Here is a 56,610-nt window from a genome sequence, read left to right as displayed (position 1 = left end):
CGAGATGGCTGAACAGCGTCCCGTGGGCGGGCCACGCGGGCGGGTCGATGAGAACGGTCACCACCCGAGCATGCCACCGGCCGGCGAGCCGACGCGCGGGCGTCGGCTCACCGGCCGGGGAGCGGCCTGAGCCGCCTGGGTGTCACCCGGAGGAGCCCGGGCGTGCGGGGATCAGCCGGCGCGCGAGGCCGCCTCGACGACCTCGACCGACTGGCGCGCGATGGCGAGCTCCTCCATCGTCGGGACCACCATGACGAGCGTGCTCGTCCAGTCCGGCGAGATGACGCGCGGCTCGCCGGAGTCGACGGCGTTGCGGTCCGGGTCGACGGCGAGGCCGAGCGGCTCGAGCCCCTCGACGACGGCGGCGCGCACCTCGGCGTCGTGCTCGCCGACGCCCGCGGTGAAGGCGACGACGTCCACGCGGCCCAGCACGGCGGCGTACGCGCCGACGTACTTGCGCAGCCGGTGGATGTACACGTCGAACGCGAGGCGGGCACCCTCGTGGCCGGCCTCCATGAGCCGGTGCAGCTCGCGGAAGTCGTTCACGCCGGACAGGCCCTTGACGCCCGAGCGCTTGTTGAACAGGTCGTCGATCTCGTCGATGCTCATGCCCGCGTTGCGCGCGAGGTGGAACACGACCGCGGGGTCGATGTCGCCCGTGCGCGTGCCCATGACGAGGCCCTCGAGCGGGGTCAGGCCCATCGACGTCTCGACCGGCACGCCGCCCTTGACGGCCGACGCGGAGGCGCCGTTGCCGAGGTGCAGGACGATCGTGTTGAGCCCCTCGATCCGGCGCCCGAGGACGCGCGCGACCTTCCCCGAGACGTACTGGTGGCTCGTGCCGTGGGCGCCGTAGCGGCGGATCGCGTACTTCTCGGCGACCTCGGCGTCCAGGGCGTACGTCGCGACGTGCTGCGGCAGCCGCTGGAAGAACGCGGTGTCGAACACCGCGACGTGCGGCACGTCGCCGAGCAGCGACCGCGCGACCTCGATGCCCTTGACGTTCGCCGGGTTGTGCAGCGGCGCGAGCGGGGACAGCGAGCGGATCCGCTCGAGCACGCCGTCGTCGACGAGGACCGGGTCGGCGAACAGCGAGCCGCCCTGCACGACGCGGTGCCCTACCGCGTACACGTCGGCGTCCGAGAGCGTCGGGCCGACCTCGTCGAACATGCTCAGCGCGATGCGCAGCGCGTGCCCGTGGTCCGCGACGGGCTCCTCGCGCGTCGTCGTGTTCCCGGCGAACCGGTGCTTGATGATCCCGGACTCCTCGCCGATGCGCTCGATCGTGCCCGCGGCGATCGCCTCGCCGCCGACGGGGTTGACGAGCTGGTACTTGAGCGAGGACGACCCCGAGTTCATGACGAGCACGGACCCGTGCGCGCCGTACGCGCTGTAGGGGTTGGGGCGCTCGCCCTCGGGCAGGATCGTCATGACGTGGCTCCCTGGGAGTCAGAGGTGGGGTCGGCGGCGTCGGCCGGGGCCTGCGCCTGGATCGCGGTGATCGCGACGGTGTTGACGATGTCCTGCACGAGCGCGCCGCGCGAGAGGTCGTTCACCGGCTTGTTGAGGCCCTGGAGGACCGGGCCCACCGCGACGGCGCCCGCCGAGCGCTGGACCGCCTTGTAGGTGTTGTTGCCCGTGTTGAGGTCCGGGAAGATGAACACGGTCGCGCGCCCCGCGACGTCCGAGCCCGGCATCTTCGACGCCGCGACGGACGCGTCGACGGCCGCGTCGTACTGGATCGGGCCCTCGACGAACAGGTCGGGGCGGCGCTCGCGCACGAGCGCCGTGCCCCGGCGCACCTTGTCGACGTCGGCCCCCGAGCCGGACTCGCCGGTCGAGTACGACAGCATCGCGACCCGCTGGTCGACGCCGAACTGCTGCGCCGTCGCCGCCGAGGAGATCGCGATGTCCGCGAGCTGCTCGGCCGTCGGGTCGGGGATGACCGCGCAGTCGCCGTAGACGAGCACGCGGTCCTGCAGGCACATGAGGAACACGGACGAGACGACGGAGACGCCCGGCTGGGTCTTGATGATCTCGAACGACGGCTTGATGGTGTGCGCCGTCGTGTGCTTCGCGCCCGACACCATGCCGTCCGCGAGCCCGAGGTGGACCATCATCGTGCCGAAGTAGGAGACGTCCTGGACGCGCTCGCGCGCCTCCTCGAGCGTCATGCCCTTGTGCGCGCGCAGCCGCTGGTACTCCGCGGCGAACCGCTCCACGAGCTCGGGGTCGTGCGGGCTGACGACGTGCGCGGCGTCGATGTCGAGGCCGAGCTCCGCCGCGCGGGCGCGGACCTTCTGCTCCTCGCCGAGGATCGTCAGCTCCGCGACCTGGCGGCCGAGCAGCGTGGACGCGGCGCGCAGGATGCGGTCGTCGTCGCCCTCGGGCAGCACGACGTGCTTGCGGTCCGCGCGGGCGCGCGACAGCAGCTCGTACTCGAACATCAGCGGCGTGACGACCTCGGGCCGGGGCACGTCGAGCCCCGCGAGGAGCGCCGCGCCGTCGACGCTCTGCTCGAACAGCGCGAGCGCGGTGTCGACCTTGCGCTGCGACTCCTTGGTCACGCGGCCCCGGGCGCTCGCGGCGGCGCTCGCCGAGCGGAACGTCCCGAGGTCGGTGCGGATGATCGGCAGGCTCGGGTCGAGGTCCGCGACGAGGCGCGCCGTCGACTCGGGCGGGAAGAACCCGCCGTTGAGGATGACGCCCGCGAGCGACGGGAAGCCCGACGCCGAGTGGGCGGCGAGCAGCCCGATGAGGATGTCCACCCGGTCGCCGGGCGTGATGACGACGGCGCCGTCGGTGAGCCGGTCGAGCAGGTGCTCGAACGACATCGCACCGACGAGCAGGTCGGTCGCCTCGCGCGCGAGGAGCTCCTCCTCGCCGAACGCGAGCGTCCCGCCCACGGCCTCCATGAGGATCCGCACGGTCGGCGCGTCGAGGAACGGGTCCTCGGGCACCGCCCAGCCCGGCAGCCGCGTGCCCGGGGCGGGCTGCGCCGTCGGGCCCGACGACGTGCCGCCCGCGAGCGGCTCGCCGTCCGGTCCCAGCGACCCGAGCAGCGCGCGCACCGCGTCGAGGTCGTCCGGCTGCACGCGGTTCGCGACGACGCCGATGGGCTGCGCGTGCTGCGAGCGCAGCTCGGCGACGCTCACCTCGATGAGGTTGCCCACGGCGTCGGGCGTGCGGCCCTTGCCGGAGACGACGAGGAGGACCGGTGCGCCGAGGTTCGCCGCGACGCGCGCGTTGAACGACAGCTCGGTCGGCCCGGCGACGTCGGTGTAGTCCGTGCCCACGACGACCACGAAGTCGCACTGGCTCGCGACCTCGTGGTACCGGGCCACGATCCGCGAGAGCGCGGCCTCCTGGTCGGCGTGGACGTCCTCGTACGTGACGCCGATCGCCTGCTCGGCGGTGACGTCCACGCCGTCGTGCGCGAGCAGGAGCTCGAGCACGTAGTCCTGCACGTCCGGGCCGGCGGCCCGGGTGACCGGCCGGAAGACCCCGACCCGCTGGACCTTGCGGACCAGCAGGTCGAGGACCCCCAGCGCGATCGTGGACTTGCCCGTCTCGCCCTCGGGCGAGGTGATGTAGATGCTGCGAGCGGTGTCGCTCACTCGTTGTCTCCTCCGGTGTCCTGCACGGCGGCGCTCGCGCCGTTGTACTGCGGGCCACCCTCCTCGGTCGCCGTCTCGCCGACGTCCGGCCACACCCAGTCGCGCACCTCGGGGATGTCCTCCCCGTGCTCGCGGGTGTACTGGCGGGCCGCCAGCCGCGCGTCGACCATCTCCTGGCGCAGGCCCGCGTAGGTCGAGCGCAGGGACGGCACACGGTCGATGACGTCGATCACCAGGTGGTAGCGGTCGATGTCGTTGAGCATGGCCATGTCGAACGGGGTGGTGGTGGTGCCCTCCTCCTTGTAGCCGCGCACGTGGATGTTCGCGTGGTTCGTGCGGCGGTACGTGAGGCGGTGGATGAGCCACGGGTAGCCGTGGTAGTTGAAGATGACCGGCCGGTCCGTCGTGAAGAGCGTGTCGAAGTCCTTGTCCGACAGGCCGTGCGGGTGCTCCTTCTCGTCCTGGAGCCGCATGAGGTCCACGACGTTGACGACCCGGACCTTGAGGTCGGGGATGCGCCGGCGCAGGATGTCCGCCGCGGCGAGCACCTCGAGCGTGGGCACGTCGCCCGCGGCGCCGAGCACGACGTCCGGGTCCTCGCCCTCGACCTCGGTGCCGGCCCAGTCCCAGATGCCGAGGCCGCGCGAGCAGTGCGCGATCGCCTGGTCCATCGACAGGAACTGCGGCGCCGGCTGCTTGCCCGCCACGACGACGTTCACGTACTGGCGCGAGCGCAGGCAGTGGTCGTACGTCGAGAGCAGCGTGTTCGCGTCCGGCGGCAGGTAGACGCGGACGATCTCGGCCTTCTTGTTCACGACGTGGTCGATGAAGCCCGGGTCCTGGTGGCTGAAGCCGTTGTGGTCCTGGCGCCACACGTGGCTCGACAGCAGGTAGTTGAGGCTCGCGACCGGGCGCCGCCACGGGATGTGGTTCGTGACCTTGAGCCACTTCGCGTGCTGGTTGAACATCGAGTCGACGATGTGGATGAAGGCCTCGTAGCTCGTGAACAGGCCGTGCCGCCCGGTGAGCAGGTAGCCCTCGAGCCAGCCCTGGCACTGGTGCTCCGACAGCATCTCCATGACGCGCCCGGCGCGCGCGAGGTGCTCGTCGACGTCGGGCCCGAAGAAGTCGGCGTTCCACTGCTTGTCCGTGACCTCGTACACGGCCTGGAGGCGGTTCGACGCCGTCTCGTCGGGGCCGAAGATCCGGAAGTTGTCCGGGTTCTTCCGCACGACGTCGGTGAGCCACTGCCCGAGGACGCGCGTCGACTCGGCGATGCTGCTGCCCGGCCCCGTGACGTCCACAGCGTAGTCGCGGAAGTCCGGCAGGCGGAGGTCCTTGAGCAGGAGGCCGCCGTTCGCGTGCGGGTTGTCGCTCATGCGGAGCGTGCCCTCGGGGGCGAGCGCGGCGACGTCGTCGACCAGGCGGCCGTCCTCGTCGAACAGCTCGTCGGCCCGGTAGGACTCGAGCCAGCCGCGCAGCACCTCGAGGTGCTCCGGGGTGTCCCGGGCGCTCGCGAGCGGCACCTGGTGCGCGCGCCACGAGTCCTCGGTCTTCTTGCCGTCGATGACCGGCGGGCACGTCCAGCCCTTCGGCGTGCGGAACACGATCATCGGCCACGCGGGACGCTCGTCGTTCCCCGCCGCGGCGTCGGCCTTGATCTGCGCGATGTGGTTGAGCACCTCGTCGAGGAGCTGCGCGAAGCGGCGGTGCACCTCGAAGTGGTCCTCGCCGTCGAAGCCGCCCGTGAAGAAGTACGGCGTGTGGCCGTACCCGATCATGAGGTCGCGCAGCTCGTCGTCGCTGATGCGCGCGAGCACCGTCGGGTTGGCGATCTTGTAGCCGTTGAGGTGCAGGATCGGCAGGACGACGCCGTCGTTGCGCGCGTTGACGAACTTGTTCGAGTGCCAGCTCGTCGCGAGCGGGCCCGTCTCCGCCTCGCCGTCGCCGACGACCGCGGCGACGAGCAGGTCGGGGTTGTCGAACGCGGCGCCGTACGCGTGGGAGAGCGCGTAGCCCAGCTCACCGCCCTCGTGGATCGACCCGGGCGTCTCCGGCGCGACGTGGCTCGGGATGCCGCCCGGGAAGGAGAACTGGCGGAACAGCCGGCGCAGGCCCTCGGTGTCCTGGGTGACGTCCGAGTAGGTCTCGGAGTACGTCCCCTCGAGGTACGCGTTCGCGACGAGGCCGGGGCCGCCGTGGCCGGGGCCGGCGACGTAGATCGTCGACTGGCGGCGCTGCGCGATCGCGCGGTTGAGGTGCGCGTAGAGGAAGTTGAGGCCCGGCGTGGTGCCCCAGTGGCCCAGGAGGCGCGGCTTGACGTCCTCGCGGTCCAGCGGCGTCCGCAGCAGCGGGTTGTCGAGGAGGTAGATCTGGCCGACCGAGAGGTAGTTCGCCGCGCGCCACCAGGCGTCGACCCGACGCAGGGTGTCGTCGTCGAGCGGTGCGATCTCGGTGGGCTGCCAGGCGGTGGACTCGGTGACGGTGGTCGTGCTCATCTCACGCTCCTGCGGGGGAAGGGTCCGTGAACGACTACGGCTTCATACAACCCCATCGACCGGGGGCCTGCACTATTCCTCCTGGCGCCGGGCGGTGTGACCTGCGCCCACGACGGCACAAAAGGTCCAAGGTCCCGCGCCCGGGAACCACGGCCGAGGACGTTGTCCCCGACGCCGGGGGCCGCTGGGCGGCGTGTGACGTTCGCCCGGGAGTCGGTCCGGATGCGGGGACCCGCCCGCGCCCCGGATACCGTGGGGTCGTGCCCGAGCCCACCGCGCCCCGCTCGTTCTGGGCGGTCGCCCGCCAGCCCCGGGTCGTCGGGCTGCTCGTGCTCCTCCTCGTCGCCGCGGCGGTGTGCGCGCGGCTCGGCGTCTGGCAGCTCGACCGCGCCCAGCAGCGCGCCGAGCTCGCGGCGCAGCACGAGGCCGCCGAGCTCGAGGCCGCCGGACCCGAGGGCGTCGGCGTGCTGCTCCCGCCGCAGTCCACGTTCCCCGGCGAGCTCGTCGGGCGGCAGGCCTGGGTCGAGGGCGAGTACGACGCGGAGGGGCAGCTCCTCGTCGAGGGTCGCGCGCTCGACGGCCGCGCCGGCTACCTCGTGCTCACCCCGCTCCACGTGACCGACGACGGCACCCAGGGGGCGTCGTGGGCCGACCTCTCGGGCGCCCCGGTCCTGCCTGTCGTGCGGGGCTGGGTCGAGTCGCCCGAGGAGAGCGCCGCGCTCGACCCGCCGGACGACGTCGTGCGCCTCACCGGCTACCTCCAGGCGTCCGAGGCCGCCGGGCAGGGCGGCTCCGCCCCCGGCCGCACCGACGCGATCTCCACGGGCGAGCTGGTCAACGCGTGGGGCGGTCCCATGTACTCGGGCTACCTCGTGCTGCTGTCCTCGGACCCGGCGCAGCCGTCCGCGGCCGACGGCGGCCCGGCCCAGCTCCCGCGCCCGACGATCGAGGGCGGCACGGGGCTCAACCTCCAGAACCTGTTCTACGCGCTCCAGTGGTGGGTGTTCGGCGGGTTCGCCGTGCTGCTGTGGGTCCGGCTCGTGCGTGACGAGGCGGCGGGCGGCAAGCGCCGCGCGCGCGGGGAGGACGCCGGGATCGCCGGCCTCCCCGGGCCGGCCGACGCCGACGCGACGGGCCCGCGAACGACCCCCTGAGAGCGGGCCGGGGGCGCACACACCGCGTCCCGGGCCGGGAGCGATCGGACCGCCGTCTCACCACGTGACACAGCGCTTGCCGGACATATGTACGGACCTCAGTCTTATCCCGCCCGGACAGAGCGTCCGGGCGGTCCGCCGGTCGACGTCGCCCGGCGGTCGGAGAGACACGGGGGTACTCCATGAAGAAGCGTCTTGCACCGTTCGCGGTGGCAGCGGTCACGATCGGTCTGGTCCTCGCCCCGGCGGCGAGCGCGAGCGCGGCGAGCAGGACCACGCCGTACAACTGCGGCACCCGCGACGCGAAGATCACGGCGAGCGCGCCGACGAACGTGTCGCTCCGGGTCAACGGGACGACCAACAGCGCGCGCAACAGCGCGGGCGCGGCGGTGACGATGTACGACTACGACGGCCAGGGCACCGCCTACGCGACGTCGACCGACGCGTCGGTGGCGATCCACGTCTCGTGCTTCTGACGCGCTCGTCCCGTCGGGTCGGCTGACTCCGTCAGGTCGCCCTTCGCTGCGTCACCCGGTGCCCGGTCGTCGTCCGCGACGGCCGGGCACCGGCGCGTCCGGCCCCGGCCCCGCGACCGGGCCCGGCCCCGAGTCCGGGCCCCCGACCCGGCTGCGCGTCCCGGCCGCCCGCGGTCAGCCGTCGAGGTCGAGGTCCTTGAACCACGACTCGGTGACGTAGTCCGTCTCCCAGCCGAGCGAGCGGTAGAGCTGGTCGGCCTTGGTGGGGGAGTCGGCGTCGACCTCGAGCGCGACGCGGTCGCGACCGTCCCGGGCGGCGTCCGCGATCACCGTCGCGAGCAGCGACTTCGCCACGCCGCGGCCGCGGGCGGCGCGCGTCACCCCGATGTACTCGACGTAGGTGCCCGGCGCGCCGCTCTCGCCCGCGGCGATCGACGAGCACACGACCGTGCCCGCGGGGACGCGGTGGCCGTCGTCGGTGTCCACGTACGCGAGCCACCAGTGGTCCCAGCTGTGGCCCGGGTCCTCGCGGAGCCGCTGCACGAACTCCGAGAAGCTCTCCCGGTAGGAGTTGAAGTGGTCCTGGAAGGACGTCTCCAGCATCTGGTGCACGACCTGGAGGTCGGCCGCGACGGGCATCCCGTTCTCGTGCCGCTCGACCGGGCGGACCGTGACCCCGGCGCGCGGGGCGAGCGCGGCCTGGTCCGGGACGACGGGGCGCGTCATGTGCAGCCAGCTCCGCCGCCGCGCGTACCCGGCCCGGGTCAGCCACTGCGCCTGGCGCGCGTCGTCGGCGAACGGGCTCTCGTCGAGGCGCGTCGCCGTCACGCCGCGCAGGCGCGCCATCGCGACCGCGGTGCGCTCCGCCCAGCGGTAGAACGCGTCCGCGATCGCGTCGACCTCGGCCACGTCGCGGTCGAAGTAGCCCCAGACGGTGGCCCGCCCGGCGGCGCGGTCGTGCACGGTCACCCAGGCGCGGGGGACGTCGTCGGGCCCGACGGCGACCAGCTGGCGCCGCGTCCAGGAGGCCAGCCCCGCGACCTCGGACTCGATCCCGGCGGGGTCGACGTGCGTCGAGCCCGTGCCCTGGAGCTCGTCCAGGCGTCGCAGCCGGACGAGCGCGTCGATGTCGGCGTAGCCGGGGACCCGGGCCCGCCAGGGGCTCGGGAGGGTCGGGAGGTCGTGCGGGGTGGCGCTCGTGGTTCCAGGCATCGGCACCATCTTGGCACCGACCGGTGCTACTCCTGCTGCCAGGAGTGCCACAGCCGCGCGTAGTCGCCGCCTGCGGCGACGAGCTCGTCGTGCGGGCCGATCTCGCTGATGCGGCCGCCGTCGACCACGGCGACGCGGTCGGCGTCGTGCGCGGTGTGCAGGCGGTGCGCGATCGCGACGACCGTCCGGCCGGCCAGCACGGCGTCGAGCGAGCGCTCGAGGTGGCGAGCCGCCCGGGGGTCGAGGAGCGACGTCGCCTCGTCGAGCACGAGCGTGTGCGGGTCGAGCAGCACGAGGCGCGCGAGCGCGAGCTGCTGCGCCTGCGCCGGGGTGAGCACGTGCCCGCCCGACCCCACGGTCGTCGCGAGGCCCTCGGGCAGCGACTCGGCCCACCCACGCGCGTCGACGGCGTCGAGCGCGTCGAGCAGCTCGGCCTCCTCCGCGTCGACCTTCGCGAGGCGCAGGTTGTCCGCGAGCGTGCCGACGAACACGTGGTGCTCCTGCGTGACGAGCGCGACCTCGCGCCGCAGGTCCTCGAGCGGCAGGTCGACGAGCCGCACGCCGCCGGAGCGGACGGAGCCCGCCGTCGGGGGGTGGATGCCCGCGAGCATGCGTCCGAGGGTCGACTTGCCCGCGCCCGACGGCCCGACGACGGCGAGCCGCTCGCCCGGCTCGAGGTCGAGCGAGACGCCGTGCAGCACGGGGTGGCCCTCGCGGTAGGCGTACTCGACGTCGCGTGCGACGAGGCGGTCGCCGTCGGGCACGTCGCCCGTCGGGGTGCGGTCGCCGGGCACCTGCGCGACGCCGACGATGCGCGCGTACGACGCCGCGGCCACCTGGATCTCGTCGAGCCAGAAGATGAGGTTCCACACCGGCCCGGCGAGCTGGAACGCGTAGGTCGTCACCGTGGCCACGGCGCCGAGCGTCGTCTGGCCCTGCGAGAGCAGCCACGCGCCCCACACGAGCGCCGCGACGGGCGCGATCGCGATGGCCAGGTCGATGCCCGGGAACAGCACGGTGCGCAGCCCGAGGGTGTACCGCTCCGCCTCGAACGCCTCGGTGAGGTCGGCGCGCACGCGCGCCTGGCGGCGCTCGGTGAGCGAGAGCGCGTCGACCGTGCGCGCGCCCTCGACGCTCTCGGTGATGGTGCCGTTGAGCGTCGCGTAGGCGGCGGCCTCGCGCTGGTAGCCGGCCGACGCGCGCTGGAGGTACCAGCGCGACACGACGACGAGCAGCGGCACGCCCACGAACAGCGCGAGCGCGACGAGGGGTGCGACCACGACGGCTGCCACGGCCGTGAGCACGAGCGTGACGACCGCGACGAGGAGCTGCGGCACGCCGAACCGCACGGCGTGCTGGATGCGGTCGACGTCGTTCGTCGTGCGTGCCACGAGGTCGCCCGTGCCCGCGCGCTCGACCGTGGACAGCGGCAGCGACGTCACCGTTTCGACGAGGTCCTCGCGCAGCTCGGCGAACACCGTCTCGCCGAAGACCATGGACAGGCGCTGCGCGTACCGGCGCAGGACGGCCTGCGCGACGACCGCGCCCGCGCCCACGGCGACGACGGTCGTGACGTACGACGACGTGGTGCCCTCGGTGACGGCGTCGACGAGCCGGCCGAGGAGCCACGGCCCCACGAGGCCCGCGACCGCGGCCAGGGTGTGGAGCACGGCGATGAGCACGAACGTGCCGCGGTGCCGGGCGAACAGGCGCCCGGCGGCGGCGCGGACGGCGGGGCCGTCGGCGACGGGGAGCCTCATGCCTGGCCTCCTTCGGGTGCGGTGCGGGCGAGGGCGGGGGTGTCGTCGAGCGAGCGCCCGACGACGCGCAGGTACCGGGCCGCGTCGTCGTCCGGCACGGTCGCGGGGGAGTGGGCGCGGTCGACGAGGTCGCGGTGCGTGCCGCGCCCCGTGACCCGGCCGTCCTCGAGGAGCAGCACCTCGTCGACGTGCTCGAGCACGAGCGGCGACGCCGTGACGACGAGGGTCGTGCGCCCGCGGCGGGCGTGCGCGAGGCTCGCGGCGATCCGCGCCTCGGTGTGCGCGTCGACGGCGCTCGTCGGCTCGACGAGGACGAGGATCTCGGGGTCCGTGAGGAGCGCCCGGGCGAGCGCGACGCGCTGACGCTGGCCGCCCGAGAGCGACCGCCCCTTCTCGGGCAGCTCGCCCGCGAGGCCGTCGGGCACGGAGTCGAGCACGTCGTGCGCGTCGGCCGTGCTCACCGCGGCGAGCACCTCGGCCTCCGTCGCGGTGCCGCGCGCGTCGAGCTCGTCGCGCAGGGCGCCCGAGAAGAGCTGCGGCGTCGCCTCGGCGACGACGACGCGGCGCCGGAGCGCGTGCTTGTCGAGCGCGGCGAGCGGCGTCCCGCCGAGCCGCACGGGCGTGGCCGCCTCCGCGGCGTCGTCGAACCGGCCCAGCCGGGTCGCGACGGCCGCCGACGCGTCCGGGTCCGCCGAGACGAGCGCGACGACGCGTCCCGGCTCGAGCACCAGGCCGCTCGTCTCGTCGACCAGGGGGCTGCCCTCGGGCGGCATGGGCGCGGTGGCCGGGGTCGCGCCCGCGGCCGGCTCGACCGCGAGGACGCGCACGATCTTGCGCGCGGCGACATGGGCGCGCGTCGCGATGTTGAGCATCTGCGTCGCGACCTGCAGCGGCCAGCCGAGGAACGCCGCGTACCCGTAGAACGCGACGAGCTGCCCGGGCGTGATCTCGCCGCGCAGGGCCGCCGTCGCGCCGAGGTAGACGACGAGCACGACGAGCAGGCCGGGCAGGAGCACCTGGAGCGCGTCGAGCGTGGCCTGCGTGTGCGCGACCTTCACGCCGGCCTCGCGGACCCTCTGCGACTGCCGCGCGTAGCGGCCCACGAACACGCCCTCGCCGCCGATCCCGCGCAGGATGCGCAGGCCCGACACCGTGTCCGCGCCGAGCGTCGTCAGGCGGCCCTGCGCCTCGCGCTGCGCGGCCTGGCGCTGCTGGAGCGGCTTGACGAGCAGCGCGAGCACCGCCGCCACGACCGGCAGGCCCAGCACGACGACGAGACCGAGCTGCAGCGACGTCGAGAGCATGATGACCGCCACGACGACGTACGCGCCGAGCGCGCCGAGGAACTGGCCCATCATCGAGAAGAGCTGGCCGACGCGCATCGCGTCGCTCGCGACGGTGGACACGACCTCGCCCGTCGGGAGCTCCTCGGTGATCGCGTCGCCCGAGCGGGCCGTGACGTCGCCCACGAGCTGCGACGTCGTGAGCGCCGAGCGCAGCCAGTTCGCGATGTCGAACCGGTGCTGCGTCACGCCCGTGACGACGATGCCCAGGCCCAGCGCGAGCAGCAGGCCCGCCCAGCGCCACAGCTCGGCGCCGAACCCGGCGGTGAGCCCCTCGTCGAGCGCGCGGCCGAGCATGTACGGCTGGAACGCCTGGCACGCGAAGTTCCCGAGGCCGAGCAGCACGGACACCGTGAGCACCGTCCACTGGCGCCCGGCGATCCAGAGGAGGTAGCGGGACGGGCCGCGCAGGTCGGGGGTCCCCGGGTCGGGGAGAGGGAGGGGTCGCACGGTGTTCTACCCTAGGTTCGGCGTCCGACACGCGGCGACGGTTTAACGCGGCGACCGCGTCACGCCACCGCACGCGGCGGAGACCGCCGCGGCCGTCTCGCCCGGAACGAGGACCTCTCCCATGACCACGCAGGACCCGGCCACCCCCACCGACGCGCCCGTCGTCGCCCCCGCCGACGCGGCGGCCCCCAGCGCGCAGGCCGCGCGCACCGCGATCCGCAAGGCGCGCGGCGCGCTCGCGCGCTACCGGGTCCTCGCGATCATCACCGGCGTGATGCTGCTCATCCTGTGCGTCGAGATGCTCGTCAAGTACGGCGTGGGCCAGTTCGTCGACGTCGACGGGATCATGCGGTACGTGTCCTGGATCCCCTTCGCGCACGGCTGGATCTACGTCGTGTACCTCGTCACCGTGCTCGACCTGTGGACCAAGATGCGCTGGGGCTGGGGCCGCCTCGCGACGATGGTGTTCGCCGGCGTCGTCCCGGTCATGTCGTTCATCCTCGAGAAGAAGGTGCACGCCGAGGCCGACGCGAAGCTCGTCGCGCTGGAGGAGCAGTACGCGGCATGACGACGCCGCTCGCGCCCCTCGTCGCGCCCGGTCCCGAGCTCTCGACGCCGGAGCTCGAGCGCTACGCGCGCCACCTCGCGCTGCCGGGCGTCGGCACCGAGGGCCAGCGGCGGCTCGCGGCCGCGCGCGTGCTCGTCGTCGGCGCGGGCGGCCTCGGCAGCCCCGCGCTGCTCTACCTCGCCGCCGCGGGCGTCGGCACGATCGGCATCGTCGACGACGACGCCGTCGACACGTCCAACCTCCAGCGCCAGGTCATCCACGGCGGGTCGGACGTCGGGCGCCGCAAGGTCGACTCCGCGCGCGAGAGCATCGCGGACGTCAACCCGCACGTCCACGTCGTCGAGCACGCGCTGCGGCTCGACGCGGACAATGCGCTCGACGTGCTGCGCGGCTACGACGTCGTGCTCGACGGCGCCGACAACTTCCCGACCCGCTACCTCGTCTCCGACGCGGCCGAGGTCCTCGGCCTGCCCGTCGTCTGGGGCTCGATCTACCGCTTCCAGGGACAGGTCAGCGTCTTCTGGGCCGCGCCCCGGTTCGCCGTGCCCGACGACGCCCCGCACCCGGACGCCGCGGGTCCCGACCCTGCGGCGGGGTCGGGGGAGCAGGGCCCGCGCGGGGTCACCTACCGCGACGTGTTCCCCGTCCCGCCGCCCCCGGGCGCGGCACCCGACTGCGCGACCGGCGGCGTGTTCGGCGCGATGTGCGGCACCGTCGGCTCGGTCATGGCGACCGAGGCGATCAAGCTCGTCACCGGCGCCGGCACGACGCTGCTCGGCCGCCTCGCCGTCTACGACGCCCTCGACCTCTCGTGGCGCCAGCTCACCGTGCGCGCCGACCCGACGCGCGAGCCCGTCACTGCGCTCCTGCCGGGCGACGACGCCTACGCCGCGTTCTGCGGGCTCCGGCCCGCGGGGTCGGCCGTGGCGGTGCCCGGCGCCGGGGCGGGGTCGACCGGGGCAGCGGGGCCCGCGCCGCGCGACGTGTCCGCCCCCGACGCGGCCGCCCTGCTGCGGGCCGACGACGCCGCACCCTTCCTCCTCGACGTCCGCGAGGACTGGGAGGCGCAGGTGCGCCCGCTCCCCGGGTCGACGCTCGTCCCGAGCGGCGCGTTCCTCGGCGGCGCGCAGGACCCCGGTGCCGCCGCGGCGCTCGCGGACCTGCCCGCCGACCGCCCGGTGCTCGTGGTGTGCGCGGTCGGCGGCCGGTCGGCCCGCGTCGCCGACGCCGCCCGCGCCGCGGGCTTCGACGCACGCTCCGTCGTCGGCGGCGTCCCCGCCCTCCTCGCCGCCCTGGAAACTCTCGCCCCCTAGCGTCCCCCTGCACGTCGACCAGGTGGTCGTGGTGCGTCCTGGTCGGCGGACGAGCCGGGATGGCCTGGTCGGCCCGCCGGGACGGCCTGGTCGACGGGGTCAGAGAGCCAGGTCGAGGCGGCCCTGCGGGGACGAGCTCGCCAGGGCGCCCTCGCGGCGGGGGATGCGCCCGGCGCCCGCGGCGAGCCGACCCGACTCGACGGCGAGGCGCATCGCGCGGGCCATGCGGACCGGGTCGGCGGCGCGCGTGACGGCCGTCGCGAGGAGCACGCCGTCGCAGCCGAGCTCCATGGCGAGCGCGGCGTCGGACGCCGTGCCGATCCCCGCGTCGAGGATCACAGGCACTCGGGCCGCGGCGGCGATCGCCTCGATGTTGCGCGGGTTGAGGATGCCCAGCCCCGTGCCGATGGGCGCCCCGAGGGGCATGACCGCCGCGCAGCCGACGTCCTCCAGCCGTCGGGCGAGGATCGGGTCGTCGTTCGTGTAGGGCAGCACGACGAACCCGTCGCGCACGAGCTGGTCCGCCGCCTCGACGAGGCCGACCGGGTCGGGCAGGAGGGTCACGTCGTCGGCGATCACCTCGAGCTTGACCCACTCGGTGCCGCACGCCTCGCGCGCGAGGTGCGCGGTGAGCACGGCCTCCCGCACCGAGAAGCACCCGGCGGTGTTGGGCAGCGCGCGGATGCCGAGGCGGGCGAGCAGCGCCCAGATCCCCGCGTCGGGGCTCGCGTCCCCGCCGGCGCGGACGGCGACGCGTCGCATCGCGACGGTCGTCAGAGCGGTGCCCGACGCGACGAGCGCGTCCTCGAGCGTGAGCAGGTTCGCGGCCCCGCCGGTGCCCATGACGAGGCGCGACCCGATCGGGGTGCCGGCGACGACGAGCGGGTCGTCGGCGCAGGCCGGGCCGCTCGCGGTGGCGGGGGAGACGTCGGTCGTGGTCATGGGTCCTCCTCAGCCGCCCTGGACGGCGGTGACGATCTCGATGCGGTCCCCGGGCGCGACGACGGTCGTCGCCCAGGCGCCGCGCGGCACGACGGCGTCCCCGACGGCCACCGCGACGCCCTGCGGCGTGCCGTCGGCGACGTAGGCGGGGACGAGCGCGGCGACGAGCCGCTCCAGGTCGACGTCGCCGTCGAGCGGGTACGGCTCGCCGTTGACGAGCGCGGTGGGTGCGGGTGCGGTCACGGGTCTCACCTCGGTGTCGTGGCGGTGCGGGCGAAGCGGTCGGTGCGGGCGGTGGCGAGGGCGGTCGCGACGTCGTCGCCGGGCTCGGTCCCGCCCAGGCCGGAGAGCCCGCCGAGCCCGGCGACGACGGCGTCGGCCGTGAGCGGGGCGAGCAGGATGCCGTTGCGGCCGTGGCCCGTCGCGAGGTGCAGCCCCGGGACGTCCGTCGGCCCGACGAGCGGGAGGTTGTCCGGGGTCGAGGGGCGCCCCCGCGGCGTCACCTCGACCAGCGCGGCCTCGTCGATCCCCGGCAGGAGGGCGCGGGCGTCCCGCAGGAGCGCGAAGACCCCGCCGGCGGTGGCGCGGCGGTCGTCCGGGTTCTCCTCGGTGGTGGCCCCGACGACGACCTCCCGGTGCCCGGCGCGCGGGCCGGCAGGCTCGGGGTCGCGCGGCACGACGTACACCGGCCGGCCCTGCACGAGCCCGCGCACGACGTGCTCCAGCGCGAGGTCCGGGCCCGCGTCGAGCCGCAGCGTCTGACCCTTCACCGGCCGCGTGGGCACGACGACGCCCGGCACGTCCGCGAGCAGGGCGCCCGACTGCCAGCCCGCCGCGACGACGACCGCACCCGCGCGGTGGAGCCGGCCCGCGTCGTCGTGCACGCCGACCACGCGCCCGGCATCGAGCGCGAGCCGGGTCGCGGACGCGCGGACGACGCGCGCCCCGGTGGCCGAGCCCGCACCCGCGGTGTCGCGTCCGCCGAGCGCGGCGAGCAGCGCGGCGTGCGTCGCGCGCGGGTCGACGGCGTGGTCCGCGGGGGCCCACGCCGCCCCGGCGACGCGCGGGCCCAGGTACGGCTCGCGTCGGCGCGCGTCGGCGACGGTGAGCTCGTGCGACACGAGACCGTGCGCGGCGTGCAGCGCGAGGACGCGGCGGAGCAGCGCGAGGTCGTCCGCGTCGTAGGCGAGGGTGAGCGTCCCGGCGATCCGCAGCCCGACGTCCACCCCCGTCGCCGCGCGCAGGTCCGCGGCGAACGCCGGCCACGCCGCGGCGGCCGCGAGGTGGAGCCGCAGGGCGGCCTCCTCCCCGAAGTCGGCCTCGGTCACCGGCGCGAGCATCCCCGCGGCGGCATGGGTCGCGCCCGCGCCCGGCGTCGGGTCGAGCACCGTGACGGTCAGGCCCGCGCGCGCCGCGCGCCACGCGACGGCGAGACCCACGATCCCGCCCCCCACGACGACGACGTCACGCGCGCCGTCGGGCACGACGGAGCCACCCGCGGACGGGTGGACGGACAGGCTCATGTGCGCTCCCTTCGCTGGCATGACCCAGATCAGGTTCGACGGTCGGCGGCGACGCCCTCTCAGCCCCGTGCGGGGCTCCCGTGCTGTCGGCCACAGTACCTCCTGCCGTGGGCCCGCCGAGGCTAGGCTCCCGCGGGTGAGCTCCGAGACCTCCACCACCCCGGCCACTCCCGCCCCGTCGGCAGGGGACGCCGCACGCGCCCGGCTCGCCGACGCGCGGCTCTACCTCTGCACGGACGCGCGCGAGGAGCGCGGCGACCTCGAGGACTTCCTGCGGGCGGCGCTCGCGGGCGGGGTGGACGTCGTGCAGCTCCGCGACAAGACGCTCGACGTCGCGCGGGAGCTCGAGCTCCAGGAGCTCGTCGCGCGCGTCGCGACGGAGCACGGCGCGCTGTGGGCCGTGAACGACCGGGCGGACGTGGCGTCGGTCACGGGCGCGCCGGTCGTGCACATGGGCCAGGGCGACCTGCCGGTCCCGGCCGTGCGGGCGCTGCTCGGCGCGGGGCCCGTGCTCGGCCGGTCCACGCACTCGGCCGCGCAGGCGGCCGCGGCGGAGGCCGACCCGGCGGTGGACTACTTCTGCGTGGGTCCGCTGTGGGCGACCCCGACGAAGCCGGGGCGGGCCGCCGTCGGCCTCGACCTGCTGCGGGACGTCGCGGCGACCCGGCCCGCGACGCCCTGGTTCGCGATCGGCGGGATCGACGCGGACCGGCTCGACGCGGTCCTCGACGCGGGCGCGACCCGGATCGTGGTGGTGCGCGCGATCACGGCGGCGAGCGACCCGGAGGCGGCCGCCCGCGCCCTGCGCGAGCGCGTCGCGGCGCGCGCCGAGGTGCCCGCCGACGCCTGAGACGCGGGACGAGCCCCGCCGCACGGCGACTATCCTGGACGGGTGACGTCACCCGCCACCGCTCCCGACACCCCCACCACCGCCGAGGTGGCCTCGACCCCGCGGCCCGTGCTCGTCGTCGACTTCGGCGCCCAGTACGCGCAGCTCATCGCGCGCCGCGTGCGCGAGGCCAAGGTCTACTCCGAGATCGTGCCGCACACCTTCACGGTCGAGCAGATGCTCGCGAAGGACCCGGCCGCGATCATCCTCTCGGGCGGCCCCTCGTCCGTGTACGCGACGGGTGCCCCGTTCGTCGACCCGGCGCTGTTCGAGGCAGGCGTGCCCGTCATGGGCATCTGCTACGGCTTCCAGGCCATGGCGAAGGCCCTCGGCGGCGAGGTCGCCCAGACGGGCCTGCGCGAGTACGGCGGCACCGAGGTCGAGGTGTGCGCCGCGGGCGTGCTGCTCGACGGCACGCCGCAGAACCAGACCACGTGGATGAGCCACGGCGACGCCGTGCACCGCGCGCCCGAGGGCTTCGAGGTCCTCGCGACGTCGTCGGGCTCGCCGGTCGCCGCGTTCGAGGACCGCGAGCGTCGCCTCTACGGCGTGCAGTGGCACCCGGAGGTCAAGCACTCCGCGCACGGCCAGACGGTGCTGGAGCACTTCCTGTACGACGGCGCGGGCCTCGCCCCGGACTGGACGCCCGGCAACGTCATCGCGGACCAGGTCGCGGCGATCCGCGCCCAGGTCGGCGACGCGCGGGTCATCTGCGCGCTCTCGGGCGGCGTGGACTCCGCCGTCGCCGCGGCGCTCGTGCAGCGCGCGGTGGGCGACCAGCTCACGTGCGTGCACGTCGACCACGGGCTGATGCGCGCGGGCGAGGTCGAGCAGATCGAGCGCGACTTCGTCGCGGCGACGGGCGTCAACCTCGTGATCCGTGACGAGAAGGAGCGGTTCCTCACCGCGCTCGCCGGGCACAGCGACCCGGAGACGAAGCGCAAGATCATCGGCCGCGAGTTCATCCGCGTGTTCGAGGACGCGGCGCGCCAGATCGTCGAGGACGCGGGCGAGCACGGGGCCGAGGTGAAGTTCCTCGTGCAGGGCACGCTCTACCCGGACGTCGTCGAGTCCGGCGGCGGCGAGGGCGCGGCGAACATCAAGAGCCACCACAACGTGGGCGGCCTGCCCGACGACCTGCAGTTCTCGCTCGTCGAGCCGCTGCGCACCCTGTTTAAGGACGAGGTCCGCGCGGTCGGCCGCGAGCTCGGCGTGCCCGAGGAGATCGTCGCGCGCCAGCCGTTCCCCGGCCCCGGGCTCGGCATCCGCATCGTCGGCGAGGTCACGGCGGACCGCCTCGAGACGCTGCGCGCCGCCGACGCGATCGCGCGCGAGGAGCTGACGAAGGCGGGTCTGGACGACGAGATCTGGCAGTGCCCGGTCGTGCTGCTCGCCGACGTGCGCTCGGTCGGCGTCCAGGGCGACGGCCGCACTTACGGCCACCCGATCGTGCTGCGCCCCGTCTCGTCCGAGGACGCGATGACGGCCGACTGGACGCGCCTGCCCTACGACGTGCTGTCCGTCATCTCGACGCGCATCACCAACGAGGTCTCCGAGGTCAACCGCGTCGTGCTCGACGTGACGAGCAAGCCCCCGGGCACCATCGAGTGGGAGTGACCCCCTAGCGGGACGGACGGGCCCGACGATCCACGGCGATCGTCGCGGCCCGTTCGTATGCCCGCTCCACGTCGGCGAGCACGCGCGGCCAGCCCGCCGACGACGGCACGTCCCGGTTGTGGGCGACGATCCGGTCGAGCAGGCCGTCCTCGGTCGCGAGGCGTACGAGCGCGTCGGCGAGGCCGGCGTCGTCGTCCGCTACGAGCGCGTCGACGCCGTCGGTGAGGCGCTCCGCGACGCCCGACTGCGAGCGGGTGAGCACCGCCAGCCCGGCGGCCTGGCCCTCGAGCGCGGCGATGCCGAACGCCTCCTCGACGGCGGGCGCGGCGAACACGTCGGCGCGCGCGTAGAGCCGCTGGAGGCCCGTCGCGTCGAGGCGGCCGGGGAGCGACACGACCGACCCCAGCCCGTGCTCGGTGACGAAGCGCCGCGCGTCGGCCAGCTCGGGGCCGTCCCCGGCGAGCGTCACGTGCAGCGCCCCCTCGGGGAGGCGCGCGACGGCGTCGCGCACGACCTCGAGGAATGGCAGCACGCGCTTGCGGGGCGCGAACCGCGTCGCGGCCACGACGTGGACGGCCGGGCCCTCCATGCGGTCGGCGCGCTCGGTGCGCGGGACGCGCCACGCGTCGAGGTCGAGGCCGTTGTGCAGCACCACGACCTCGCCGTGGTCGCCGACGATGCGGCGCAGGGGAGCGGCGGTCAGCTCGCTCACGGCCGACCACAGCACGGGCCAGCGGGACCAGCGGACCACGCGGTCGAGCCCGGCGAACGCGCGCTCCGCGCCGCCCCAGACGCTGTGCACGGTGAGCACCGCGGGCAGCCCCGCGCGCACGACCGTCCGCAGCGACGCCTGGGTGGAGGGCGTCAGCACGCCCATGTGCAGGTGCACGACGTCGGGCCGGTCGGCGCGCAGGACCCGCGCCACGTGGTGCGGCGCGCGCGGGTGCACGGGGTAGCCGCCCGGGACGCGCGCGGCGAGCCGGTGCACCGTGACGTCACCGTCCCGCTCGGTCGACACGCCGTGCGCGCCGGGGCGCGCGGGCGTCGTGCAGACGACCGCGACGTCGTGACCGGCGGCCGCCTGCTGCTGCGCGAGCCGCGCGACCTGGGTCTCGATGCCGCCGAGCAGCGGCAGGTAGCAGTCGGTCAGGTGGGTGATGCGCACGGACCGCATCCTCCCATCCCGGCCCCGGCGGGCCGCGCGGTCGCCGCCGCGCCCGCCCTGAGGTGCGCGTTCGCCGCGCGGTGCTCCGCTCGCGTCGCTACCGTGGGCCCCGTATGGGTGGTTCGACCGTCCCGTGACCGGCCCGCACCCGCGGGCGGTCTCGTGCGGGCGGTTGCAGGTGGGTCCTGACGAAGGGGAGAACGCGCCATGTCGAGCACCGTCACCGTCACACCGACGAAGGGGGCACGGGGCATCGGTCTCGTGTCGATCATCGCGGGCATCATCCTTCTCCTCGCGGGCATCGGCACATGGATCGTCGTGTCGAACCAGCTGTCCGCCGAGGAGATCACCGTCTCCGACGACGCGTCGTTCCTCGCGGGGCGCCACGTCAACGGGCCGCTCACCGCGTACGCGCAGGCCGAGGTCATCAACAAGCACGCGCTCGAGGCGAGCGGCGGCAAGACCTACGCCGAGCTCGGTCAGGACGACCCGACGCGCCAGACCGTCATGACGGCCTCGTTCCTGCGCGCGTCGTTGTTCACCTCCGTCGTCGCGTTCGGGGTGTGCGCGCTCGTCATCGGGCTGGGCATCCTGTTCATCCTCGTCGGGATCGCGCTGCGCCGGCTCGCGGGTGGGCCGAGCGTCGCCGTCGAGACCCCGGGCGGCTACTCGTCGTCGGGCGACCTGTCGGACGCCGGTCGGCACGCCGCGCCCGCGCACGCCGCGCCGGGGCACGTCGAGCCGTCGCCGACGGCGCCTCCCGTGCGTCCCGAGCCGACCTCCCCGGGCCGCCCCTCTGCGCTCTCGACCCCCGGCGCCGAGGCCCGCGCGGCCGCTCCCGGCACGACGGCGACGCCCGTCGAGCCGACCGGTGCCGCCGGCACGGGCACGCCGAGCGCACCGGGCTCCTCGCCCGCGGCCTCGTCCGACACCCCCACGACGACGACCGGGCCGACCACGCCCGAGCACCGGGCCGACGGCCCGACGCGGCGGGGCGACGAGCCGACCCCCTGACCGTCCCGGCAGCCCGTCCGGGCGCCGAGGACCCGCTCCCACCGGGTCGCACCGGGGAGAGCGTGCGGGGCGGCGTCGCTCGGGCACACCGAGGGCCGTGGCACGACGTGCCACGGCCCTCGGCGTGTCCGGAGGTCCCGGTGCGGCTCAGCCCCGGCGGCGTCGTGCCCCGGAGACGATCGACCCGACGACGAGCGTGACGCCCGCCGCGGCGAGCACGACGATCGTCGCGAGCCCCAAGTCGACGCGAGCACCGAGCGCGGCCGCGAGCACCACGACGGCGAAGGCGACGATGACGAAGCCCCACACGATCGTCGCGACGCGCGGGCCGCGCCGCGGGAGCGGGCCGGGGTCCGCGACCCCGCGCGCGCCGGGCGCCCCGCCCGTGGACGACGGGTCGGCGCCCGACGTCGTCGGGGCCGCGCCGTAGAGCGGCGCACCGACGGACGGCGCCCCGACGGGTGGTGCCCCGGCCGGCGGGGCACCCACGGGCGGCGTGTCGACGGACGGTCCGTCGACCGACAGCGGGTCGGTCGACGGCATGGCGGGCAGCGGCGTCGTGGCGCCGACGTCGGTCAGCGGTGCTGCGGCCGGGAGCGGGGTCGTCGCGCGGGCGTCGGCCGCGGGCGTCACGGCGGGGAGCGGGACCGTCGCGTCCGTCCCGGACGCCTCCCGGCGTCCCTGCTGCTGAGCCGGCTCGGGGTCCTGCGCGGGGGCGGGGTCGAACAGCTCGTCCCCGAGCGGCCGCGTGTCGTCGTCGCGGCGGTTCTCGTCGTTCATCAGTCCTCCTCGATCGTGACCTGGCCGGCGCCGACCTCGACCTGCAGCACGAGCAGCGGGTCGTCGCCCGCCTGAACCTCGTCGTTGTCGAACGTCACCGGCTGCGTGCTGACCCCGCCGATCTCCTGGCGGTCGCCGTCCACGTGCCAGCGCGCGTTGCCCGCGAGCACCTGGACCTCGGCGCGGACGGGGACGCCGTCGGGCACGACGACCGTCGCGTCGCCCGCGCCGAGCCGGACGGGGACCTCGACGGGCGAGCCGGCGGTCGCGTCGGACAGGTCCAGGTCGGACAGGTCGATGCGCGGGTCGCCGAACGACACGCCGAACCCCTGCTCGGCGACCTCGGGGTCGGTGATGCGGTGCGTGCCGTCGGTGACGGTCCGCACGGAGTCGTCGACGAACACGGTGAACGGGGTCGTGCGCCACGCCGAGGCGGGGAGCGCGACGACGAGCAGGACCACCGCGAGCCAGCCGAGGCCGCCGCTCGTCCGGCCCCGCAGACCGCTGACCACGATCGCGAGGCCCGCGAGGATCCCGCTGAGGCCCGCCCAGGTCAGGAACACCGGCCAGGGCAGCGCGCCCTGGCGGTCGAGCACGAGGAGCAGCGCCCCCAGGAGGAGGCTCAGCCCGACGACGACGCCGGTCGTCGTCGCACCCGGGCCGCGCGGGCGCGGGGGCTTCGGCGGGCGCGGGGCCCGCGCGGGCTGCGGCGGGAGCGGCGGCTGCGGCGCGCCGCCCTGCGGGGACGGGGCGTACGGCGCGTGCGGGGGGAGGGGCGCGGTCACGCCGGGCGCGGGGGCGGCGTACGGGCTCGCCTCCGCCGACCAGACCGCGTCGTCCTGCGTCCCCGTCGGCGCACCGCCCACGGGCGACCCGCCGGGGGTGCCGGACGTCGTCGGGCCGCCCGGGTACGCCGGGCCGCCCGGGTACGCGGGGCCGCTCGGGTACGCCGGGCCGGCGCTGCCCCACGGGGCGTCCGAGGGCGCGCCGCCCGCGGGGGCGCCGGGGGTCGCCGTCGGGCCGCCCGGGGCGTACGGGCCCTGCGCCGGACCGGCACCGCCCGGGCCGTGACCCGGACCACCCGGGCCGTGACCCGGACCGCCCGGACCGTGTCCCGGACCGCCCGGCCACGGCGGAGCCTGCGGAGGCGTGCCCTGGCCACCGCGGGGGCCGCGCTGCGTGAGCGCCGAGACAGCGACGACCGCGACGGTGGCGAAGGCCGCGACCCAGAACAGGCCGGTCAGCCAGCCCAGGTGGAGCGCGTCCCACCACGACCACCAGCCGCCGCCCCACGAGAACCCGACCACGACGAACGCCGCGGCGCCGAGCAGCGCGACGTCGACGTTGCCGCGGAACGCCTCCTGGAGGTGGATGCGACCGTCGCGGCGCTCGGGCAGCAGCGCCCACGCCGCGCCGTACAGGACGAGCCCGGCGCCGGAGAGGAAGAACGTCACGAACAGCAGGCCGCGCACGACCAGCGGGTCGATCCCGAACCGCTCCGCGACGCCGGACGCGACGCCGCCGATCCAGCGGTCGTCCGAGCGGTAGATGCCGACGCGGCGCACCGCGTCGAAGAAGCCGTCGGTGCCGCTCGGACGCCGGGGCGCCTCGCCCGGTGCGCCCGGGGGCGGGCCGGCGGGGCCGGCCCAGCCCGGTCCGCCGCCGTGGTCGGGGCCGCTCGGCCCCGGGGGGACGGTGCCCGGCTGCGCGCCGGGCGTCTCGGTGTCGCCGCCGGAGCTCCCGGGCTGGGCGCCGGGTCCGGGGAGGTCGGGAGTGCTCATGACCACCATGCTGGTGCGCCGGGGGGTGCCGCCGGTATCGGGTGCCACCCTGACCCGACCCTGAACCGTCCGGTGCCCGACCCTGGTTTCCCCGCCCGGGGGCGCTCGGGGCGTCCGCGCCGTGTGACGATCGGGGGGTGACGACAGCTGCCCGGCCCGGCGCCCGACCGCGCGACCTGCCGCTGCGCCGCCCCGAGCGCGGCCGGTGGGTGGGTGGCGTGTGCGCGGGCCTCGCGGCGCACCTCGGCGTCGGCGTCGGGGTCGTGCGCCTCGTCATGGCGCTCCTCGCGCTCGCGGGCGGCGCGGGCGTCGCGCTGTACGTGTTCTGGTGGCTCACCGTGCCGACCGGCGACCCGCTGGCCGCGCGCGACGAGCAGCGCCCCGCCTCCCTGTCCCGGCTCGCGCCGCGTCTCCAGGGGAGCGTGCGGCGCCTGCCCGTGCGCGACGTCGCGATCGGCGTCGTCCTGCTGGGCGGCGCGGCGCTGCTCGTGGCTCTGCGCACGGGTGTCGACGTCGAGGTCTCCTGGGTCATCCCGGTGCTCATCGCGCTCGCGGGCGCGGCGCTCGCGTGGAGCCAGCTCGACGCCGTCGAGCGGGGCCGGCTGCTCACGCGGGCGGGCGGGCGCACGCCCGCCGGGGTCGTGCGCATCGCGGGCGGCGTCGTGCTCGTGCTCGTCGGCATCGTGCTGCTGGTGGGGCAGGACGCGCGGCCCACCCAGGTCGTCCGGGCCGCCGTGGCCGCGGTCGCGGTGCTCGCGGGCGTCGCGATCGTCCTCGCCCCGTGGTGGCTGCGGCTGATGCGCGAGCTCGGCGACGAGCGCGCCGCCCGGGCGCGCGAGGCCGAGCGGGCCGACATCGCTGCGCACCTGCACGACTCCGTGCTCCAGACGCTCGCCCTCATCCGCGCCCGGTCCTCCGACGCCGACACGGTCGCGCGCCTCGCGCGGGCCCAGGAGCGCGAGCTGCGCGAGTGGCTCTACGACGACCGCCCCTCGCCGGGGACGTCGCTCGCCGCCGAGCTGCGCGCGCTCGTCGCGGAGGTCGAGGACGGGCGCGTGGGCCGCCGCGCCGAGCCGATCGGCGCGGCGCCCGGTGCGCCCGAGCCGGGGCCGGTCGTCGTGGACGTCGTCGTGGTGGGGGACTGTACCCCGACGCAGGAGACGGCGGCGCTCCTCCAGGCGACGCGCGAGGCGCTCGTCAACGCCGTCGCGCACGGCGGGCCGCCGTACTCCGTCTACCTCGAGGTGAGCGACGCCGCGGTCGAGGTGTTCGTCCGCGACCGGGGCGAGGGCTTCGACATGGACGACGTCGCCCCCGACCGGTTCGGGGTGCGCGAGTCGATCCTCGGGCGCGTGCAGCGCCGCGGGGGCAAGGCCGAGATCATCAGCCGGCCGGGGTGGGGCACCGAGGTACGGTTGCGCGTGCCGCGGGCCGTGTCGACGGACGTGCCGACGGACCCCGGCCCGGCGCGGACCGCACCGAGCGAGGAGACCCCGTGACGACCATCCCCAGCGCGACGCCCGACGGCGCACCCGCCACCGGGCCGGTGCCCGTGGTGCTCGTCGACGACCACCACATGTTCCGGGCCGGCGTGCGCGCGAGCCTCGACCCGGCGCTCGTCACGGTCGTGGGCGAGGCGGACGACGTGGGGTCGGCGGTCGCGCGCGTGCACGAGCTGCGGCCCCCGGTCGTGCTGCTCGACGTGCACCTGCCCGGCGGGAACGGCGGCGGGGGCGCGGAGGTCATCCAGCGCTGCGCCGACGTGCTGGGCGACGTGCGGTTCCTCGCGCTGTCCGTGTCCGACGCCGCGGAGGACGTCGTCGCGGTCATCCGCGCCGGCGCGCGCGGGTACGTGACGAAGGCGATCTCGGGGCCGGACCTGTCGGCCGCCGTCGGGCAGGTCGCGGGCGGCGACGCGGTGTTCTCGCCGCGGCTCGCGGGCTTCGTGCTCGACGCGTTCGGCACGGGCGCGGGCGACGTCGCCGTGCACGACGACGAGCTCGACCGGCTCTCCGCGCGCGAGCAGGAGGTCATGCGCCTCATCGCGCGCGGGTACACGTACCGCGAGGTCGCGTCGGAGCTGTTCATCTCGATCAAGACCGTCGAGACCCACGTCTCCGCGGTCCTGCGCAAGCTCCAGCTGTCGTCCCGTCACGAGCTCACCCGCTGGGCGGCCCAGCGCCGCCTCCTCTGAGCTGCGGCCCCCGCACTCAGCGCGGGGCAGGCGGGGTGCGGGACGGCCAGGCGGGGGAGAGGGTCACCACGTCGCCGACGACGGTCACGGCCGGGGGCCGAACTCCGGCCTCGCGGGCCCGCTCGGCGATGGTCGCGAGCGTCCCGACCGTCGTCCGCTGGCGCGGGCCGTAGCCGTCCTCGACGACCGCGACCGGCGTCTCGGGCGAGCGGCCCTGCGCGACGAGCGCCGCGGCCGTCTCCGCGAGGCGCGAGACACCCATGAGCAGGACGACCGTGTGGTCGTTCGCGGCGGGGACCTTCCCGACGTCCTCGTGCCCCGTGAGCACGGTGAACCCGCGCGACAGGCCCCGGTGCGTCACCGGGATGCCCGCGGCGGCGGGCACGGAGACGGCGCTCGTCACGCCGGGCACGACCTCCACCGGGACGCCGTGGGCGCGGCACGCGTCGAGCTCCTCGCCGCCCCGCCCGAACACGTACGGGTCGCCGCCCTTGAGCCGGACGACCCGCTTCCCCACGAGCGCGTGGTGCACGAGGATCCGGTTGATCTCGTCCTGCGGCACGGGGTGGTTGCCCGACGTCTTGCCGACGTCCACCACCACGACGTCGTCGCCGAGCTCGGCGAGCAGCGCGCGCGGCGCGAGCCGGTCGACCACGACGACGTCGGCCTCCGCGAGCACCCGGCGCCCGCGCACGGTGATCAGGCCCGCGTCGCCCGGCCCCCCGCCGACGAGGGCGACGGAGCCCACGGGCCGCACGAGCGGGGCCGTGACGGCCCCCGCGGCAGCGGCCTCGTGGCCGGCGTCGCCGGACCCCGCGACGACGGCGCGGGCCGGCCGCACCGCCCGCAGCGGCAGCTCGCTCGTATCGAGGAGCACCGCGACGGCGTCGCGCACGCGCTGGGCGCGGCGCGGGTCCCGGCCCGCGTTGACGGCCACCGTGACCTCGGCCTCCCCGGCCCCGGACGCGGCGCCCGGCACGAGCGTGCGCGCGACGGCCGGGACCCACGCGGTCGCGCGCTCGGCGTCGCCCGCGGTGACGCAGAAGACGCGGTCCGCCTCGGCGTCGGCCGCGACCTCGGCGTCGACGCGGGCGTCGCCCGTCGCGGTGTGGACGAGCCACGCGCCGTCGAGGTCGCCCGTGAGGTAGTCGCGCCGCACCCAGGAGAGCCGGGCGTCCCGCGCCGGGACGGCCGCCGGGGCGTGCGCCGCGTGACCGGCGGTCCCCGGGCCGTGGGCCGCGAGCAGCTCGGCGAGGTCCTCGCACACGTACGGCGCGACGACGGTCACGACCGCGCCCGCGTCGAGGAGGCCCCGCGTGCGGCGTGCGGCGACGGGGCCGCCGCCGACGACGACGACGCGGCGGCCGTCGAGGCGCAGGCCGAGGGGGTACGTCTCGTGGATGGGTGCGGTCACGGTGCCAGCCTAGGTGTCGTCTAGATCGCGTAGGAGCCGGGGCGTTCCGCCGGGCGGCGGGCGGCGGCGAGCGCGTCGCCGACCATGCCGGCGGCGAGCGTGCCGCCGTCCTGCGCGTCGACGAGCAGGAACGCGCCCGTGCGGCGCGCCACGACGTACTCCTCCGCCGCGACGGGCGACGCGAGCCGCAGCGTCACGCGGCCGATGTCGTTGAGCTCCAGGCGCTCGGCGGGCTCGAGCTCGGCCGTGTCCAGGTCGAGGCGCCCGACGACGTCGCGCACCACGGCCTGCACGGTGCGGGTCGTGTGCTTGAGCAGCACGCGCGCGCCGGGCAGGAGCGGACGGTCGCCCAGCCACGCCACCGTGCCCTCGACGTCCTGCGTGACGTCGGGGGCCTCGGCCGCGGACGCGAGGAGGTCGCCGCGCGCGACGTCCACGTCGTCGGCGAGCCGGATCGTCACCGACTGCGGGGCGAACGCCTCGGTGAGCTTCGCGCCGCTCGCGAGGGAGTCGGCGGTGTCGATCCCGACGACCGTCGTGCGGCGCCCGGAGGGCAGCACCACGACCTCGTCGCCGACCGTCACGACGCCCGACGCGACCTGCCCGGCGTACCCCCGGTAGTCGCGGTAGCGCTCGTCCGCCGCGGCCTGCGGGCGGATGACGACCTGGACGGGGAAGCGGAACGCCTCGGCCTCCGGGTCGTCGCCGGTCGGGAGCTCCTCGAGCAGCTCGAGCAGGCTCGGGCCGTCGTACCAGGGCGTGCGCGCGCTCGCCCGGTCCACGACGTTGTCGCCGACGAGCGCCGAGACGGGGATCGTGTGCACGTCGCCGACGCCGAGCGACGTCGCGGCCGCGCGGATGTCCGCCGCGAGCTCCGCGTAGCGCGCCTCGCTGTAGTCGACGAGGTCGATCTTGTTCACCGCGACGACGACGTGCGGCACGCGCAGCAGGCTCGCGACCGCGAGGTGGCGGCGCGTCTGCTCCAGCAGACCCTTGCGCGCGTCGATGAGCAGCACGACGACGTCCGCCGTCGACGCCCCCGTCACGGTGTTGCGCGTGTACTGCACGTGCCCGGGGCAGTCGGCGAGGATGAACGACCGGCGCGCGGTCGCGAAGTACCGGTACGCGACGTCGATCGTGATGCCCTGCTCGCGCTCGGCCCGCAGGCCGTCGGTGAGCAGCGCGAGGTCGGCGGTCTCCAGCCCGCGGTCGCGCGAGACGCGCTCGACCGCGTCGAGCTGGTCGGCGAGCACGGACTTCGAGTCGAACAGCAGGCGGCCCACGAGCGTGGACTTGCCGTCGTCGACGGAGCCCGCGGTCGCGAGGCGCAGGAGCGTGCCGCGGCGCGCGTCGTCGAGCGGGGGCGCCGCGTCGGCGGTGACGGTGCCGGTGGTGGTCTGGGTGCCCATCAGAAGTACCCCTCCTTCTTGCGGTCCTCCATGGCGGCCTCGGAGAGGCGGTCGTCGGCGCGGGTCGCGCCACGCTCGGTGATGCGCGTCGCGGCGACCTCGGCGATGACGTCCTCGACGCCCGCCGCGTCCGAGCGCACGGCGCCGGTGCACGACATGTCGCCGACCGTCCGGTAGCGCACGGTCTCCGTCCGCAGCGACGCGGTCTCGGCGTCCGTGCGGGGCGCGGAGTACGGCCCGACGGCGAGCAGCATCCCGTCGCGGTCGAACACCTCGCGCTCGTGCGCGTAGTAGAGCCCGGGGAGCTCGATGCGCTCGCGCGCGATGTAGCGCCACACGTCGAGCTCGGTCCAGTTCGACAGCGGGAACACGCGCACGTGCTCGCCCGGGCGGTGCCGCCCGTTGTAGAGGTTCCACAGCTCCGGGCGCTGGTTGCGCGGGTCCCACTGGCCGAACTCGTCGCGCAGGGAGAACACGCGCTCCTTGGCGCGCGCCTTCTCCTCGTCGCGACGCCCCCCGCCGAACACGGCGTCGAACCGGTGCCCCGAGATGGCGTCGAGCAGCGGCTGCGTCTGGAGCGGGTTGCGCGTGCCGTCGGCGCGCTCGCGCAGCCGGCCGTCGTCGATGTAGTCCTGCACGCGCGCCACCTCGAGGCGCAGGCCGAGCCGCTCGGCCGTCGCGTCGCGGTAGGCCAGGACCTCGGGGAAGTTGTGCCCGGTGTCGACGTGCAGCACGGGGAACGGCACCGGGCCGGGCGCGAACGCCTTGACCGCGAGGTGCAGCATCACCACGGAGTCCTTGCCGCCGCTGAACAGCAGGACCGGTCGCTCGAACTCGGCGACGACCTCCCGCACGATGTGGATGCCCTCGCTCTCGAGCGCGTCGAGCTGGGCGAGGCGGCGCCCGCCGGGGAGCGCCGCGGCCGGGGTCGTGCCCGCGGCGGCGGAGGCGCCGGGGGAGCCCGGCGCGTCGGTCGTCAGGTCGATGGTCGTCATGCCCGTCCTCATACGTGGAGTCCGCACTCTGTCTTGTCGAGCCCCGCCCAGCGGCCGGCCCTCGGGTCCTCGCCCGGCGCGACGCGCCGGGTGCACGGCTGGCAGCCGATCGACGGGTAGCCGTCGTGGAGCAGGGGGTTGAGCACCACCTGGTGCCGCGCCGCGTACGCGAGCAGGTCGTCGAACGACCACGCCGCGAGCGGGTTGATCTTCACGAGCCCGTTCTTCTCGTCGAACGTGACGAGCGGCGTGCCGGTCCGCGTCGGCGCCTCGTCGCGGCGCACGCCCGTGACCCACACCTCGTAGCCCGCGAGCGTGCGGTGCAGCGGCTCGACCTTGCGCAGCTGGCAGCACAGCGCCGGGTCGCGACCGAACAGGTCCTTGCCGTGCGCCGCGTCCTGCTGGGCGACCGTGAGCGCGGGCCTGACGTCGACGATCGTCACGTCCAGCTGCTGCTCGACGGCGTCGCGCGTCCCGACGGTCTCGGCGAAGTGGTAGCCCGTGTCGAGGAACAGCACGTCGACCCACGGGATCTGCGCCGCGACGACGTGGGGGAGCACCGCGTCGGCCATGGAGCACGCGACCGCGACGGACGTCCCGAACTCGCGCGCCGCCCAGGCGACGACCTCGTCGGCGGTCGCCTCCGGGCGCGTGGCGCCCTCGACGCCGGGCGTGCCCACGCCGTGCAGCAGCTCGGCGCCGCGCCGCGCGATCTCGCGCAGCTCGTCGGTCGAGCGCTTCTCCCGGCCCTGCGCGGCCTGCCGCGCACGCTCCGCGTGGTGCGCGGCCTTCGCCTCCTCGCGCTGCTCCGTCCGGGCTCGCGCCGCGGCGCGCAGCGCCGCGAGCGGGTCGGTGCCCGCGGGTGCAGCGGTCCCGCCGGTCAGGTCCGCGGTCATCGGAGCGCCTCCTCGTCCGCGCGGTGCGCCCACTCGGCGAACGTCTCGGAGCCGTCCTTGTCGCTCTCGTAGCGCCGGACGACGCGCTCGACGTAGTCGGTGAGGTCGTCCGCGGTCACCTTCAGCCCGCGGACGGTCCGGCCCATGCCCGCGACCTCGCGGTCGTCGGAGGCCAGCCCGCCGCCCAGGTGGACCTGGAAGCCGGGGACCTGCTGGCCGTCGTCGTCCATGACGAGCTGGCCCTTGAGGCCGATGTCCGCCGTCTGGATGCGCGCGCACGAGTTGGGGCAGCCGTTGACGTGCAGGGAGAGCGGCTTCATCTGGGACAGGTCCCCGAGCCGCTGCTCGAGCTCGTCGATCGTCGCGGTCGCGGTGTCCTTGGTGTCGACGATCGCGAGCTTGCAGTACTCGATGCCGGTGCACGCGATCGTGCTGCGCCGGAACGGGCTCGGCCGGGCGTCGAGGCCGTTCTCCTTGAGCGTCGACACGACGTGCTCGACGTGCTCGTCCGGCACGTCGAGGACGAGGAGCTTCTGGTGCGGGGTGAGGCGCACGCGGTGCGACCCGACCGACTCCGCGAGGTCGGCGACGTTCGCGAGGATCGTGCCGGACACGCGTCCGACGTACGGCGCGGCCCCGACGTAGTTGAGCCCGTCCTTCTGCTTGTGCACGCCCACGTGGTCGCCGGGGACGGACGGCTTGGGCGCCGGGGGGCCGTCGGGCAGCGCGTACCCGAGGTACTCGGTCTCGAGGACCTCGCGGAACCTCTCCGGACCCCAGTCGGCGAGCAGGAACTTCAGGCGTGCCTTGTTGCGCAGCCGGCGGTAGCCGTAGTCGCGGAAGATCTGCACGACGCCGTGCCACACGTCGGGCACCTGCTCCTCGGTGACGAACGCCCCCAGGCGCTCCCCGAGACGCGGGTTCGCGGACAGCCCGCCGCCGACCCACAGGTCGAACCCGACACCCAGCTCGGGGTGGCGGTGCGCCACGAACGCGACGTCGTTGATCTCGTGGACGACGTCCTGGCTCGGGTGGCCGGTGAGCGCCGTCTTGAACTTGCGGGGCAGGTTCGCGAGCTCGGGGACGCCGATGTACTTCTCGGTGATTCCCGCGACGGCCGGGCCGATGTCGATGAGCTCGTCGGCGGCGATGCCCGCGACCGGGCTGCCGAGCACGACGCGCGGGACGTCCCCGCACGCCTCGGTCGTCTGCAGCCCGACGGACTCCAGGCGGCGCCAGATCTCGGGGACGTCCTCGACCTCGACCCAGTGGAGCTGGATGTTCTGGCGGTCGGTGATGTCCGCGCTGTCGCGGGCGAACTCCGTCGAGATGCCCGCGACGACGCGCAGCTGCTCGGTCGTGAGCGCCCCGCCGTCGATGCGGACCCGGAGCATGAAGTACCGGTCCTCGAGCTCGTGCGGCTCGAGCGTCGCGGTCCGGCCGCCGTCGATCCCGGGCTTGCGCTGCGTGTACAGGCCCCACCAGCGGAAGCGTCCGTGGAGGTCGTCGCCGGGGATGGAGTCGAAGCCGTCGCGCGCGTAGATCGTCTCGATGCGCTCGCGGACGGACAGGCCGCCGTCCTCCTGCTTCCACTTCTCGTTCGCGTTGAGCGGCTCGGTGCCGTCGACCTTCCACTGCCCGTTCGGTCGTGCGGCGCGCGCGGGGCGGTCTCCCGGCGTCCGGGCCGGGCGCTCGGCGGTCCGCGGCGGACGGGCGGGAGGAGTGCTGCCGTCCGTGGCCTCGGGCGCAGTCGGTGCCTGCGTCATCGGGGTTCCTCGTGTCCTCGTCGGGGGCGGGGACGCGCGACGGCGAGCGCTCAGCGAGGGTGCTGCGAGTGGCTGAGGACCGACGGCGCGCGCCGGTTCTCAGGGGTTCTCGGGAAGAGAGGCGAGCGATGGCTCGCGCTGAGTCGGGCGCGGTTCAGCGACAACAGCTCAGACACGTGTGCGCGCACGCCGGCGTCCCGTGACCGGAGGTCACGAGGAGGGTGCGGGCAGCCGTGGTCATGCCGAGAACAGTAGCCGCGGTCCGGACGCGTGGACAGCCCCGGTCCGCATGGTGGGAAACCGGAAATAGTAGACCGATTCAGTCTGCTTTGTCGAGCGGTCTGGATCACCCGGGCGCATCTCACCTTGTGCAAAGTTTCACGACAGGGTCGTCAGCAAATACCATGGAGGCATGGAGTTCCTCTACAACGTCTTCGTCGCGCTGCACTTCATCGGGTGGGCCATCGTGCTCGGTGGCTACCTCGCGTCCCTGCGCTCGCCGGGCCTGTACAAGGGCGTCTTCCACGGGGCGCTCACCGCGCTCGTCGCAGGGGTCGTCATGGTTGGCATCAAGGAGATGGGTGACTTCGGGCGAGAGCTCGACATGGCCAAGATCGGCGTCAAGCTGGTCGTCGCCCTCGTCGTCGCCGTCCTCGCGTTCGTCGCCAAGCGGCAGGGGGCCAAGTCCTCCGACGGCGCCGTGGCGCCGGGCCTCAAGCACGCCATCGGCGGCCTGACCCTCGTCAACATCCTCGTCGCCGTGTTCTGGAACTGACCGCACCACCGGCACCCGGCCCGTCGACGCTCCGCGTCGGCGGGCCGTCGTCGTCTCGGGAAGCGTTGACCGGGATCTAGGTGCATGGTCCACTAGTCGCATGGTCCTTCGATACCTCGTGCTTGGGCTCCTCACGGTCCGGCCCATGACCGGCTACGACCTCAAGCGCGCGTTCGACACCTCCGTGCACCATTTCTGGGCTGCGGACCGCTCGCAGCTCTACCGCACGCTCGCGGCCCTCGTCGACGCGGGCCTCGCCGAGGTGGAGGTCGTGCCGCAGGAGAGCTACCCCGACCGCAAGGTCCACACGATCACCGCCGCGGGCCGCGCGGCGCTCCGCGACTGGCTCGCCGCGCCGCTCGAGCCGGAGGACGCGCGCGAGCCCTTCCTCGGGCGGTTGTTCTTCGCCGACCAGCTCGACGACGCAGGCGTCCGGGAGCTCCTCGCGTCCCGCCGCGCGCAGGCGGAGGAGGCGGTCGCGGCGCTCACCGCCGAGCAGGAGCGCGTCGCCGCCGTCCTCGCCGACGGCGGTCCCGACGCCGACCGCGTCCGCGGCACCCGCGGGCTCGCCCTGCGCCTCGCCACGCTCCGCCACGGCCTCGCGCACGCCCGGACCGAGCTCGCCTGGCTCGACGAGACCGAGCGCGAGGTGCTCGCGTGAGCGCGCCGGACGCCGTCACCGTCGTCCTGCTGCACGGCGGCAACGTCGCGTCGTGGATGTGGGAGCCGCAGGTCGAGCACCTCGCCGACCTCGACGTCCGGACGCCGGACCTGCCCGGCTTCGGGTCCCGCGCGGCCGAGGACGTCGTGTCGCTCGACGCCACCGCCGACGACGTGGCTGCCCTCGTCGCTGCGCTGCCCGCGGACCGGGCCGTGCACCTCGTCGGGCTGTCGTACGGCGGGATCGTCGCCCTCCGGGTCGCGGCACGGCACCCCGGGCTCGTGCGCTCCGTCCTCGCGTCCGGCGCGGCGGTCGACGGCGTGCCCGGGCTCGCCGGCGCCGTCGGGCGCGCGCAGCTCAGGGTGTGGGACCGGCGCTGGTACTGGGAGGCGCAGGCGCGAGCCTTCCGCCTCCCTGCCGACGCGCGCGACCTCTTCGTCCGGTCCGGCCTCGCGATCCGCCGCGACAACATGGCCCGCACGCTGCGCGACGTCTACGGCGGCTGCTGGCCGACGGGCCTCGAGGCGTCGGGCGCGCGCGTCCTCGCCGTCGCGGGCTCGCGCGACGTGCGCGCCGCGCGCTCCGCGCTCGCGACGATCGCCCGCCGGGTGCCGGACGCCGTCGTCCGCCTGGCGCCCGGCATGCACCACCAGTGGAGCGCGGAGGACCCCGACCTGTTCAGCGCGATGATCCGCTCGTGGGTGGTCGACGGCGTCGCGCACCCCCGGCTGGTCCCGCCCGCGGGGCGTGCGTAGCGCGCCGGACGTGCGAGGGTTTCCCCCGTGAGCGTCGGTGGAGAGGTCCTCGTCGGGCTGGCGATCCTGGTCGGGCTGATCGGGATCGTCGTGCAGATCCTGCCCGGGAACGTGCTCGTGCTCGGGGCGATCCTCGTGTGGGCGATCGTCACGGGCGGCACGGCCGCCTGGGTCGTCTTCGCGGTCGCGGCCGTGCTCGTCGTCGCCGCCGAGGTGTCCCAGTACGTCCTCGCGGGTCGACACATGCGCCGGGCGGACGTCCCGTGGTCGACGCTCGTGTGGGGCGGGATCGCGGGCGTCGTCGGGTTCTTCGTCATCCCGGTGGTCGGGCTCTTCATCGGGTTCGTGCTCGCCGTGTTCCTCGCCGAGCTCGTGCGCCGCCGCGACCGGCGCGCCGCCTGGCGCGCGACGGTCGCCGCGATGCAGGCGACCGGCATCACGATCCTCGTCCAGCTCCTCGGCGGGCTGCTCGCCGCCGCGACGTGGGGCATCGGGCTCACGTTCACCTGACGCCTGCCGGTGGACGCGGCGGCCGGGCGGTGCCGGGTGTGGGCGCGGGCGCCTAGGCTGGAGGGGCTATGGCTTCGCTCTTCGAGAACCTCCCGCTGCCCGGCCTCGACACGCTGTTCGACGGCCCGCGCGTCGACCACGGCGGCGAGTCCCGCCTCCCGCGGACCGCCCCGCGCTGGACCGACGACCCGGCCGTGCCCGACGGCGCGGGGTCGCCCGCTGCGGACGGCGCGCCGGGGACGACCGGCGGTGCGCCGTCGGGCGAGCGCCGCGGCCGGTACGCCCACCTCGACCCCGACGCGCTGCTCGACGGGCTCAACCCGCAGCAGCGCGAGGCCGTCGTGCACGCGGGCGGGCCGCTGCTCATCGTCGCGGGCGCCGGGTCGGGCAAGACGCGCGTGCTGACGCACCGCATCGCGCACCTGCTCGCCACGGGCCGGGCGCGCGCGGGCCAGATCCTCGCGATCACGTTCACCAACAAGGCCGCGGCCGAGATGCGCGAGCGCGTCGAGGCGCTCGTCGGGCCGTCGGCGCGGAACATGTGGGTCTCCACGTTCCACTCGGCGTGCGTGCGCATCCTGCGGCGCGAGGCGAAGACGCTCGGCCTGCGGTCGAGCTTCTCGATCTACGACGCCGCGGACTCCCAGCGGCTCATCACCCTCGTCACGCGCGAGCTCGACCTGGACCCGAAGAAGTACCCGGCCCGGTCGCTCGCCAACAAGATCTCGGACCTCAAGAACGAGCTCATCGACCCCGAGACCTACGCGCGCGACTCCGGCGCCCACGCGACGGACGACGGCCTCGCGGCGCGGGCCGGTCAGCACGGCGCGAACGTGCCCGAGTTCGACCAGGTGCTCGCCGACGTCTACACGCGCTACCAGGCCCGTCTCGTCGCGGCCAGCGCGCTCGACTTCGACGACATCATCATGACCACGGTGAACCTGCTCCAGGCGTTCCCCGCGGTCGCCGAGCACTACCGCCGCCGGTTCCGCCACGTGCTCGTCGACGAGTACCAGGACACCAACCACGCGCAGTACGTGCTCGTGCGCGAGCTCGCGGGCGTGGGCGAGGACTCCGCGGCGACCGACGCGGCGACGAGCGGCACGGGCGAGGCGCAGGTCCCGGCGCTCGACCCGGCCGAGCTCACCGTCGTCGGCGACGCCGATCAGTCGATCTACGCGTTCCGCGGCGCGACGATCCGCAACATCCTCGAGTTCGAGGCCGACTACCCGGACGCCCGGACCATCCTGCTCGAGCAGAACTACCGCTCGACCCAGAACATCCTCTCGGCCGCCAACGCCGTCATCTCGCGCAACCCCGACCGCAAGCCCAAGCGCCTGTGGACGGACTCGGGTGCGGGCGCGAAGGTCATCGGCTACGTCGCGGACAACGAGCACGAGGAGGCGCGGTTCGTCGCGGAGGAGATCGACCGCCTCGGCGACACCGAGGGCGTGCGCCCCGGCGACGTCGCGGTCTTCTACCGCACGAACGCGCAGTCCCGGGCGCTGGAGGAGGTGCTCATCCGCGTCGGCCTGCCGTACAAGGTCGTCGGGGGCACGCGCTTCTACGAGCGGCGCGAGGTCAAGGACGCCGTGGCGTACCTGCGCGCGATCGACAACCTCGACGACGACGTCAACCTGCGCCGCGTCCTCAACGTGCCCAAGCGCGGTCTCGGCGACCGCGCCGAGGGTGCCGTCGCGGCGCTCGCGGACCGCGAGCGCATCTCGTTCGGCGCGGCGCTCGCCCGCATCGACGAGATCCCCGGCCTGACGAACCGCACGCTCAACCCGCTGCGCGCCTTCGCGGAGCTCATGACGGGGCTGCGCGAGCTCGCGGACTCCGGCGCGAGCCCGTCCGAGATCCTCGGCGCCGTCCTCGACCGCACGGGCTACCTCGCCGAGCTGCGCGCGAGCGACGACCCGCAGGACGCGACGCGCGTCGAGAACCTCGCCGAGCTGCACGCCGTCGCGACGGAGTTCAGCGAGCTCGACCCCGAGGGCACGCTGTCAGACTTCCTCGAGCGCGTCTCGCTCGTCGCCGACGCGGACCAGATCCCCGCGGACGACGGCGCCGACGAGGAGGACGAGGGCGAGGAGAAGGAGGACCCGGGCGTCGTCACGCTCATGACCCTGCACACCGCGAAGGGTCTCGAGTTCCCCGTCGTCTTCCTCACCGGCATGGAGGACGGCACGTTCCCGCACATGCGGTCCCTGCACGACGACGCCGAGCTCGCCGAGGAGCGCCGCCTCGCCTACGTGGGCATCACCCGCGCGCGCGAGCGGCTCTACGTGTCGCGGTCCGCGGTGCGCTCCGCGTGGGGCATGGCGAACGAGTTCCCGCCGAGCCGGTTCCTCGAGGAGATCCCCGAGGAGCTGTGGGACTGGCGGCGGCGCGAGTCGTCGATGGCGACGCTGCGCGCGGGCGGGTCCGTCTGGGGTCGCGGGTCGGGCTCGTGGTCCGGTTCGCGTTCCGGATTCGGGTCGGGGGCGCGGACAGGCGCCGACGACGACGGGTCTACCATCCGCGGCCCTCGTTCCTCGGGCCGCTCCCGCCAGACCCGCCACGACCCGTCGTCGTCGGCCCCTGCCCGCGCCGCGTTCGGCTCGCCTTCCGGCGGGGCGAAGTTCGGTTCGGCGACGCCGCGGGCCGACGGGGACGTGCCGAACCTCGCCGTCGGCGACAAGGTCACGCACGACGCGTACGGGCTCGGGACGGTCGTCTCGCTCGAGGGCGCGGGGCCGAACGCCGTCGCGAAGATCGACTTCGGAGCGGACGGCACCAAGCGGCTGCTGCTGCGGTACTCGCCCGTCACCAAGCTCTGACGCACCACGCTCCGACGCACCACGCGCCACGCACAGGGCGCTCGACCAGCCGGTCGAGCGCCCTGTGCGCGTAGGACGTCTGCCGCGTCAGCCGATCGCGCCGAGCGCGCGGTAGGCGAGGACGAACGCCGTCGCGACGACGGCGGTGCCTCCCGCGGCGACGACCACCGGGACGGGGCCGCGCAGACGCCGGGTCAGCATCGCGGCGAGCAGGACGAGCGACGCGAGTCCGATCACGACCCAGTACGTGGCGCCCGTCGTCTCGACGACCGTGGTGAGCCCGTACACCGACTCGCCGAGGCCGATGCCCGCGAGCACCGCCGTGCCGAGAGCCGCGCGCACCCCTGCCCGCCACAGCCACGCCGCCGCGACCCCGACGAACGGGCCGACGACGAGACCGACCACCCCGAACAGCGTCGGGTCGTAGAAGAACCCGCGCAGGTCGGCGGCGACCGTGTACCCGAGGGTGAGCAGCACGAAGCTCGCCGCGCCCAGCACGGCGGCGTGCCAGGTCCGGGTCCGCGCGTCGCGCGCGGCCCAGGCGACGAGGAGCGCGGTGAGCAGGGTCCAGCCGCTCGCCGAGTTCGCGAAGGGGGCTGCGGCGTCGGGCAGGAAGCCCTGGGCGAAGGACGTGAGGCCGCCGAGCAGGAAGCTCGCGGCGAGCACGACGGCGCCCCGCGCCCACGGCTGTCCACCGGGCGCCGGGGCGCCGGCGTGGCGGCCCGGCGCGGAGCGCGTGCGGAGGGCGGGGGCGTCGGAGCGGGAGTCCGAGCGGTGGGGGAGCGCAGTCTGGTCGGGCACACCCCGACGGTAGGTGCGCCGGGCGCCCCGGGGCGTCAGCCCGTCGTCGGGCACGGGCGCGCGCCCGGTCCTCCCGTGGCACGACGACCGAGCCCGAGGAGCCTGCCGTGACGCTGCCGTCGGCCGCTCGCCCGCCCCTGGCCCGACCGCGACGTGCGGCGCGGCGTGCCGGTCAGGACGCCGCGCGGTGCCGGGTCGAGAGCGCGGCGCGCAGGCCGGCGTCGTCCGACCCGGCGGCCGTGAGCGCGCCGGTGAGCGCCCGGTGCGCCGTCGAGCCCGTGCTGCGCGCGACGGCCGCGAGGACGTGGCCCGAGTCGATCACGCGCGAAGCGTCGTGCACGGCCTCGCGGAGCGAGAGCTCGAGCACCTTCTTCGCCTCGGGGGTGAACGGGATGTGCGCGCGGCCTCGGCGGCGCCCGCGGCCCCGCGCGTCGTCCGCTGCCCGGTCGAGCGCGCCAGGGCCGAACGCGGCGTCCGTGCGGGCCCGGACCTGGTCCAGGTCGATCCCGAGCGCCGCGAGCGCGGGGCCGTCGAGCGGGTCGAGCCCGCCGGCGGCGTCGACCTCGCGCTCGAGGTCGGCCGGACTCACGCCGACCGCACCGAGCGCGGCCGCCCCGGCGCCGCCCTCCTGCCGGGCGAGCGACAGGAGCAGGTGCACCCCGTCGATGGTGTCGTCGCCGCGCTCCCGCGCGACCTCCTGGGCGCCGACCACGGTCTCCCGGGCGTCGGCGGCGAAGCGTTCGAACATGTCACGACCTCCTCGTGGTGCGGGACGCGCCGTACTTCTTGTGCACGGCCTGACGCGTGACGCCGAGCCGGTCGGCGATCTCCTGCCAGGACCAGCCGAGCGCCCGGGCGTGCTCGACCTGGAGCGCCTCGAGGCGCTCGGCCAGCACGCGCAGCGACCGCACGGCCCGCAGCCCGACGTCCGGGTCGGTGCTGCTCGCGGCGTCCATGTCGACGGGTTCCATGTGTGTCAATCTAGGTTGACGCTCGCCGTGATGTCAACAGTGGTTGACGCCCGCCGTACGGGGTGACGAAGGGAACACCGGTCCGCGAGCCGCCGCAGCGGCCCCGGATAGGCGCGCCCCGGAGCGGGGGCTACCCTGTACGGGGATGTCTTGATGTCGAGACATCGGTCATGCCGCACACGGCGCATCAGACGGAAGGACGCAGCAGGGTGGACCTGTTCGAATACCAGGCGCGTGACATCTTCGAGAAGCACGGCGTGCCCGTGCTGGGCGGGGTCGTCGCGACGACGCCCGAGGAGGCCCGCGCGGGAGCCGAGAAGCTCGGCGGGGGCACCGTGGTCGTCAAGGCCCAGGTGAAGACCGGCGGCCGCGGCAAGGCCGGCGGCGTGAAGCTCGCCCACTCGCCCGAGGAGGCCGCCGAGAAGGCGTCCGAGATCCTCGGCATGGACATCAAGGGCCACACCGTCCACCGCGTGATGGTGGCGCAGGGTGCCAAGATTGCCGAGGAGTTCTACTTCTCGGTGCTGCTGGACCGCTCGAACCGCAACTACCTCGCCATGTGCTCCGTCGAGGGCGGCATGGAGATCGAGCAGCTCGCCGTCGAGCGCCCCGAGGCGCTCGCCAAGGTCGCCGTCGACCCGATCGTGGGCATCGACGAGGCGAAGGCGCGCGAGATCGTCGACGCCGCGGGCTTCGCCGAGGAGCTCAAGGCGCCGGTCGCCGACGTCATCCGCTCGCTGTGGACCGTGTTCACGGCCGAGGACGCGACGCTCGTCGAGGTGAACCCGCTCGTCCGCACGGAGGACGGCTCGATCATCGCGCTCGACGGCAAGGTCACGCTGGACGACAACGCGTCGGAGGTCCGTCACCCGGACCACGAGGCGCTGGAGGACAAGGAGTCGACCGATCCGCTCGAGGCCAAGGCCAAGGAGAACGGCCTCAACTACGTCAAGCTCGACGGCGAGGTCGGCATCATCGGCAACGGTGCCGGGCTCGTCATGAGCACGCTCGACGTCGTCGCGTACGCGGGCGAGGAGCACGGCGGCGTCAAGCCGGCCAACTTCCTCGACATCGGCGGCGGCGCGAACGCGCAGGTCATGGCGAACGGTCTCGACGTGATCCTCAACGACCCGCAGGTCAAGTCGGTCTTCGTCAACGTCTTCGGTGGCATCACCGCGTGCGACGAGGTCGCGAAGGGCATCGTGGGCGCGCTCGAGATCCTCGGCGACGAGGCGACCAAGCCGCTCGTCGTGCGCCTCGACGGCAACAACGTGGAGCTCGGCCGCGCGATCCTGCGCGAGGCGAACCACCCGCTCGTGACCCTCGCCGAGACCATGGACGGCGGTGCCGCCAAGGCGGCCGAGCTGGCCAACGCCTGATCGCCCGTAGACGCGGAAAGCTGAGACAGAGAACACCATGTCGATCTACCTGAACTCCGACTCCAAGATCATCGTCCAGGGCATCACCGGCGGGATGGGTGCCAAGCACACCGCCCTCATGCTCGACTCGGGCGCGCAGATCGTCGGCGGCGTCAACGCCCGCAAGGCCGGCACGACCGTCACGCACAAGGACCACGAGGGCAACGACGTCACGCTGCCGGTGTTCGGCACCGTCGCCGAGGCGATGGCCGAGACGGGCGCGAACGTGTCCGTCCTGTTCGTCCCGCCGGCGTTCACCAAGGACGCCGCGATCGAGGCGATCGACGCCGAGATGCCGCTCATCGTCGTCATCACCGAGGGCGTGCCCGTCCAGGACACGGCCGAGGTCTGGGCCTACCTGCAGGGCAAGGGCACGCGCATGATCGGCCCGAACTGCCCCGGCATCATCACGCCGGGCGAGTCGCTCGCCGGCATCACCCCGCACACCATCACGGGCAAGGGCCCGGTCGGTCTCGTGTCGAAGTCGGGCACGCTGACCTACCAGATGATGTACGAGCTCAAGGACCTCGGCTTCTCGACCGCCATCGGCATCGGCGGCGACCCGATCGTCGGCACCACGCACATCGACGCGCTCGAGGCGTTCGAGAACGACCCCGAGACCAAGGCGATCGTCATGATCGGCGAGATCGGCGGCGACGCCGAGGAGCGCGCCGCGGCGTACATCAAGGAGCACGTGACGAAGCCGGTCGTCGGCTACGTCGCGGGCTTCACCGCCCCCGAGGGCAAGACGATGGGCCACGCCGGCGCCATCGTCTCCGGCTCCGCGGGCACCGCCCAGGCGAAGAAGGAGGCCCTGGAGGCCGTCGGCGTCAAGGTCGGCAAGACGCCGTCCGAGACCGCCGCGCTCCTGCGCGAGGTCCTCGCCTGACCCCTGGCTCCGTCGGGCCGCACGGCCCGCTGCCACGCCGTACGACGCCCCGCGACCGGTCCGCCGGTCGCGGGGCGTCGTCGTCCCCGGGGCCGGTGGCGCCGGTAGTCTGGCGCGCCGGGGCGAATGCCCCGAACCGACCTCTCGATCGACGACGATGGGCACCATGAGCACCACCAGCACGACTCGCGGTGCGCGCACGCGCACCGTGGAAGGCAGCCCGGCACCCGCACCCGTCGGGGTGCGCCGTGCACCGTCCGGCGTGCTCGCCGCGCTCCAGGCGCTCACCCTGTCGCTCGCCGTCGTCGTGCTCCCGGGCGTCGTCGCGTTCCTGGCGTCCTCGACCGGGGCGTCCGAGGGGACGGGCTGGGGGCAGTCGGTCACCGTCGCGGCCGGCTTCTGGCTCCTCGGCCACGGCGTCCCGCTCGTCGCGAGCGGCACGACGGTCACGCTCGTCCCGCTCGGTCTTACCGCCCTCGCGCTCTTCTGCTGCTTCGCGTCGGCACGCCGCTCGGCGCACACCGCGGTCTCCGCCTGGGTGGCCGGCACCGTCACGTACGCGCTCGCGACGCTCGGCGTCGCCCTGCTCGCCGGCTCGACGCCGCCCTGGGGCCTCGGGGTCGCTGTCGTCGGGGGAGCCGTCGTCGGAGGGCTCGGGCTCGGCGGCGGGATCCTCGCGCGCCCGGACGCGCCGTTCGTCGCCGACCTCGCCGGGCGCCTCGACCGGGTCGTGCCGCCGACGGTGCGGCTCGGGCTGCGGGGCGGTCTGCTCGGCACGAGCCTGCTCGCCGGGGCGTCCGCCGCGGTCGTGTGCGCGTGGCTCGTCGCGGGCCGCGCGACGTCGGGCGACATCGTCGCCGGGCTCGTGCCAGGGACCGTCGGGGGGATCGTCCTCGCGCTCGGCCAGCTCGCCGTGCTGCCCAACCTCGTGGCGTGGGCCGGGGCGTGGCTCGTCGGCCCCGGGTTCGCCGTGGGCGAGGGGAGCACGTTCGCGCCCGCCGGGTCGGAGCCGGGTGCGCTGCCCGCGATCCCGCTCCTCGGGGCGCTGCCCGGCGACGACTGGACCAACGCCCTCACGCCCTGGGTGCCGGCCGGCGTCGTCGCGCTCGGCGTCGTCGCGGGCGTGTTCGTCTGGCGGCGCCTGCGCGACGTGACGGGCACCCACCCGGACGACGTCGTCCCCTGGTCCGCCGTCGTCCTCGCGCTCGCCGGCGTCGCGCTCGCGTCCGGCCTGCTCGTCGGGCTCGTGAGCTGGCTCGCCGGGGGAGCGGTGGGCCCCGGCCGGCTCGAGGTCGTGGGCGCGGACGCGCTCGTCGTCGGCGCGCTCGCCGCGGCCGAGATCGGCGGTGGCGCCGCGCTCGCCGTCCTGTGGTCCCGGCTCGAGGTCCTGGGCCGGCACCACCGCGACGCCGGCTGACCCGCGGAGGCGACACGGCGGGTAGGGCCGGGCCCGGTCCTGCCGGGTGTCGTCGTCCGCGGCGGTCAGCCCGTGGGCGGGGTGCGCGGCGGGCTCGCGTCGAGGCCGACGACGGACGCCGGGACCGCGCACCCGGGAGACGCGGCGAGGTCCATCCTCGTCACCGCCGACCAGCCGTCCTCGGTGAGCGGGAGCTCGAACGGGGCGTCCTCGCCGGCCGCGGTGCTCGCCGCCCAGGCCGCGAGCCCGTCCGCGAGGGCCGACCAGTCCTCGGCCCAGGACCGTGCCGGCCGGTCGGCGTCGAGGACGTCCGCGGGCAGCGCGCCGACGGCGGCGGCGAGCGCACGGGCACCCTGGGCGACGTCGAGCGCGGCGGCGGCGCGTCCCTCGGGAGACGTCGCTGCGGCGAGCATCACGCCGGCCTCCTGGACGCGCGCACAGGGATCCGCCGCCACGGTCAGGACCCGGTCGTCCTCGACGAGCTCGGGCGCGTCGTGCGCCGCGAGCGGCACGACCACCGCGACGACGCCCGCCACCAGGGCGGCCGCGACGGGGACGGCGAGCCACCACCAGCGCGACCCCGCGCGACGCAGCCCTTCCCGCGGCACGGGCGGGAGCGGCGGGGGAGCCTCGGGCGGCGTCGTCGGCGCGGTCACGCGCTCACCCTAGGGGCGCGACGTCACGAACCCGTGACGGAGCCTCGACGCGTCAGGAGGACGCGGGGGCGGGGGTCGGGAACCAGCGGGCGAACTTCTCCTCGAGCGCGTGGGTGCGCTCGACGTCGCAGCGCTTCTCGGCCGAGACGGTGATCGCGCCGTCGAGGCACTGCTGGTGCGCGAGCGCGACGTCCCACGTGACGAGCGTCGAGACCATCTGGAGCGCGAGCATGGCCGAGAGCCCGACGCCGATCCCGAGGGCCGGGACGAGCGCGCCGCGCACGCGGGCCCGCCAGACGGCCAGCAGCGCCCGGATGCCCACGACGATCGCGCCGAGCGCGAGCGCGAGGCTCACGGCCTGCCACGGGAACGGCATGGTGCTCACGACGATGACGGCGAGCAGGAGCAGGCCGAAGTGCAGGGTGCGTCGCGTCGCCTGCCGGGCGAGCTCCGGGTCGGGCTCCGCGGGCTCGGGCGGCGCGGGGCGCCGGTGACCCGGCCCGGCCTGCTGGTCCGGGCGCGCGGGGGCCGGGGGGATCGGCGCGGGGGCGGGGCCCGGTGCGGGCGCCGGCGCGTCCGGACGCGCTCCGTCCTCCGGCTGCGCGGGCTCGGGTCGAGGCTGCTGCGGCGCGTCGGGACGGGGCGGTGCGTACGGGTTGCCCACGGGCAGCTCCTCGGTCGGTCGGGCGGCTCGCGGTACATTCTCCCATCGGAGGCTGCGTGCCCCGACGGGTGTCCCACCGGCCCGCCGCCGCGGTCGCGCTCCGTGACCCGCGACCCCTCGAAACCCCGCAGGAGCACCGTGCAGACGCCGTCCGGCCACCCCGTCGAGTCCACCTCCGCCGCCCGCGTCGTCGTGCTGGTGTCGGGGGCGGGCAGCAACCTCGCGGCGCTCCTCGCCGCGCACGACGACGTCGCGTACGGTGCGCGCGTCGTGGGCGTCGTCTCCGACAAGGCGGACGCCGGCGGGCTGGACCTCGCCCGCGAGGCGGGCGTCGCCGCCGTCGTCGTGGCCCCCGGCGACTTCGCGGACCGGGCCGCGTGGAACGAGGCCGTCGCTCAGGCGGTCGACGTGTTCCGGCCCGACCTCGTGGTCCTCGCCGGGTTCATGCGCATCCTCGGTCCCGCGTTCGTGGGCCGCTTCGCGGGCCGCACGCTCAACACCCACCCCGCGCTCCTGCCGTCCTTCCCCGGCGCGCACGGCGTGCGCGACGCGCTCGCCTACGGCGTCCGCGTCACGGGCTGCACGGTCCACGTGGTCGACGACGGCGTCGACACCGGCCCGATCGTCGCCCAGGTCGCGGTGCCGGTCGAGGACGGCGACGACGAGTCGTCGCTGCACGAGCGCATCAAGGTGGCCGAGCGGGCGCTGCTCGTCGAGACCGTGGGGCGCGTCGCGCGCGAGGGCTTGCGCGTCGACGGCCGCCGGGTCGTGCTGGGCTAGTCGGCGGGCGCTTCGGTTCGTCGGCCGGAGGCGTCCTCTCCCGGCGGGGGCGCGGGGTCGTCGTCGTCCGCCGGGGGCAGGTCGCGCGGGGCGAGCACCGCGAGGACCTGGTAGGTCTCGCGGCGCGCCTCGGGGTCCGCGCGTCCCTCGTCGAGCGCGCGCGTGTTCCAGCGCTCGACGAGCTCCTGGAGCTCGCGCGACATCGTTGCCGCCTGCTCGGGGCTGAGCACGAGCGTGCTCAGCGCGAGGATCCGGTCCGCGCGCGCGCCCATCGCGCTCCCGCGGCGGAACGTCTCCTCGGCCCAGGCGAGCGCCGGGCGGACGACGTGGCGCACCGCGTCCGGCGTCCCGGGCTCCACCGCGTAGCTCTCCGCGACGTTCTTCCAGACGCGGTCTCGGCGGTCCCGGGCGTGCTCGGGCGCCTCGACGATCATGCCCGCCCGGGCGAGGACGCGGAGGTGGAAGCTCACGGAGTTGGCCGGCTCTCCGGTGGCCCGGGCGAGGTCCGCCGCGCGCGCGTGCCCGAGGACGGCGAGCTCCATGAGGATCCGCTGGCGCAGCGGGTGCGCGATCGCGCGCAGCGCCGCGGGGTCCTGGACGTGGAAGGTCTCGAGCACAGGCCGAGGCTAGCAACGCCCGAGTGGTCCGCACGGGGGAGTGCTCACCACAAAGTGCGCAATGACTATTGCGCAACTGTCGTTGCGCACGTAAGTTCTCAGCCATGTCGAAACCACCGCCCGCGCCCCCGGGGCCCCGCACCGCTCCGTCGTCCGCCCCCGGTGCCGCGGTCGGCCTCGCGCCGGACGCGCCGCCGTCGCTCCTGCGCAACCGCTCGTACCTGCTGCTCATGACCGGGTTGACCGCGGAGTCGCTCGGCGCCGGGGTGGCGCTCTTCGCGGTGCCGCTCGTGGCGTACGGGCTCACCGGCTCCGTCGTGCAGGCGGGGGTGGTGGCCGCCGTCGGGCAGGTCGGGGCGCTCCTGGCGACGCTGCCCGCGGGCGTCGTCGCCGACCGCATGGACCGCCGGCGCCTCGTCGTGGCCGCGGCGACCGTCGGGGCGCTGCTCTGGACGACCGTCGCGGTGGCCGCCGGCACCGGCTCGCTCTCCGCGTGGCACCTCGCCGCCGTCCTGTTCGGGGCCTCCGTCGTCGGCGCGCTCGTGGACCCGGCGACGAGCGGCGCGTTCCGCTCGGTGGTCCCGGTGCCGCAGCTCCCGACGGCGCTCGCGGCCGCCCAGGGCCGGGACGCCGTGGCGAGCCTGCTCGCCGGCCCGCTCGGCGGGGGCGCTCTACGCCGTCGCGCACGCCGTGCCGCTCGCCGGGGCCGCGATCGGGCACGCGGCGACCGCGGTGTGCACGTGGCTCGTGCGCGAGCCGCTCAACGGCGACGTCGCGGCCGCGCGCGCCACCCGACCCGTCGCGGCGCTGCGCGAGGGGCTGCGCTTCGTGTGGTCCGTGCCGCTGTTCTGCGCGCTGCTCGGCCTGTTCGTCGTCATCAACGTCGCGTTCGGCAGCCTCATGGTCGGCATCAACCTCGAGCTGGTGCGCACGGGCACCGCGCCGCTCCTCATCGGCCTGGTCGACCTCGCGGTCGGCGTGGGCGTGCTCGTCGGCGCGGTGCTCGCGCCCCGGCTCGTCGCCCGGGTCCGCGCGGGGGCGCTCGTCGTCGCGGCGCTCGGCGTGCTCGCCGCGGGGTCCGTCGTCATGGCCGTGCTGGAGTCGTACGCGGCCTACCTGGCGGTGCTGCCGTTCGCCCTCCTGCTCGTCCCGGCCGTGAACGCGGGCCTGTCGGGGTACGCCGCGGCCGTCACCCCGCCGCAGCTCCAGGGCCGGCTCGCGTCCGTGCTCGGGCTCACCGGCCTCGCGGCGGGCCCGCTCGTCCCGCTCGTCGGGAGCGGGCTCCTCGACCGGTTCGGGCTCGGGACCGCGCTCGCGGTGCTCGCGGGGCTCCTCGTCGTCACGGTCGCGGTCCTCAGCTCGGTCCGCCCGCTCTGGCGGGTCGGCACGCCCGACACCTGGGCCGACGACGCGGCCGCCCTCGCGGCGTCGGGGGTCGTGCCGGGCGCGGTACCGGGTGCCGGCCCGACCGAGCCGGGGGCGCCGCCGTCGGGCCGCTAGACTGGACGACGGCCGCGACTGGCGAGGGTGGGAACGACCACCGGGGAGCGGCCGGATCTACCTGCTGGAGCGTCGACCGCCTGGGCGCCTGGGTTCTGCCACTCGCGTCGGCTCCGTCGGCGCGGCGACCGCGACCCAGAGGAGCCCCTCGTCATGTCCCACCCGGCCCCGCACGTGCCCTCCGCCCCCGACGTCCAGCTCACCGACGACTCGCGGCGCCCCGTGCGCCGCGCGCTCCTGAGCGTCTACGACAAGTCGGGCCTCGTCGAGCTCGCCACGGCGCTGCACGCCGCAGGCGTCGAGCTCGTCTCCACCGGCTCGACGGCGTCGACCGTCGCGGCCGCGGGCGTCCCGGTGACGAAGGTCGAGGACCTCACCGGGTTCCCCGAGTGCCTCGAGGGCCGCGTCAAGACGCTCCACCCGCGCGTGCACGCCGGCATCCTCGCGGACTCGCGCAAGGCCGACCACCTCGCGCAGCTCGACGAGCTCGGCATCGCGCCGTTCGAGCTCGTCGTCGTCAACCTCTACCCGTTCGCCGCGACCGTGGCGTCGGGCGCGGGGCCGGACGAGGTCGTCGAGCAGATCGACATCGGCGGCCCGTCGATGGTCCGCGCGGCGGCGAAGAACCACCCGAGCGTCGCGGTCGTCGTGGACCCGGCCCGGTACGACGACGTCGTCGCGGCCGTGCAGGCGGGCGGCTTCACCTACGCGCAGCGCAAGGCGCTCGCCGCCGCGGCGTTCGTGCACACCGCGACGTACGACGTCGCCGTCGCGTCCTGGATGGGCAACGTCGTCGCGCCGACGGACGCGGTCCCGGTCGAGGGCGGCGCCGAGGGCGAGACGGTGAGCACGGGCTTCCCGGCGTGGATCGGCGCCACGTGGGACCGCGCCGACGTGCTGCGGTACGGGGAGAACCCGCACCAGCGCGCCGCCCTCTACACGGTCGGCCACGGCGCGACGGGGCTCGCCCAGGCGACGCAGCTCCACGGCAAGGCGATGAGCTACAACAACTACGTCGACGCCGACGCCGCGTGGCGTGCCGCGCACGACCACGCCGAGCCGGCCGTCGCGATCATCAAGCACGCGAACCCGTGCGGCATCGCGGTCGGGACGGACGTCGCCGAGGCGCACGCGCGCGCCCACGCGACCGACCCCGTGTCGGCCTACGGCGGCGTCATCGCCGCGAACCGCGTCGTGACGAAGGCGGCCGCCGAGCAGATCGCGCCCGTCTTCACCGAGGTGGTCGTCGCGCCCGGGTTCGAGCCGGACGCGCTCGAGGTGCTCCGGGCGAAGAAGAACCTGCGTCTCCTCGTCGTCGACGCCCCGCCGACGACGACCGTCGAGACCCGCCCGGTCAGCGGCGGGCTGCTCGTGCAGAGCACGGACCGGGTCGACGCCGTCGTGACCGACGCCGAGGGGAACGTCACCGGCGGTGACGCGCCCGAGCACTGGACGCTCGTCACGGGCGAGGCCGCCGACGACGCGACGCTCGCCGACCTCGCGTTCGCGTGGCGCGCGATCCGCGCGGCGAAGTCGAACGCGATCCTCCTCGCGCGCGACGGGGCCGCCGTCGGGGTCGGGATGGGGCAGGTCAACCGCGTCGACTCGTGCCGCCTCGCGGTCGAGCGTGCCAACACGCTCGCGGACGGCGAGGAGCGGGCCCGCGGCGCCGTCGCGGCGTCCGACGCGTTCTTCCCGTTCGCGGACGGCCTGCAGATCCTGCTCGACGCGGGCGTGCGCGCCGTCGTCGCGCCGGGCGGGTCGATCCGCGACGCCGAGGTGATCGAGGCCGCCCGCGCCGCGGGCGTGACGATGTACTTCACGGGGACGCGTCACTTCGCGCACTGACCCGGCTGCTCGACGGCCCGCCGGTCCGCGGACCGGCGGGCCGTCGAGCTCGGGGTCGCGGGGGTCGGGCGCGGGCGTCAGGCGAGGGCGTCGCGCAGGCGCCCGGCCGGGTCGAGCGCGACGTCGAGGTCGACGCGCAGGCGGCCCGTCCGGTTCATCGCCTTGCGCACGGGGCCGACGTCGCGCGGCGAGTCGACCAGGAGCACGGCCCGGACGTCGGTGACCCGGGCGGCCGGGTCGGCGGCGGGACTGCCGGGTCCGGAGCGCGCCGCGGGCGCGAGGTAGAACGCGGCCCAGCCCTCGTGGCCGGTGGCGCCGCCCGCGGGGTCGCCGCGCAGCACGACCTCGTCGCCCTCGGCGGGCACCCCGAACAGCGCGAGGTCGTGCCCGAGCTGCTGGGAGAACACGTACGGCGCGTGCGCGGCCCGCTCGCCGTCGTCGCCGAGCAGCGCCGCGACGGTCGCGTCCGGGTCGTGGAGCGCCGCCGACCAGTGCCCGCCCGGGACGGGACCGAGCACGGGGTGGTCGCGGTTCGCGCAGTCGCCGACCGCCCAGAGGCCGGGCACCCCCGGCACGGCGCCGTCCACGTCCACGGGGACGCCGCCGCGCGCGTCGCGGGGCACGACGCCGTCGAGCCAGTCGGTGGCGGGCCGGGCGCCCACGGCGGCGAGCACGACGTCTGCCGGCAGCTCGCGGCCGTCGGCGAGCCGGACGCCGTCGGGCCGGACCTCCGCGACGGTGGCGCCGGTGACGAGCTCGGCACCCGCGGCCGCGTACCAGGGCGCGAGGTGCGCCCCGACGTCCGGGCCGAGCTGGCGGTGCAGCGGCGCGCCCGCGGCCTCGACGACGGTGACGTGCGCACCGGCGCCCGCCGCGACCCCGGCGAGCTCCGCGCCGATCCACCCGGCCCCGACGAGGACGAGACGCAGGCCCGGCCGGAGCGCCGCGCGCAGGGCGTCGGCGTCGGCCGCGGTGTGGAGCACGCGCGCGTGCTCCCAGCCGCGCGGCCGCACGGGCACGGAGCCGACCGCGAGCACGACGGCGTCGGCGACGAGGCGGTCGCCCGACCTCGTCTCGACGGACCAGCCCGGAGGGTCGGCGGCCCCGGTCCGCTCGAGGCGCACGGCCGGGTCGGCGAGGCGGACGTCGTCGGCGAGCGCGGCGACGTCCACCCCGAGGTCGTCGGCGAGCCACGCGGGGGAGGGCCGGCTGAGGAGCTCCTTCGACAGGGGCGGGCGGTCGTACGGCGGCAGGCCCTCCGCGCCGAGCAGCGTGACGCGCCCGGTGTAGCCGCGGCGGCGGAGCGCGGCGAGGGTCTGGGCGCCCGCGAGCCCGGCGCCGACGACGACCACGGACGACGGCGGCCCGCCGTCGTGGCGCGTGGGCGCCGGGCCGGTCGCGGGGTCGGCCGCAGGGCCGGTCGCGGGGTCGGTCGAGGTGGCGGGGGGAGCGGACGGGACCGGCGGCACGACGGACGGCATGCACGTCACGCTAGGGCACGACGGTAGGCTTCCGGGCGTGGAAGGTGCAGCAGCGTGAGCGACGTCACCGCGGACGGGGGGACGCGGCACCGGCCACGCGCGACGCTCGTGCCGGTGTGGCACCACGTGGACGACGAGACCGGCGACGGGACGGCTCCCGAGGGTGCTCCGGTGCCCGACGACGCGACCCCGCCCCCGGTGCCCGAGCCGCCCGCGAGCCTCGCGCCGTCCCGCCAGCCCGCGATGTGGCTGGTCCTCGCGGGTGTCGCCGTCGCCACGGTCGTGGCCGTCCTCGCCGGTGCGCGGGCGGGCTGCTTCGCGCTCTCCGGGCTGCTCGCCGTCGCGGGCGTGTGCCGCGCGGCGATCCCGGGCCCCGGTCCGGTCGGCATCACCGTCCGGTCGCGCGGGCTCGACGTCTTCTTCTTCCTCGCCCCCGCCGCGGTCATGGCGTTCCTCGCGCTGAGCCTGGACCAGGGCGAGATCTGACGTCCCCGCGCGGAGCGCGGCCGACGTGCGATCCGCGCGACGAGCGCCCCGCACGCCGAGCGACCCGCACGAGGTGCGACCTGCACGACGACGGGCCCGGACCGCGTGCGCGGTCCGGGCCCGTCGGGCGTGCGAGAAAGGGTCAGGCCCGCGGGGCCGTGCCCTCACCGGGGGCCGGGGCGTCGGGGTCGTCCGTCTCGACGACCTCCTCGACCGCGACCACGTCACCGTTCTCGTCCGTGACGACGACCGCCTCCTCGACGACGGTGCCCGCACCGGCGCCGACGACGGCCGCGCCCGCACCGGCGGCGGCGCCACCGGCGACCTCGGCCTCGGTCAGCGTGACGACGTGGTCCTCGCCGAGCAGGTCGTCCTGCTTCGGGGCGAACGCGAACGCCCGGTAGAAGAGGCCCGCGATCGCGGCGCCGAGGAGCGGCGCGACCCAGAAGACCCACTGCTGCTTCCACAGGTCCCCGTCGCCCGCGAAGACGGCCGACGCCATGGAGCGGGCCGGGTTGAGCGACGCGTTCGTGACGGGCACCGCGACGAGGATCAGGGCGGTGAGGGTGAGGCCGATGACGACCGGCGCGTACTGCACGGTCGCGCGCTTGTCGGTCACGCCAAGGATCACGCCGACGAACACCGCGGTCGCGATGGTCTCGATGAGCAGCGCGGCGAGCAGCCCGAACTCGGTGCCGCCCTGCGACGCCGTGGAGAGGGACGAGAAGTCGCCGTAGCCGTTCGCGGTCGAGACGAACAGGCCGCCGCGGTCCTCCTGCCCGACGAGCGCGGGCAGCGAGTTCGGGACGGTGGCGAGCAGGACGAGGCCCGCGAGGAGCGCGCCGACGAGCTGCGCGACCCAGTAGGGCAGCACGTCGCGCCACGCGGTGCGACCGCCGATGGCGGCGCCGAGCGTCACCGCCGGGTTGAAGTGGCCGCCGGAGACGTTGCCGACGGCGGCGGCGCCGGCGAGCAGCGCGAGGCCGCCCGCGAGAGCGACCGCGAGGGCGTTCTGCTGGCTGACGAAGGTGTACAGCGCCACACCGATGATCGCGAGGACGAGGAAGAACGTGCCGAAGACCTCGGCGCCGAGGCGCGCGAGGAGGCTGGGCTGGACGACAGCGACGGCCTCGGTCTGCGCGGGGCGCGCGTCGTCGACGTAGCCCTCCGGTGCGCCGGGAGCGGTGGTGTCCTGGGACATGATGATCCTGTCTGGTTCGGTGGGAACTTCGGGCAGTCCCGGCCCGGTGTGCCACGGTGCGGCACCGGCGGGCCGTCGGGACGACGGCACGATGCCTGACCGAGTGCCCGGCCATTCCGGCATCTGGGGGCATCTTGCCACCACCACCCGGGAGATGCGTGGAAATCTGCGGTGCTGCACCTGAGAACGGACGCCGGGTCTCACGATCCGAACGGTCCGCCGGGCGTCGCCAAAGTATCTTGACGTCGAGAAGTCGAGTACCCTGGACCGCGGTCAGCAACGCCCTCGTGTGCGACGGACCGGGCCCACGGGCCGCACGGTCGCCGTCCGACACCCGGGGGCTCCAGTCCCCGACAGTTGGAGCGATCTGCGCATGGGCAAGATCAAGGTCGTCAACCCGGTCGTCGAGCTCGACGGCGACGAGATGACGCGCATCATCTGGCAGTTCATCAAGGACCGCCTCATCCACCCGTACCTCGACGTGGACCTCAAGTACTACGACCTGTCGATCCAGAACCGCGACGCGACCGACGACCAGGTCACGATCGACGCCGCGCACGCGATCAAGCAGTACAACGTCGGCGTCAAGTGCGCGACGATCACGCCCGACGAGGCGCGCGTCGAGGAGTTCGGCCTGAAGAAGATGTGGGTCTCGCCGAACGGCACGATCCGCAACATCCTCGGTGGCGTCGTCTTCCGCGAGCCGATCATCATCTCCAACATCCCGCGCCTCGTGCCGGGCTGGAACAAGCCGATCATCATCGGCCGTCACGCCCACGGCGACCAGTACAAGTCGACGAACTTCAAGGTCCCCGGCCCGGGCAAGATCACGATGACGTTCGAGCCGGCCGACGGCTCCGAGGCGCAGAAGTTCGAGGTCGTGACCATGCCGGAGGAGGGCGGCGTCGCGATGGGCATGTACAACTTCAACGAGTCGATCCGCGACTTCGCGCGCGCCTCGTTCGCGTACGGCCTCCAGCGCGAGTACCCCGTGTACCTCTCGACCAAGAACACGATCCTCAAGGCCTACGACGGCGCCTTCAAGGACATCTTCCAGGAGGTGTTCGACGCCGAGTTCGCCGAGGCGTTCGCCGCCAAGGGCATCACCTACGAGCACCGCCTCATCGACGACATGGTCGCCTCTGCCATGAAGTGGGAGGGCGGCTACGTCTGGGCCTGCAAGAACTACGACGGCGACGTCCAGTCCGACACCGTCGCGCAGGGCTTCGGCTCGCTCGGCCTCATGACGTCGGTCCTCATGACCCCGGACGGCCAGACCGTCGAGGCCGAGGCCGCGCACGGCACGGTGACGCGCCACTACCGCCAGCACCAGCAGGGCAAGCCGACGTCGACGAACCCGATCGCGTCGATCTTCGCCTGGACGCGTGGCCTCATGCACCGCGGCAAGCTCGACGGCACGCCCGAGGTCACCGAGTTCGCGCAGACGCTCGAGGACGTCGTCATCAAGACGGTCGAGTCCGGCAAGATGACGAAGGACCTCGCGCTCCTCATCGGTCCGGACCAGGAGTGGCTGACGACGGAGGAGTTCCTCGCCGCGCTGGACGAGAACCTCAAGGCGCGCCTGGGCTGACCCGGCCCGCACCGCACGCCCGACGGCGGCGTCCCCTGCGCAGGGGGCGCCGCCGTCGTCGTTCCCGGGGGCCGCAGCGGCGAGAGTCGGCACCGGCGGGCGCGCCGCCCCGCGCGTCCGGGCGGGTCGCGTTGTGGGAGAGTGAGCGCATGACTTCCCCCGTGAACGTGACGGTGACCGGCGCGGCCGGTCAGATCGGTTACGCGCTGCTGTTCCGCATCGCGTCGGGCCAGATGCTCGGCCCCGACACCCCCGTGCGCCTGCGCCTCCTCGAGATCCCGCAGGGCGTGAAGGCCGCCGAGGGCACGGCCATGGAGCTGGACGACTGCGCGTTCCCGCTGCTCGCCGGCATCGACATCTTCGACGACCCGACGCCCGCGTTCGAGGGCACGAACGTCGCGCTCCTCGTGGGCGCCCGCCCGCGCGGCCCGGGCATGGAGCGCGGCGACCTGCTCGAGGCGAACGGCGGCATCTTCAAGCCGCAGGGCCAGGCGATCAACGCGGGCGCGGCGGACGACGTCCGCGTCCTCGTCGTCGGCAACCCCGCGAACACGAACGCGCTCATCGCGGCGTCGAACGCGCCCGACGTCCCGAAGGACCGGTTCACCGCGATGACGCGCCTGGACCACAACCGCGCGCTCACGCAGGTCGCGAAGCGTGCGGGCGTCCCGGTGTCCGAGGTGCGCAAGATGACCATCTGGGGCAACCACTCGGCCACGCAGTACCCCGACCTCTTCCACGCGGACGTCGCGGGCACGCCGGGCGCGCGGCTCGCCGAGGACCGCGAGTGGCTGGAGAGCACGTTCATCCCGACGGTCGCGAAGCGCGGCGCGGCGATCATCGACGCGCGCGGCGCGTCGTCGGCGGCGTCGGCGGCGAACGCGGCGATCGACCACGTGCACGACTGGGTCCTCGGCACGCCCGAGGGCGACTGGACGAGCGCGGGCGTCGTGTCGGACGGGTCCTACGGCGTCCCGACCGGCCTCATCTCGTCGTTCCCGGTGGTCTCGCGCGGCGGGTCGTGGGAGATCGTCCAGGGCCTGGAGCTGTCGGACTTCTCGCGCGGGCGCGTCGACGCGTCGGTCGCGGAGCTCCAGGAGGAGCGCCAGGCCGTCGAGGAGCTCGGCCTGGTCTGAGCCGTACCTGCGCGGCCCGGGTCCTTCGGGACCCGGGCCGCGCTGCGTCCGGGGCCGGGCAGGGCCGACGCGAGCCGGCCCGGCTCGGCCCCGCGCCGACCGGGCCGGGCAGGGCTGCGGGCAGCGAAAATCCCTGCGTCGGCGGGGGTGGGTCGCCGTAGGGTCGTGGGGCCATGATCGACGCCTCCCTGCCGACCGAGCAGCCCACGAACCCCCCGTCCGACCCGCACGCCGCGCCGTCGGCCGCCGCCCCGCGCTCGCCCGACCCGGCCCGGCGCCTGGACTGGCGCCGCCTGCGGGGGCCGCAGGCCGTCGTCGCGCTGCTCGCGCTCGCCGTGGGCGCGGTCGGCGCCGCGCTGGGCACCGTCATCGCCGGGTGGCTCGCCGAGGACCCGACGACGGCGACGCTCCAGCTCCTCGCCGCGTGCGTCGTCGGCGCGGCGCTGCTCGACACCGTCGGCCAGGTCGTGTGGGCGGGCGTGGTCGACCGCGCCGAAGGCCGCCTGCGCGGCGACCTCCTCACCGCGGCGCTGCACCAGCCGCTCGCCACGCTCACGGAGCAGGCGGTCGGCGAGGTGCTCGACCGCGTCGACGACGACACGCACGCCGTCGGCACGCTCGTGCGCCGTCAGCTCTGGGGCGCGGGACGCACCGTCGTCGGCGTGCTGCCGATGTGGGTCGTCGCCGGCCTCACGTGGTGGCCGGCGTGGGTCCTCTTCCCGGTGCTGGGGGCGGTCGCGTGGTTCATCGTGCGCCCGATGCTGGGCGAGATCGCGCGCCGCAAGGTCATCGAGGAGATGGCGTGGACGGACCATGCCGCGGCGTTCGAGGAGTCCGTCGCCGCGCGGGACGACC

At 75.3% G+C, this 56,610-nt stretch carries 50 protein-coding genes, 1 pseudogene and 2 riboswitches (2 of these 53 cut by a window edge); of the genes and pseudogenes, 25 read left to right on the top strand and 26 right to left on the bottom strand.

Translation table 11 applies throughout. The features are described from left to right. From B8281_RS17355 to B8281_RS17340, 4 genes are all read right to left on the bottom strand, one after another. Positions 1-61, bottom strand: the 5' portion of a protein-coding gene (locus B8281_RS17355) for a DUF4031 domain-containing protein (RefSeq protein ID WP_085388836.1). Its footprint begins 1,001 nt before the window's first position; the window shows 61 of its 1,062 coding nt (coding positions 1-61); the start codon lies at positions 59-61; the stop codon falls past the left edge of the window. A gap of 110 nt (positions 62-171) precedes the next feature. Beyond that, positions 172-1,431: an acetate/propionate family kinase gene (locus B8281_RS17350; RefSeq protein WP_043656335.1), complete on the bottom strand. Its 1,260-nt coding sequence runs from the start codon at positions 1,429-1,431 to the stop codon at positions 172-174. Continuing rightward, positions 1,428-3,617: a phosphate acetyltransferase gene (pta, locus tag B8281_RS17345; protein WP_034654151.1), complete on the bottom strand. Its 2,190-nt coding sequence runs from the start codon at positions 3,615-3,617 to the stop codon at positions 1,428-1,430. The genes B8281_RS17350 and pta overlap by 4 nt, the downstream gene beginning before the upstream one ends. After that, positions 3,614-6,115 carry a phosphoketolase gene (locus B8281_RS17340; protein WP_085388382.1) on the bottom strand — a complete coding sequence of 834 codons (2,502 nt, stop codon included), beginning with the start codon at positions 6,113-6,115 and terminating at the stop codon, positions 3,614-3,616. The genes pta and B8281_RS17340 overlap by 4 nt, the downstream gene beginning before the upstream one ends. A gap of 260 nt (positions 6,116-6,375) precedes the next feature. Between B8281_RS17340 and B8281_RS17335 the strand changes: the two genes are divergently transcribed. Together B8281_RS17335 and B8281_RS17330 are read left to right on the top strand one after the other, a co-directional pair. Further along, positions 6,376-7,269 (top strand): SURF1 family protein, encoded by an 894-nt coding sequence (locus B8281_RS17335; RefSeq protein WP_157446669.1) that lies wholly within the window; start codon positions 6,376-6,378, stop codon positions 7,267-7,269. 182 nt (positions 7,270-7,451) lie between these two features. Next, positions 7,452-7,745 (top strand): hypothetical protein, encoded by a 294-nt coding sequence (locus B8281_RS17330; protein ID WP_034654148.1) that lies wholly within the window; start codon positions 7,452-7,454, stop codon positions 7,743-7,745. Between the two features lie 174 nt (positions 7,746-7,919). Here B8281_RS17330 and B8281_RS17325 read toward each other — a convergent pair whose 3' ends face one another. Genes B8281_RS17325 through B8281_RS17315 form a run of 3 tightly spaced genes read right to left on the bottom strand, consistent with a single transcriptional unit; the run spans position 7,920 to position 12,510 of the window. Then, a complete protein-coding gene (locus B8281_RS17325) occupies positions 7,920-8,957 on the bottom strand; it encodes a GNAT family N-acetyltransferase (RefSeq protein WP_198163090.1) in 1,038 nt (345 codons plus the stop codon). Positions 8,958-8,983: 26 nt separating this feature from the next. Next, a complete protein-coding gene (locus tag B8281_RS17320; RefSeq protein WP_085388380.1) occupies positions 8,984-10,717 on the bottom strand; it encodes an ABC transporter ATP-binding protein in 1,734 nt (577 codons plus the stop codon). Next, entirely contained in the window at positions 10,714-12,510 is a 1,797-nt protein-coding gene (locus B8281_RS17315) for an ABC transporter ATP-binding protein (protein ID WP_085388379.1), read from the bottom strand. Before B8281_RS17315 ends, B8281_RS17320 begins: the two co-directional genes overlap by 4 nt. Before the next feature lie 121 nt (positions 12,511-12,631). Between B8281_RS17315 and B8281_RS17310 the strand changes: the two genes are divergently transcribed. After that, positions 12,632-13,078: a DUF3817 domain-containing protein gene (locus tag B8281_RS17310; RefSeq protein WP_085388378.1), complete on the top strand. Its 447-nt coding sequence runs from the start codon at positions 12,632-12,634 to the stop codon at positions 13,076-13,078. Further along, positions 13,075-14,391: a ThiF family adenylyltransferase gene (locus B8281_RS17305; protein ID WP_085388377.1), complete on the top strand. Its 1,317-nt coding sequence runs from the start codon at positions 13,075-13,077 to the stop codon at positions 14,389-14,391. Before B8281_RS17310 ends, B8281_RS17305 begins: the two co-directional genes overlap by 4 nt. Positions 14,392-14,490: 99 nt before the next feature. Here B8281_RS17305 and B8281_RS17300 read toward each other — a convergent pair whose 3' ends face one another. From B8281_RS17300 to thiO, 3 genes are all read right to left on the bottom strand, one after another. Further along, complete coding sequence (locus B8281_RS17300) at positions 14,491-15,333, bottom strand: thiazole synthase (protein ID WP_085388376.1); 843 nt, start codon at positions 15,331-15,333, stop codon at positions 14,491-14,493. 9 nt (positions 15,334-15,342) lie between these two features. Beyond that, the gene (gene thiS, locus B8281_RS17295; protein WP_076405108.1) at positions 15,343-15,576 is read right to left on the bottom strand and encodes a sulfur carrier protein ThiS; all 234 of its coding nucleotides are present in this window, start codon (positions 15,574-15,576) and stop codon (positions 15,343-15,345) included. 5 nt (positions 15,577-15,581) lie between these two features. Next, positions 15,582-16,856, bottom strand: a complete 1,275-nt coding sequence (gene thiO, locus B8281_RS17290; protein ID WP_085388375.1) for a glycine oxidase ThiO — start codon at positions 16,854-16,856, stop codon at positions 15,582-15,584. Continuing rightward, positions 16,846-16,948, bottom strand: a riboswitch (TPP riboswitch). Its footprint overlaps the gene before it by 11 nt. Positions 16,949-16,992: 44 nt before the next feature. Here thiO and thiE point away from each other — a divergent pair. Further along, a complete protein-coding gene (gene thiE / locus B8281_RS17285) occupies positions 16,993-17,706 on the top strand; it encodes a thiamine phosphate synthase (protein WP_085388374.1) in 714 nt (237 codons plus the stop codon). Positions 17,707-17,748: 42 nt separating this feature from the next. Then, the gene (gene guaA, locus B8281_RS17280) at positions 17,749-19,362 is read left to right on the top strand and encodes a glutamine-hydrolyzing GMP synthase (protein WP_044144565.1); all 1,614 of its coding nucleotides are present in this window, start codon (positions 17,749-17,751) and stop codon (positions 19,360-19,362) included. A gap of 4 nt (positions 19,363-19,366) precedes the next feature. Here guaA and B8281_RS17275 read toward each other — a convergent pair whose 3' ends face one another. After that, positions 19,367-20,527, bottom strand: coding sequence for a glycosyltransferase family 4 protein (locus B8281_RS17275; RefSeq protein WP_085388834.1), 1,161 nt, complete (start codon positions 20,525-20,527; stop codon positions 19,367-19,369). 207 nt (positions 20,528-20,734) lie between these two features. Here B8281_RS17275 and B8281_RS20130 point away from each other — a divergent pair, with 207 nt between their 5' ends. Continuing rightward, positions 20,735-21,541 (top strand): hypothetical protein, encoded by an 807-nt coding sequence (locus tag B8281_RS20130; protein ID WP_369824908.1) that lies wholly within the window; start codon positions 20,735-20,737, stop codon positions 21,539-21,541. A 147-nt stretch (positions 21,542-21,688) separates the two neighbouring features. Here the strand turns inward: B8281_RS20130 and B8281_RS17265 are convergent, their stop codons facing one another. Next, positions 21,689-22,321: a hypothetical protein gene (locus B8281_RS17265; protein WP_085388373.1), complete on the bottom strand. Its 633-nt coding sequence runs from the start codon at positions 22,319-22,321 to the stop codon at positions 21,689-21,691. Beyond that, positions 22,321-24,102 (bottom strand): PspC domain-containing protein, encoded by a 1,782-nt coding sequence (locus B8281_RS20050; RefSeq protein ID WP_157446668.1) that lies wholly within the window; start codon positions 24,100-24,102, stop codon positions 22,321-22,323. The genes B8281_RS17265 and B8281_RS20050 overlap by 1 nt, the downstream gene beginning before the upstream one ends. 137 nt (positions 24,103-24,239) lie before the next feature. Here B8281_RS20050 and B8281_RS17255 point away from each other — a divergent pair, with 137 nt between their 5' ends. Beyond that, positions 24,240-25,601 (top strand): ATP-binding protein, encoded by a 1,362-nt coding sequence (locus tag B8281_RS17255; RefSeq protein WP_085388371.1) that lies wholly within the window; start codon positions 24,240-24,242, stop codon positions 25,599-25,601. A 77-nt stretch (positions 25,602-25,678) separates the two neighbouring features. Then, positions 25,679-26,296: a response regulator transcription factor gene (locus B8281_RS17250; RefSeq protein WP_085951388.1), complete on the top strand. Its 618-nt coding sequence runs from the start codon at positions 25,679-25,681 to the stop codon at positions 26,294-26,296. Between the two features lie 16 nt (positions 26,297-26,312). Here the strand turns inward: B8281_RS17250 and cobA are convergent, their stop codons facing one another. From cobA to B8281_RS17225, 5 genes are read right to left on the bottom strand one after another with little or no spacing between them, the layout of a single operon-like run. Beyond that, entirely contained in the window at positions 26,313-27,710 is a 1,398-nt protein-coding gene (gene cobA / locus B8281_RS17245; protein WP_085388370.1) for a uroporphyrinogen-III C-methyltransferase, read from the bottom strand. Positions 27,711-27,730: 20 nt separating this feature from the next. After that, positions 27,731-29,119: a sulfate adenylyltransferase subunit 1 gene (locus tag B8281_RS17240; RefSeq protein ID WP_085388369.1), complete on the bottom strand. Its 1,389-nt coding sequence runs from the start codon at positions 29,117-29,119 to the stop codon at positions 27,731-27,733. Beyond that, a complete protein-coding gene (gene cysD / locus B8281_RS17235; RefSeq protein ID WP_085388368.1) occupies positions 29,119-30,114 on the bottom strand; it encodes a sulfate adenylyltransferase subunit CysD in 996 nt (331 codons plus the stop codon). The genes B8281_RS17240 and cysD overlap by 1 nt, the downstream gene beginning before the upstream one ends. Positions 30,115-30,122: 8 nt before the next feature. Then, complete coding sequence (locus tag B8281_RS17230; protein ID WP_085388367.1) at positions 30,123-31,010, bottom strand: phosphoadenylyl-sulfate reductase; 888 nt, start codon at positions 31,008-31,010, stop codon at positions 30,123-30,125. Next, on the bottom strand, positions 31,007-32,776 hold the full coding sequence (locus tag B8281_RS17225; RefSeq protein ID WP_043655373.1) for a nitrite/sulfite reductase: 1,770 nt from the start codon (positions 32,774-32,776) through the stop codon (positions 31,007-31,009). The genes B8281_RS17230 and B8281_RS17225 overlap by 4 nt, the downstream gene beginning before the upstream one ends. 412 nt (positions 32,777-33,188) lie before the next feature. On the opposite strand from B8281_RS17225, the gene B8281_RS17220 reads away from it, so the two are divergent. The 5 genes from B8281_RS17220 (at position 33,189) to pcrA (ending at position 38,299) form a co-directional block, all read left to right on the top strand. Beyond that, positions 33,189-33,551, top strand: coding sequence for a hypothetical protein (locus B8281_RS17220; RefSeq protein ID WP_085388366.1), 363 nt, complete (start codon positions 33,189-33,191; stop codon positions 33,549-33,551). Between the two features lie 100 nt (positions 33,552-33,651). After that, positions 33,652-34,212, top strand: coding sequence for a PadR family transcriptional regulator (locus B8281_RS17215; RefSeq protein WP_034653349.1), 561 nt, complete (start codon positions 33,652-33,654; stop codon positions 34,210-34,212). Continuing rightward, the gene (locus B8281_RS17210) at positions 34,209-34,967 is read left to right on the top strand and encodes an alpha/beta fold hydrolase (protein ID WP_085388365.1); all 759 of its coding nucleotides are present in this window, start codon (positions 34,209-34,211) and stop codon (positions 34,965-34,967) included. The genes B8281_RS17215 and B8281_RS17210 overlap by 4 nt, the downstream gene beginning before the upstream one ends. Positions 34,968-34,994: 27 nt before the next feature. Next, the gene (locus B8281_RS17205) at positions 34,995-35,477 is read left to right on the top strand and encodes a DUF456 domain-containing protein (protein ID WP_034653344.1); all 483 of its coding nucleotides are present in this window, start codon (positions 34,995-34,997) and stop codon (positions 35,475-35,477) included. A gap of 68 nt (positions 35,478-35,545) precedes the next feature. After that, the gene (gene pcrA / locus B8281_RS17200) at positions 35,546-38,299 is read left to right on the top strand and encodes a DNA helicase PcrA (protein WP_085388364.1); all 2,754 of its coding nucleotides are present in this window, start codon (positions 35,546-35,548) and stop codon (positions 38,297-38,299) included. A gap of 87 nt (positions 38,300-38,386) precedes the next feature. Here the strand turns inward: pcrA and B8281_RS17195 are convergent, their stop codons facing one another. From B8281_RS17195 to B8281_RS17185, 3 genes are all read right to left on the bottom strand, one after another. Beyond that, positions 38,387-39,100, bottom strand: coding sequence for a DUF6518 family protein (locus tag B8281_RS17195; RefSeq protein ID WP_232322609.1), 714 nt, complete (start codon positions 39,098-39,100; stop codon positions 38,387-38,389). A gap of 172 nt (positions 39,101-39,272) precedes the next feature. After that, positions 39,273-39,848 (bottom strand): Clp protease N-terminal domain-containing protein, encoded by a 576-nt coding sequence (locus B8281_RS17190; RefSeq protein ID WP_034653342.1) that lies wholly within the window; start codon positions 39,846-39,848, stop codon positions 39,273-39,275. A gap of 1 nt (position 39,849) precedes the next feature. Beyond that, complete coding sequence (locus tag B8281_RS17185) at positions 39,850-40,071, bottom strand: helix-turn-helix domain-containing protein (RefSeq protein ID WP_034653339.1); 222 nt, start codon at positions 40,069-40,071, stop codon at positions 39,850-39,852. Between the two features lie 209 nt (positions 40,072-40,280). Between B8281_RS17185 and sucC the strand changes: the two genes are divergently transcribed. From sucC to B8281_RS17170, 3 genes are all read left to right on the top strand, one after another. Continuing rightward, complete coding sequence (gene sucC / locus B8281_RS17180; protein ID WP_021482339.1) at positions 40,281-41,450, top strand: ADP-forming succinate--CoA ligase subunit beta; 1,170 nt, start codon at positions 40,281-40,283, stop codon at positions 41,448-41,450. A 37-nt stretch (positions 41,451-41,487) separates the two neighbouring features. Continuing rightward, complete coding sequence (sucD, locus tag B8281_RS17175) at positions 41,488-42,378, top strand: succinate--CoA ligase subunit alpha (protein ID WP_021482340.1); 891 nt, start codon at positions 41,488-41,490, stop codon at positions 42,376-42,378. Positions 42,379-42,544: 166 nt separating this feature from the next. Continuing rightward, positions 42,545-43,795: a DUF6350 family protein gene (locus B8281_RS17170; protein WP_085388832.1), complete on the top strand. Its 1,251-nt coding sequence runs from the start codon at positions 42,545-42,547 to the stop codon at positions 43,793-43,795. 65 nt (positions 43,796-43,860) lie between these two features. On the opposite strand, the gene B8281_RS17165 is transcribed toward B8281_RS17170, so the two are convergent. Then, positions 43,861-44,451: a hypothetical protein gene (locus B8281_RS17165; RefSeq protein ID WP_085388363.1), complete on the bottom strand. Its 591-nt coding sequence runs from the start codon at positions 44,449-44,451 to the stop codon at positions 43,861-43,863. Between the two features lie 52 nt (positions 44,452-44,503). Beyond that, on the bottom strand, positions 44,504-45,115 hold the full coding sequence (locus B8281_RS20045) for a hypothetical protein (RefSeq protein ID WP_061266880.1): 612 nt from the start codon (positions 45,113-45,115) through the stop codon (positions 44,504-44,506). Between the two features lie 138 nt (positions 45,116-45,253). Here B8281_RS20045 and purN point away from each other — a divergent pair, with 138 nt between their 5' ends. Then, positions 45,254-45,895 carry a phosphoribosylglycinamide formyltransferase gene (gene purN, locus B8281_RS17155; RefSeq protein WP_043659503.1) on the top strand — a complete coding sequence of 214 codons (642 nt, stop codon included), beginning with the start codon at positions 45,254-45,256 and terminating at the stop codon, positions 45,893-45,895. Here purN and B8281_RS17150 read toward each other — a convergent pair. Next, on the bottom strand, positions 45,892-46,512 hold the full coding sequence (locus B8281_RS17150; RefSeq protein WP_051028587.1) for a helix-turn-helix transcriptional regulator: 621 nt from the start codon (positions 46,510-46,512) through the stop codon (positions 45,892-45,894). The genes purN and B8281_RS17150 overlap by 4 nt on opposite strands. A 104-nt stretch (positions 46,513-46,616) precedes the next feature. On the opposite strand from B8281_RS17150, the pseudogene B8281_RS20125 reads away from it, so the two are divergent. The 3 genes and pseudogenes from B8281_RS20125 to purH form a co-directional block, all read left to right on the top strand. Further along, positions 46,617-47,120: pseudogene (locus tag B8281_RS20125) on the top strand (MFS transporter); the annotation flags it as partial. An 82-nt stretch (positions 47,121-47,202) separates the two neighbouring features. Further along, a complete protein-coding gene (locus B8281_RS19350; protein WP_157446667.1) occupies positions 47,203-48,012 on the top strand; it encodes a hypothetical protein in 810 nt (269 codons plus the stop codon). Between the two features lie 4 nt (positions 48,013-48,016). Continuing rightward, a riboswitch (ZMP/ZTP riboswitch) is annotated at positions 48,017-48,105 on the top strand. A 60-nt stretch (positions 48,106-48,165) separates the two neighbouring features. Further along, the gene (purH, locus tag B8281_RS17140; RefSeq protein ID WP_085388362.1) at positions 48,166-49,860 is read left to right on the top strand and encodes a bifunctional phosphoribosylaminoimidazolecarboxamide formyltransferase/IMP cyclohydrolase; all 1,695 of its coding nucleotides are present in this window, start codon (positions 48,166-48,168) and stop codon (positions 49,858-49,860) included. A gap of 77 nt (positions 49,861-49,937) precedes the next feature. On the opposite strand, the gene B8281_RS17135 is transcribed toward purH, so the two are convergent. Further along, entirely contained in the window at positions 49,938-51,341 is a 1,404-nt protein-coding gene (locus B8281_RS17135) for an FAD-dependent oxidoreductase (protein ID WP_085388361.1), read from the bottom strand. Positions 51,342-51,395: 54 nt separating this feature from the next. Between B8281_RS17135 and B8281_RS17130 the strand changes: the two genes are divergently transcribed. Next, entirely contained in the window at positions 51,396-51,827 is a 432-nt protein-coding gene (locus tag B8281_RS17130; protein WP_085388360.1) for a DUF3017 domain-containing protein, read from the top strand. A gap of 142 nt (positions 51,828-51,969) precedes the next feature. Here B8281_RS17130 and B8281_RS17125 read toward each other — a convergent pair whose 3' ends face one another. Then, positions 51,970-53,028: an MIP/aquaporin family protein gene (locus B8281_RS17125; protein WP_081600272.1), complete on the bottom strand. Its 1,059-nt coding sequence runs from the start codon at positions 53,026-53,028 to the stop codon at positions 51,970-51,972. Between the two features lie 373 nt (positions 53,029-53,401). Between B8281_RS17125 and B8281_RS17120 the strand changes: the two genes are divergently transcribed. From B8281_RS17120 to B8281_RS17110, 3 genes are all read left to right on the top strand, one after another. Beyond that, the gene (locus B8281_RS17120) at positions 53,402-54,619 is read left to right on the top strand and encodes an NADP-dependent isocitrate dehydrogenase (protein ID WP_085388359.1); all 1,218 of its coding nucleotides are present in this window, start codon (positions 53,402-53,404) and stop codon (positions 54,617-54,619) included. A gap of 149 nt (positions 54,620-54,768) precedes the next feature. Beyond that, positions 54,769-55,755, top strand: coding sequence for a malate dehydrogenase (locus tag B8281_RS17115; protein WP_085388358.1), 987 nt, complete (start codon positions 54,769-54,771; stop codon positions 55,753-55,755). 173 nt (positions 55,756-55,928) lie between these two features. Continuing rightward, positions 55,929-56,610: the 5' portion of an ABC transporter ATP-binding protein gene (locus tag B8281_RS17110; protein ID WP_085388357.1), read on the top strand. It continues 2,945 nt past the right edge of the window; only the first 682 of its 3,627 coding nucleotides appear in the window; it begins with the start codon at positions 55,929-55,931; its stop codon lies beyond the right edge, outside the window.

Origin of the sequence: Cellulosimicrobium sp. TH-20 (assembly GCF_002105775.1) — a bacterium.
Classification (GTDB): domain Bacteria; phylum Actinomycetota; class Actinomycetes; order Actinomycetales; family Cellulomonadaceae; genus Cellulosimicrobium; species Cellulosimicrobium funkei.
The sequence above is the reverse complement of the archived record's forward strand: the minus strand, read 5'-3'. Positions and strand labels throughout refer to the sequence as shown.

What these genes read in the sequence shown, in the direction of transcription:
- B8281_RS17350 (WP_043656335.1), bottom strand. Translation starts at nt 1,431, where the DNA reads ATGACGATCCTGCCCGAGGGCGAGCGCCCCAACCCCTACAGCGCGTAC.
- B8281_RS17340 (WP_085388382.1), bottom strand. Translation starts at nt 6,115, where the DNA reads ATGAGCACGACCACCGTCACCGAGTCCACCGCCTGGCAGCCCACCGAG.
- B8281_RS17330 (WP_034654148.1), top strand. Translation starts at nt 7,452, where the DNA reads ATGAAGAAGCGTCTTGCACCGTTCGCGGTGGCAGCGGTCACGATCGGT.
- B8281_RS17325 (WP_198163090.1), bottom strand. Translation starts at nt 8,957, where the DNA reads ATGCCTGGAACCACGAGCGCCACCCCGCACGACCTCCCGACCCTCCCG.
- B8281_RS17320 (WP_085388380.1), bottom strand. Translation starts at nt 10,717, where the DNA reads ATGAGGCTCCCCGTCGCCGACGGCCCCGCCGTCCGCGCCGCCGCCGGG.
- B8281_RS17310 (WP_085388378.1), top strand. Translation starts at nt 12,632, where the DNA reads ATGACCACGCAGGACCCGGCCACCCCCACCGACGCGCCCGTCGTCGCC.
- B8281_RS17305 (WP_085388377.1), top strand. Translation starts at nt 13,075, where the DNA reads ATGACGACGCCGCTCGCGCCCCTCGTCGCGCCCGGTCCCGAGCTCTCG.
- B8281_RS17300 (WP_085388376.1), bottom strand. Translation starts at nt 15,333, where the DNA reads ATGACCACGACCGACGTCTCCCCCGCCACCGCGAGCGGCCCGGCCTGC.
- thiO (WP_085388375.1), bottom strand. Translation starts at nt 16,856, where the DNA reads ATGAGCCTGTCCGTCCACCCGTCCGCGGGTGGCTCCGTCGTGCCCGAC.
- B8281_RS20130 (WP_369824908.1), top strand. Translation starts at nt 20,735, where the DNA reads ATGTCGAGCACCGTCACCGTCACACCGACGAAGGGGGCACGGGGCATC.
- B8281_RS17265 (WP_085388373.1), bottom strand. Translation starts at nt 22,321, where the DNA reads ATGAACGACGAGAACCGCCGCGACGACGACACGCGGCCGCTCGGGGAC.
- B8281_RS20050 (WP_157446668.1), bottom strand. Translation starts at nt 24,102, where the DNA reads ATGAGCACTCCCGACCTCCCCGGACCCGGCGCCCAGCCCGGGAGCTCC.
- B8281_RS17250 (WP_085951388.1), top strand. Translation starts at nt 25,679, where the DNA reads ATGTTCCGGGCCGGCGTGCGCGCGAGCCTCGACCCGGCGCTCGTCACG.
- B8281_RS17240 (WP_085388369.1), bottom strand. Translation starts at nt 29,119, where the DNA reads ATGGGCACCCAGACCACCACCGGCACCGTCACCGCCGACGCGGCGCCC.
- cysD (WP_085388368.1), bottom strand. Translation starts at nt 30,114, where the DNA reads ATGACGACCATCGACCTGACGACCGACGCGCCGGGCTCCCCCGGCGCC.
- B8281_RS17230 (WP_085388367.1), bottom strand. Translation starts at nt 31,010, where the DNA reads ATGACCGCGGACCTGACCGGCGGGACCGCTGCACCCGCGGGCACCGAC.
- B8281_RS17225 (WP_043655373.1), bottom strand. Translation starts at nt 32,776, where the DNA reads ATGACGCAGGCACCGACTGCGCCCGAGGCCACGGACGGCAGCACTCCT.
- B8281_RS17220 (WP_085388366.1), top strand. Translation starts at nt 33,189, where the DNA reads ATGGAGTTCCTCTACAACGTCTTCGTCGCGCTGCACTTCATCGGGTGG.
- B8281_RS17215 (WP_034653349.1), top strand. Translation starts at nt 33,652, where the DNA reads ATGGTCCTTCGATACCTCGTGCTTGGGCTCCTCACGGTCCGGCCCATG.
- pcrA (WP_085388364.1), top strand. Translation starts at nt 35,546, where the DNA reads ATGGCTTCGCTCTTCGAGAACCTCCCGCTGCCCGGCCTCGACACGCTG.
- B8281_RS17190 (WP_034653342.1), bottom strand. Translation starts at nt 39,848, where the DNA reads ATGTTCGAACGCTTCGCCGCCGACGCCCGGGAGACCGTGGTCGGCGCC.
- B8281_RS17185 (WP_034653339.1), bottom strand. Translation starts at nt 40,071, where the DNA reads ATGGAACCCGTCGACATGGACGCCGCGAGCAGCACCGACCCGGACGTC.
- sucD (WP_021482340.1), top strand. Translation starts at nt 41,488, where the DNA reads ATGTCGATCTACCTGAACTCCGACTCCAAGATCATCGTCCAGGGCATC.
- B8281_RS17170 (WP_085388832.1), top strand. Translation starts at nt 42,545, where the DNA reads ATGAGCACCACCAGCACGACTCGCGGTGCGCGCACGCGCACCGTGGAA.
- purH (WP_085388362.1), top strand. Translation starts at nt 48,166, where the DNA reads ATGTCCCACCCGGCCCCGCACGTGCCCTCCGCCCCCGACGTCCAGCTC.
- B8281_RS17135 (WP_085388361.1), bottom strand. Translation starts at nt 51,341, where the DNA reads ATGCCGTCCGTCGTGCCGCCGGTCCCGTCCGCTCCCCCCGCCACCTCG.
- B8281_RS17125 (WP_081600272.1), bottom strand. Translation starts at nt 53,028, where the DNA reads ATGTCCCAGGACACCACCGCTCCCGGCGCACCGGAGGGCTACGTCGAC.
- B8281_RS17120 (WP_085388359.1), top strand. Translation starts at nt 53,402, where the DNA reads ATGGGCAAGATCAAGGTCGTCAACCCGGTCGTCGAGCTCGACGGCGAC.
- B8281_RS17115 (WP_085388358.1), top strand. Translation starts at nt 54,769, where the DNA reads ATGACTTCCCCCGTGAACGTGACGGTGACCGGCGCGGCCGGTCAGATC.